Annotated in this window: 47 protein-coding genes, 1 pseudogene, 1 riboswitch and 1 other annotated feature (1 of these 50 running past the window's edge); of the genes and pseudogenes, 15 read left to right on the forward strand and 33 right to left on the reverse strand. The window is 55.1% G+C overall.

Translation table 11 applies throughout. From position 1 onward, the window contains the following. Positions 1–89 precede the first annotated feature (89 nt). From J2Z49_RS06830 to J2Z49_RS06885, 12 genes are all read right to left on the reverse strand, one after another. Entirely contained in the window at positions 90–902 is an 813-nt protein-coding gene (locus J2Z49_RS06830) for a hypothetical protein (RefSeq protein ID WP_307401221.1), read from the reverse strand. A 315-nt stretch (positions 903–1,217) separates the two neighbouring features. Next, entirely contained in the window at positions 1,218–4,172 is a 2,955-nt protein-coding gene (locus J2Z49_RS06835) for an ATP-binding protein (protein ID WP_307401223.1), read from the reverse strand. A 77-nt stretch (positions 4,173–4,249) separates the two neighbouring features. Continuing rightward, positions 4,250–7,264, reverse strand: a complete 3,015-nt coding sequence (locus J2Z49_RS06840) for a DUF1156 domain-containing protein (RefSeq protein ID WP_307401226.1) — start codon at positions 7,262–7,264, stop codon at positions 4,250–4,252. Then, positions 7,261–8,718 (reverse strand): ATP-dependent nuclease, encoded by a 1,458-nt coding sequence (locus J2Z49_RS06845; RefSeq protein WP_307401229.1) that lies wholly within the window; start codon positions 8,716–8,718, stop codon positions 7,261–7,263. The genes J2Z49_RS06840 and J2Z49_RS06845 overlap by 4 nt, the downstream gene beginning before the upstream one ends. A 91-nt stretch (positions 8,719–8,809) precedes the next feature. Beyond that, on the reverse strand, positions 8,810–12,142 hold the full coding sequence (locus J2Z49_RS06850) for a helicase-related protein (RefSeq protein WP_307401232.1): 3,333 nt from the start codon (positions 12,140–12,142) through the stop codon (positions 8,810–8,812). Positions 12,143–12,304: 162 nt separating this feature from the next. After that, a complete protein-coding gene (locus J2Z49_RS06855; RefSeq protein WP_307401236.1) occupies positions 12,305–13,162 on the reverse strand; it encodes a ComEC/Rec2 family competence protein in 858 nt (285 codons plus the stop codon). Positions 13,163–13,390: 228 nt separating this feature from the next. Further along, positions 13,391–13,960, reverse strand: a complete 570-nt coding sequence (locus tag J2Z49_RS06860) for a hypothetical protein (RefSeq protein ID WP_307401238.1) — start codon at positions 13,958–13,960, stop codon at positions 13,391–13,393. A 243-nt stretch (positions 13,961–14,203) separates the two neighbouring features. Beyond that, positions 14,204–14,668, reverse strand: a complete 465-nt coding sequence (locus tag J2Z49_RS06865) for a thermonuclease family protein (RefSeq protein WP_307401239.1) — start codon at positions 14,666–14,668, stop codon at positions 14,204–14,206. 397 nt (positions 14,669–15,065) lie between these two features. Then, on the reverse strand, positions 15,066–17,198 hold the full coding sequence (locus J2Z49_RS06870) for an AAA domain-containing protein (protein ID WP_307401241.1): 2,133 nt from the start codon (positions 17,196–17,198) through the stop codon (positions 15,066–15,068). A 240-nt stretch (positions 17,199–17,438) separates the two neighbouring features. After that, positions 17,439–18,470: a helix-turn-helix transcriptional regulator gene (locus tag J2Z49_RS06875; protein ID WP_307401243.1), complete on the reverse strand. Its 1,032-nt coding sequence runs from the start codon at positions 18,468–18,470 to the stop codon at positions 17,439–17,441. Between the two features lie 316 nt (positions 18,471–18,786). Further along, on the reverse strand, positions 18,787–19,728 hold the full coding sequence (locus J2Z49_RS06880) for a 3'-5' exoribonuclease YhaM family protein (RefSeq protein ID WP_307401245.1): 942 nt from the start codon (positions 19,726–19,728) through the stop codon (positions 18,787–18,789). A 12-nt stretch (positions 19,729–19,740) separates the two neighbouring features. After that, positions 19,741–20,727, reverse strand: coding sequence for an ARPP-1 family domain-containing protein (locus J2Z49_RS06885; RefSeq protein WP_307401248.1), 987 nt, complete (start codon positions 20,725–20,727; stop codon positions 19,741–19,743). Positions 20,728–20,860: 133 nt separating this feature from the next. Here J2Z49_RS06885 and J2Z49_RS06890 point away from each other — a divergent pair, with 133 nt between their 5' ends. Then, positions 20,861–21,106 (forward strand): hypothetical protein, encoded by a 246-nt coding sequence (locus J2Z49_RS06890; protein WP_084061972.1) that lies wholly within the window; start codon positions 20,861–20,863, stop codon positions 21,104–21,106. Here J2Z49_RS06890 and J2Z49_RS06895 read toward each other — a convergent pair. Further along, the gene (locus J2Z49_RS06895) at positions 21,081–22,247 is read right to left on the reverse strand and encodes a hypothetical protein (RefSeq protein WP_307401253.1); all 1,167 of its coding nucleotides are present in this window, start codon (positions 22,245–22,247) and stop codon (positions 21,081–21,083) included. The genes J2Z49_RS06890 and J2Z49_RS06895 overlap by 26 nt on opposite strands. Positions 22,248–22,419: 172 nt before the next feature. Between J2Z49_RS06895 and J2Z49_RS06900 the strand changes: the two genes are divergently transcribed. From J2Z49_RS06900 to J2Z49_RS06910, 3 genes are all read left to right on the forward strand, one after another. Further along, positions 22,420–22,758, forward strand: a complete 339-nt coding sequence (locus J2Z49_RS06900; RefSeq protein ID WP_307401255.1) for a phage holin family protein — start codon at positions 22,420–22,422, stop codon at positions 22,756–22,758. Between the two features lie 80 nt (positions 22,759–22,838). After that, positions 22,839–23,312: a bifunctional nuclease family protein gene (locus tag J2Z49_RS06905; RefSeq protein WP_307401257.1), complete on the forward strand. Its 474-nt coding sequence runs from the start codon at positions 22,839–22,841 to the stop codon at positions 23,310–23,312. A 155-nt stretch (positions 23,313–23,467) separates the two neighbouring features. Continuing rightward, entirely contained in the window at positions 23,468–23,680 is a 213-nt protein-coding gene (locus J2Z49_RS06910; protein ID WP_307401260.1) for a hypothetical protein, read from the forward strand. 41 nt (positions 23,681–23,721) lie between these two features. On the opposite strand, the gene pheA is transcribed toward J2Z49_RS06910, so the two are convergent. From pheA to J2Z49_RS06925, 3 genes are all read right to left on the reverse strand, one after another. Continuing rightward, positions 23,722–24,987 (reverse strand): prephenate dehydratase, encoded by a 1,266-nt coding sequence (gene pheA / locus J2Z49_RS06915; RefSeq protein ID WP_307401263.1) that lies wholly within the window; start codon positions 24,985–24,987, stop codon positions 23,722–23,724. Between the two features lie 18 nt (positions 24,988–25,005). Continuing rightward, complete coding sequence (aroF, locus tag J2Z49_RS06920) at positions 25,006–26,019, reverse strand: 3-deoxy-7-phosphoheptulonate synthase (RefSeq protein WP_307401266.1); 1,014 nt, start codon at positions 26,017–26,019, stop codon at positions 25,006–25,008. A gap of 178 nt (positions 26,020–26,197) precedes the next feature. Then, positions 26,198–26,474 (reverse strand) — a binding site (T-box leader). Between the two features lie 288 nt (positions 26,475–26,762). Then, a complete protein-coding gene (locus J2Z49_RS06925; RefSeq protein WP_307401269.1) occupies positions 26,763–27,929 on the reverse strand; it encodes a CaiB/BaiF CoA transferase family protein in 1,167 nt (388 codons plus the stop codon). 115 nt (positions 27,930–28,044) lie between these two features. On the opposite strand from J2Z49_RS06925, the gene J2Z49_RS06930 reads away from it, so the two are divergent. The 10 genes from J2Z49_RS06930 (at position 28,045) to J2Z49_RS06975 (ending at position 40,495) form a co-directional block, all read left to right on the forward strand. Beyond that, entirely contained in the window at positions 28,045–30,150 is a 2,106-nt protein-coding gene (locus J2Z49_RS06930) for an acetate--CoA ligase family protein (RefSeq protein WP_307401272.1), read from the forward strand. Positions 30,151–30,180: 30 nt separating this feature from the next. Continuing rightward, the gene (locus J2Z49_RS06935) at positions 30,181–30,960 is read left to right on the forward strand and encodes an alpha/beta hydrolase (RefSeq protein ID WP_307401489.1); all 780 of its coding nucleotides are present in this window, start codon (positions 30,181–30,183) and stop codon (positions 30,958–30,960) included. 17 nt (positions 30,961–30,977) lie between these two features. After that, on the forward strand, positions 30,978–33,125 hold the full coding sequence (locus tag J2Z49_RS06940) for a hydantoinase/oxoprolinase family protein (RefSeq protein WP_307401275.1): 2,148 nt from the start codon (positions 30,978–30,980) through the stop codon (positions 33,123–33,125). Then, the gene (locus tag J2Z49_RS06945; RefSeq protein WP_307401279.1) at positions 33,126–34,955 is read left to right on the forward strand and encodes a hydantoinase B/oxoprolinase family protein; all 1,830 of its coding nucleotides are present in this window, start codon (positions 33,126–33,128) and stop codon (positions 34,953–34,955) included. 197 nt (positions 34,956–35,152) lie between these two features. Then, on the forward strand, positions 35,153–35,455 hold the full coding sequence (locus J2Z49_RS06950; RefSeq protein ID WP_307401281.1) for a zinc-ribbon domain containing protein: 303 nt from the start codon (positions 35,153–35,155) through the stop codon (positions 35,453–35,455). A 174-nt stretch (positions 35,456–35,629) separates the two neighbouring features. Then, positions 35,630–36,454: a prolipoprotein diacylglyceryl transferase gene (gene lgt / locus J2Z49_RS06955; RefSeq protein WP_307401284.1), complete on the forward strand. Its 825-nt coding sequence runs from the start codon at positions 35,630–35,632 to the stop codon at positions 36,452–36,454. Between the two features lie 269 nt (positions 36,455–36,723). Beyond that, positions 36,724–38,982, forward strand: a complete 2,259-nt coding sequence (locus tag J2Z49_RS06960) for an FtsK/SpoIIIE family DNA translocase (protein ID WP_307401286.1) — start codon at positions 36,724–36,726, stop codon at positions 38,980–38,982. Between the two features lie 93 nt (positions 38,983–39,075). After that, positions 39,076–39,213: a hypothetical protein gene (locus J2Z49_RS06965; RefSeq protein ID WP_307401289.1), complete on the forward strand. Its 138-nt coding sequence runs from the start codon at positions 39,076–39,078 to the stop codon at positions 39,211–39,213. A gap of 345 nt (positions 39,214–39,558) precedes the next feature. Continuing rightward, positions 39,559–40,272 (forward strand): Gmad2 immunoglobulin-like domain-containing protein, encoded by a 714-nt coding sequence (locus J2Z49_RS06970; RefSeq protein WP_307401291.1) that lies wholly within the window; start codon positions 39,559–39,561, stop codon positions 40,270–40,272. Between the two features lie 61 nt (positions 40,273–40,333). Beyond that, a complete protein-coding gene (locus J2Z49_RS06975) occupies positions 40,334–40,495 on the forward strand; it encodes a hypothetical protein (protein WP_307401292.1) in 162 nt (53 codons plus the stop codon). Here the strand turns inward: J2Z49_RS06975 and J2Z49_RS06980 are convergent. Then, positions 40,485–40,745, reverse strand: a complete 261-nt coding sequence (locus tag J2Z49_RS06980; RefSeq protein WP_307401295.1) for a hypothetical protein — start codon at positions 40,743–40,745, stop codon at positions 40,485–40,487. The genes J2Z49_RS06975 and J2Z49_RS06980 overlap by 11 nt on opposite strands. 123 nt (positions 40,746–40,868) lie before the next feature. Here J2Z49_RS06980 and J2Z49_RS06985 point away from each other — a divergent pair, with 123 nt between their 5' ends. Then, positions 40,869–41,912 carry a hypothetical protein gene (locus J2Z49_RS06985; protein ID WP_307401297.1) on the forward strand — a complete coding sequence of 348 codons (1,044 nt, stop codon included), beginning with the start codon at positions 40,869–40,871 and terminating at the stop codon, positions 41,910–41,912. Positions 41,913–42,091: 179 nt separating this feature from the next. Here the strand turns inward: J2Z49_RS06985 and thiM are convergent, their stop codons facing one another. The 16 genes and pseudogenes from thiM to J2Z49_RS07065 all read right to left on the reverse strand — a co-directional run. After that, positions 42,092–42,895 (reverse strand): hydroxyethylthiazole kinase, encoded by an 804-nt coding sequence (gene thiM / locus J2Z49_RS06990; RefSeq protein WP_307401300.1) that lies wholly within the window; start codon positions 42,893–42,895, stop codon positions 42,092–42,094. A gap of 150 nt (positions 42,896–43,045) precedes the next feature. Beyond that, positions 43,046–45,136 (reverse strand): penicillin-binding transpeptidase domain-containing protein, encoded by a 2,091-nt coding sequence (locus tag J2Z49_RS06995; RefSeq protein WP_307401304.1) that lies wholly within the window; start codon positions 45,134–45,136, stop codon positions 43,046–43,048. A gap of 1 nt (position 45,137) precedes the next feature. Further along, positions 45,138–45,761: an alpha-ribazole phosphatase gene (cobC, locus tag J2Z49_RS07000; protein WP_307401306.1), complete on the reverse strand. Its 624-nt coding sequence runs from the start codon at positions 45,759–45,761 to the stop codon at positions 45,138–45,140. Between the two features lie 8 nt (positions 45,762–45,769). Continuing rightward, positions 45,770–46,891 (reverse strand): threonine-phosphate decarboxylase CobD, encoded by a 1,122-nt coding sequence (gene cobD, locus J2Z49_RS07005; protein ID WP_307401309.1) that lies wholly within the window; start codon positions 46,889–46,891, stop codon positions 45,770–45,772. A gap of 12 nt (positions 46,892–46,903) precedes the next feature. Continuing rightward, positions 46,904–47,659, reverse strand: coding sequence for an adenosylcobinamide-GDP ribazoletransferase (gene cobS / locus J2Z49_RS07010; RefSeq protein ID WP_307401311.1), 756 nt, complete (start codon positions 47,657–47,659; stop codon positions 46,904–46,906). Then, positions 47,653–49,053: a cobyrinate a,c-diamide synthase gene (locus J2Z49_RS07015; protein WP_307401314.1), complete on the reverse strand. Its 1,401-nt coding sequence runs from the start codon at positions 49,051–49,053 to the stop codon at positions 47,653–47,655. Before J2Z49_RS07015 ends, cobS begins: the two co-directional genes overlap by 7 nt. Positions 49,054–49,068: 15 nt before the next feature. Then, the gene (gene cbiB, locus J2Z49_RS07020) at positions 49,069–50,025 is read right to left on the reverse strand and encodes an adenosylcobinamide-phosphate synthase CbiB (RefSeq protein ID WP_307401317.1); all 957 of its coding nucleotides are present in this window, start codon (positions 50,023–50,025) and stop codon (positions 49,069–49,071) included. 120 nt (positions 50,026–50,145) lie between these two features. Then, positions 50,146–51,702, reverse strand: coding sequence for a cobyric acid synthase (locus J2Z49_RS07025; protein ID WP_307401321.1), 1,557 nt, complete (start codon positions 51,700–51,702; stop codon positions 50,146–50,148). Between the two features lie 7 nt (positions 51,703–51,709). Further along, a complete protein-coding gene (cobU, locus tag J2Z49_RS07030; RefSeq protein ID WP_307401324.1) occupies positions 51,710–52,276 on the reverse strand; it encodes a bifunctional adenosylcobinamide kinase/adenosylcobinamide-phosphate guanylyltransferase in 567 nt (188 codons plus the stop codon). 107 nt (positions 52,277–52,383) lie between these two features. Then, positions 52,384–52,556: riboswitch (cobalamin riboswitch) on the reverse strand. A gap of 43 nt (positions 52,557–52,599) precedes the next feature. Next, entirely contained in the window at positions 52,600–53,016 is a 417-nt protein-coding gene (locus tag J2Z49_RS07035) for a DUF3842 family protein (RefSeq protein WP_307401325.1), read from the reverse strand. 143 nt (positions 53,017–53,159) lie between these two features. Then, the gene (locus J2Z49_RS07040; RefSeq protein WP_307401328.1) at positions 53,160–53,450 is read right to left on the reverse strand and encodes a translation initiation factor 2; all 291 of its coding nucleotides are present in this window, start codon (positions 53,448–53,450) and stop codon (positions 53,160–53,162) included. A 68-nt stretch (positions 53,451–53,518) separates the two neighbouring features. Continuing rightward, complete coding sequence (locus J2Z49_RS07045; RefSeq protein WP_307401330.1) at positions 53,519–54,685, reverse strand: LL-diaminopimelate aminotransferase; 1,167 nt, start codon at positions 54,683–54,685, stop codon at positions 53,519–53,521. Between the two features lie 25 nt (positions 54,686–54,710). Continuing rightward, the gene (locus J2Z49_RS07050; protein ID WP_307401333.1) at positions 54,711–55,541 is read right to left on the reverse strand and encodes a PHP domain-containing protein; all 831 of its coding nucleotides are present in this window, start codon (positions 55,539–55,541) and stop codon (positions 54,711–54,713) included. Then, entirely contained in the window at positions 55,542–56,570 is a 1,029-nt protein-coding gene (locus tag J2Z49_RS07055) for a dipeptidase (protein ID WP_307401336.1), read from the reverse strand. It lies immediately after the preceding gene. Positions 56,571–56,639: 69 nt separating this feature from the next. Beyond that, positions 56,640–56,899 (reverse strand): annotated as a pseudogene (locus tag J2Z49_RS07060) (stage V sporulation protein S). A 133-nt stretch (positions 56,900–57,032) separates the two neighbouring features. Beyond that, positions 57,033–57,671: the 3' portion of a TIGR00282 family metallophosphoesterase gene (locus tag J2Z49_RS07065; RefSeq protein ID WP_307401339.1), read on the reverse strand. The gene runs 141 nt beyond the window's last position; only the last 639 of its 780 coding nucleotides appear in the window; its start codon lies off the right edge, out of view; its stop codon occupies positions 57,033–57,035.

Raw genomic sequence — 57,671 nt, forward strand, 5'->3', positions numbered from 1 at the left:
TTCGTCTCATCAGGGGGATCAATGCTGGTTATTTTTGTTCTCCAGTGGGTCAATTTTATTTGCACAAAGTGGGTCAATTCTATTGACAATCAACAAGTGTGAGGCGCAGGCTTGGCTTCCCCGCCATATTCTTTCTCCCATAACTCACGCTGACTTTTGAGTAATTCTTCGCTCACTCTCTGAGCCTCGTTTGCTATTTTCATGTAGTCATTTCCATAATTCTTATCAACTGAGAAAAGTAAGTCACGATAATAATAAGATATCAAAGCTGCAAACCAAAACCAGAGTGCGAGTAATCTGTGCATGTAATCTGCTACGATCAATAGGCTAGGAATGCCGATTGCTCCCAAAACAAATTTGTTGCCTTCGCCAAGAAAACGATTAGGGATATACTCTCGGTTTGGATGCGTAGCCCCACTGAAAAAAGCATATAAATATTTCATAGCTTTTTCAGATTCGCCCATCGGATGGGAATCCAAATATTTCCTTATTTCCTTGTTGCTAATTTGTTTTCCTTTGTCCCATTCAATCGCCTTATTTGGTAAAAGTATAAAATATTGTATTAATGAATTGCATTCGAAAGCACGGCGAAGTAATGGGAAAGCTATGGATACATAACCCTCCAAAATTAATCGCCGAGAAATGTAAAGGAAATCAAAAACATCTGCTAAAAGATCACGAATAGATCGGTCAGCAACATCTTTTGGAGGATAACTTCCCAAGATGACGGTTGCTCGGCATATCAACTCCTCATATTCTATAAGGACTCGGGTCTCAGCTTGGAATATTTTACTCAGCTCGGAGAAACGAGTTTCAGCATATTCTTTTAGTCGATGATATTCTTCGGCACCTATCTTAGAATAATCCATCTGCTTTTCTTCACCCCTCTTTCTGCCAAGCAAGATGTCGCTTAACGTATCATCAGTTACAAGAACTTCCCCTGAGCTCTCCGGTTGGCGGGCTTTTTGCTTCCCTCTCTATCTCACGAAATAACATCTACCTGCGGAAAAAGTGGGTTCGGTTATAGTTGTCGATCGGCTCATCCATTCCCACGACTACAACGGAGTGGTCAGCCGCGAGGCCCACTGCTGCAACACGGGGGTGTGCCTGAAGGCAAGGACGGCCGGGAGGACTGCAAGTCCTACGCACACGCCGAGCAGAAACCCCGTACTTGTCGCTCCTGGACGTCAAGCTCAAGCTATACCTTGCGCCATACCTTACGAAATTTCAACTTCGTCCTTTAGCCCCAGTTCCCGAAGAGCAATTTTGGTTTCTTCTATCTTTTGCACGGAGATACCTTCCTCTTGGGTAACCTGGATATTGATAGAAATTTTCAACCCTTTGCCAACGGCAAATTTTGAGAGAACCTTAGTATAGAAATTCATCCACTTTTGCGGGGGAACATCGCCGCTCCAGGAAAGTCTTGTCGGACCAGGTGACGGCGGTGGTGGAGGGGGTGGTGGCATCACTCCCCGCCTAGTGATGTTGACCCTGGCCTGGCCACTAACGGTGCCGACAGTAGCAATAATAACAAACGTACCTTCGTCCTGGCCCGCCTGGAAAACCCCATCCTGATCAATTGTTCCGCCGGTTGCTCTCCAAACAATATCCGTGACGGCAATCTCGCGGTCATGTTGATCCAGTCCCCTGGCCATAAACGTATGCTTCTTGCCTGGTTCAATCAATACGTCCTGGGGAGAAATTACCAAATTAGTCAGCTTTGGCGGCTCAATGTGCTTCCTCGCCTCTTCAGCGGTAATGATGAACATGTCTTCGGAGAACTCGACATCGCTGGCAGCAATACTAACGCCGAAGTAAAAGGGCTCATAGCTTCCGTCTGCAGACTTACCTACGTAAGCAATAAGCTCACTGGACACGCCCCGGGCAATTGTTTCCTTGATGCTCTCTACGTTTAGCAAGCGGGGAAACTGTGGGGAGGCAAAAAAGGCATCCCGCACTGCTTTGGTGCTCCATTCCTTAAAAGCCGGCGGCCAGTTCCGCACCAGGAAATTCGGGCTTACACCCTCTTCTACGTCCCCGTCCTGGCGCAGGCGGTTGAGAATAAGCGCCACCATTGTGTCGGCCGCACTGGAGTGAACCAGCCCCAGGTCCACCACGCGGATGGTGTTATCCTTGCCGAGAAGGGCAACGTTTTTATATGAGCGCCACACGCACTCCTTGAGGTCGCGCTGGGCTTTTTTCAGGTTTTCTGCCAACTGGCGCTTCTGCGATTCGTCCAGGCGCAGTTCGTCCTGTTCACTGCGAATGTCCTCCCAGGCCAGGGCCTTGCGGGCCTCTTCTTTGAGCGAAGCATCAGTATCAGCCACCGCCCAGATCAGCGCACTCTTAAAGGTTCGGGCGGAAGTTCCATACTCCCTGGTCATAGACTCGATCAATTCAAGCGTCTTTTTGTCTTGCATAGAATGCTCTGGTGATAATACAACCAATGTGAGCGCAGGGCGATCCGGGATCTGATTGCTTTTTTCCGGGAAAAAAATTGGTTTTATACCATTACCCTCGGTAAAAACTTTTTGAATCTCGCTACGCACCCGTTCATCTATCTTATCCGCTTGAATGCTGGCCCGGCGGTCTGCCAGGAGCTTGTTCAAGTTGGGAGTAAGGCTAAAGCGGTAGCGGTTTCGCTCAACTGAGAGGAAGAAACAGGAGGACTCAAGCGCCTCCAGGGCCATCTCAACGTTCCCAATATCGAGTTCGGGTTCAGCCACGGCCAGGCGGATCTCCGGCACAGTCGCTTCACCCCGGAGCTGTCCCCCATTGGACTCAAAGAAGATCACCGTGGCCACCTTCCGGTGCAAATGGGCCTTTCTGATTGTATCCACGGCCTCATTGTCCAGCCGGACGGCAAAAGAATCCTTTTTGCCGCAGATATCGGCGGTAACGGCTCCTTCCAGGCGTGGCTCGCCAAGTTGCTCAAATACTGCTGCCCGGAAAAGCGGGTCATCCAGCGGAGCGGTCCCCAGGCTGATGAGGGGATCGCGGTGCGCACCTTTGAAGCCTTCCTGATATGCCCTGGCCACCCAGAGGGCCAAAAGCCTTAAGATCCCACGCGTTTGTTGGAAGCGCGGAAGAGCCTGCCATTTGCGCTCAAAAACAGAGAGCACCATCGGGTGGAAGGGATAGGTAGCGGCGAAAACTTCCCGGGCATGATCGACGGGGAACCAGCCAGGAATCTGCTGACGGTGATCAACTACCCAATCAGCATATTCGTTACAAACCTGTATTGCATCCCGGGTAAGCATCACTCTCCCGTCCGCGGATACGGCTCTTGGATCCCATTCAAACAACCGGCGGCGAATGATCTCGGATGTTTCAGCCTCGGCGGATATAATAACTGCTTTACCGAGGCGATCCAAAAGCTTTTTTAGCCGGTCGTAATCCGATTGGTCTTCCGCAGTCATCTCCAGTTCGGAGGCCGGTATAGAAACCACCAGGACCATATTATCCTCGCCGCGAGCCGTCTCAGACAAGTTATGGAGAAAATCGTAAAGCTGCGCCGAAAGGCCGCTTTTCCGGTTACGGCTGACATAATTCATCAGTTCGTCAAAAAGAATCAGGCAGGGCTTGCCCTTTGGAAGGAGTCGGCGGATCACGTCTCCTGCCGGGGCAATCATCTTATTTTCGTGTTCCGCCACCAGAGCCAAGCCCTGTTCGCCAGCAAGCTGGAAGGCAATCTCACCCCACGGAGTCTTCCGGATTGGCGTACCGTCGTTACCGCCGCGACCGATAAGGGAATCGAATTCTGTACCGACAAAGATTGCTGTAGCTGTCTGGGGAACACTGCGCACCCCGGCTTTAGCCAGCAGTTTATCTACCCCAACCCATTTATTAGAGGATGGGCCGTTTTTGGCCAGGTGATATAGCAAAGTCAATGCATGGGTTTTGCCGCCACCGAACTGGGTGGCCATGTTGAATACGGCCGAAGTCTCGGTCTTTATGCCGGACAGACGCCGGATTACCTCGGCAGCCAAAGCCGTGAGATTTTGGGTCAGGTACGTGCGTTCAAAGAATCGTTCTGGGTTCTGGTAATCCGCCGGGGCACGCCCGTCCCGGACCTGATCGAGGTGAACAGCGAATTCTGCCGCATCCAGCGGCTTGCCCTCGCGTAGATCCTCCCGAGGTGTGACCACTTTGTACCAGGGTTTAAGCGCCATGACTATCACCTTTTCTAATTAAATGTGATTTTCACACTGAAACTCTGAGGCTAACTCTACATCACATGCTGTTTTTTTCAAAATCCCAACCCTTTTTTCCTGGCCAATACACCATCAACCCATCTTTTTTCGTCACTATGGGCAGGGTAAAGAGCTGAAAGGGCCTGGGCCAGACGCCAGAAACGCTGGTCACGTCCGATGCCGTCTTCCACCAGGAATCGCTTAAGAGCTTCGCCACGGCCAGCCGCAAAAAGGAGCATGCTTTGGTGAAGCCGGTCCAAGACGGTCCCTCCTGCCTTCGGGGTGGATTTATCACCCTGGCTACTTTCTTCTTCGGCTTCACTGATTGTGTCAAACAGGCTGAGTTGTTTATATTGCTTTTTGTTTTTTTTAATAGCTTGTTTCTCATTTTTGTTGCCGAAAAGAAAACGAGCCCGTTCGGAGACTGGCAACAAGCGCGCTTTGTCGCCCTTTATTTCAACCACTGAGGTCAGTTTCTCCAGGTGGGCACCCAAGCCCTGAGCTATCTTCCGGGCAGCATCGTATTCCAGGACGTACCCGCCGGAAAACTGCTTCGAACCGCTGGCATTCTCTTCATCGACACTTTCCTCGTCATCATCAGCGGAGGATTCTACGTTGCTGTTACCGTTGGTTCCTGTGGAGAGAGTCCATAGCCACATGGCGGTTAGGCGGCTGTCCTCCTCAAAGCCAGAGGCGTCCGCACCTTCGAAGATCATGTTTAAAGCCTCTCTGGCAACAGCAGCCCAAACCTGTTCCAGGTATTCCCTTAGAGTAACTATCTCGCCGCTGGCTTTCTCCACCCGGCTGTAGCGGGAGAAGATCTCCAGGGCCGGTCCCAAGCAGGCGAAGATGGCATCTGCCCCCACCACTCCTTCTTTTGCCAGGCGTGGCATCCAGTCACGGATGCGCTGGGGAAGTTCTTGCAGCACGTCCCGCCAGTCACCGACTTTCTCTGTCTGGATTGTCCCATCATGGTTCTCACGTGGCCGGCAGACAAGGTGGATGGAAGACGCCAGAGCGGCTGAGTTCTGGGCTCGCATTCTGACAGACCTCTCAGTATCAATTGGCCAAGAAGCAGTAATTGTCCAACCTGCATCCATCATTGCCTGGAGCATAGCTTCCCAACCGGAGGTGGACTTATGGGCGAAGACAGTAACGCCAATACCGGCAGGGTTAAGGATGCGCCGGCCCTCGGCCATTGCCTGGGTCATTTTCTGCTCAAACCACTTCCCATCCTTGTGTGGGTACCGGTCTTGATCCCAACCCGCCATTTCACAAATTTCTTCTTCTTTAGGTGTTAGTGGATTACGGAATAGGTCTGGATAACAATCCCCTATCATGCGTTTGAGCCAAACATAAAAGAAGTCGGACAGGTCAGCATAGGGCACAGCGTTATAGTATGGCGGGTCCGTAATAAACGCGTCCGCCGCATCGTCGGGGAGAAGGTTGGTAATGGCAGAAAAACGCTGGGAATGAGCGTTAGTCCCAACGTCAGCCGAGTCGGATTCTAGTACTTGTTCACGCTCACATACTTCAGCCACCCACTCTATTGCCCCTTCAAAACTTCCCGATGCTGCCCCATACGGGTTAATCTCACAAAAATCCCATAACATGGGCAGGGCCTGACGTCCGAATGTACCTACACAGAATTCTCCGTTGGCCTGCCACCAAGCTAATGAGTTGCATTGTGCTATTACTCTATCAATAGCGAGGGCCAAACAGGTACGTATTTGAATCATTGGCGTATCGTTATTTCTCATCGTTCTCTTCCTATGCAACGTATCCATAGCACAGACAAGTATAATAACAGCCAGGGCCTGCCGGGGGGTAAAAAGACTCCCCCACGTCTCATGTCCGTAGATCGGTGCGTTGAAAACCCCGCTCATAACGGGTAATGTTTCATCCGGCACCAAACTCAGCGGCCCCCTGTGTTCCCGCTTGCGCCGCTCTAGTTCCGCCGCCGCTTTCCTTACTGCTTCTAAGTCCCTTTCTGTGGGCAGGCGGTAAAACCGTCCCTGCTGGCCGGGCCTAGTGGTGACTACGCAAAAAAGCCGCGCGTCCGTCGCCCCGCCCCGGCGCTCTTTCAACTGCCGCCGCACCGAAGCCACCGGCGTGGTGTAGCCGCAAACGGGACAGGTGGCGGAGCCCCGGCGTACCGTGCCCTCTCCTACGTCCCGGGCCTTGACATTCTCAATAATCTCGATATCTACCCACTTTGTTTTCCGGTTTGGGATCAACCGCAGGGCTACCGAGCGATTCCCCTTTTTGGCCAGCCACAGGGAGCGGATCAGCGGTATCTCCGCTCCGCACCCAGGCCCTTCGCAAGTAATTGTCCGCGCCCAGAGGTAGGCAATCGGCGTCGCCCCATCCGGGTCTTTGGGATAAAACTCAGCTAACTCTTTCTCCGCCTCTTTCTTAATCCAATCGCCCCATTTGCGTACCTCTTCGGCCAGGCGCTGACCGTATTTTGGAATGTACTCCAGCACTACCTTATTAAGCAGTACAGCCACCGGGTTCAAATCGCTGGCGAAGGCATCCGCCCCCACCCGCAATGCCTCCAAAGGAATCGATCCGCCCCCGGCAAAGGGGTCCACCACCAGCGGTCGCGTGCCGGGCACTCCTCCCAACGCCTCATGCGCAGCCCGGGTTAAGGCTCGGCTGGTCTCCAGGTATTCAGTTTTCGTAGAGTTGTCCCAATTGGCAAAATCGGCGATAAAATCCAGGAGCGCTTTGCGCAGTTCCTTATTATCACCCAGCTTGGCAGGATTTTTCTGAAAACCTATAAACCGCTTGTAACTTTCCTCCCCCAGCAATCCCAAATGCTCATCTGCCCACTTCTTCATCAGGGTACGGGCCGTCTCGCGAAATGAATCCGGGCACAGCGGGTCAGCCGGGTCGGGCCACAGGGCCGCGCAGATAACTGCCCGGCAGGCTGCCAGCGGTCGCCGCGCCCACCAGATATGCAGAGTGGAGATATGCCCGTGCCGGATGCTTTTTTCTCGCCGGGCATGGGCAGAAATACGTTTAATAGGAAGATCTACTTCGATTAAGCGTTTAGGATATTCTCTCACCTCCGGGATACCTCCTTTAAACCTGCAATCAAAGTTACTATATCTACCTCACTTAAGCTTCTTGCATAAATGCGAGCAGCCTCGCTTACTAGGGCAGCCTCATCCATATTTAAATAATTACTTAATCGCTGAAACCACTCATGATGGTCGACACCCTCAAGATGGCTTACTTTAAAGTCATCAAGGTTAACACCATACATTGAAAGCATATATTTTTTCACTGCTATGTTAGAAAATAACTCTTTCTCAGGCGGCAAAGAACCAGGTAGTTTAAAAATGTTTTCACTTGGCTGGCCACCCTTATCAGCATCTCTCACTGCGGCTACCGGAAGTCCGGTGGATTTAAGTGTTCGGATTGTCCTTACAATTGTGTCCGCATCCCCAACTGGATAAATTCCAACGGAACGCAGAAAATCGGGATCGATTCGTCGGATTATCTCGCTTAATATAGTCTTAGCACAATTATCTTCAACAAGAATATGCAAAGCTTTTACATGACCTTCAGTCATAAGACTTTTTGCTTGAAGAGCAGTCAGTCCAGCAATAGGGTAAACACCGTCATCTACCTTTTTTAAATAAATCCTTGATTGGGACGGCAAAGCTTCCAAAATAAATTCGCTGTGAGTTGTAATCATAATCTGATGTTTCCTCTCACATGCAACATCTACCAGGTACTTACCCAATTCATGTTGTGCACTAGGGTGGAGCGAGGTCTCAGGCTCTTCGATTAGGACCAAACTTTTCTCGGGAAGAATTTCTAATGTATTGATTAGATATTGGGTTCGACCCTCTCCATAGCCCATATGCGCTTCGGAATAGGTAGCTCCGGATCGCTGAACAGTTACAACATTTCCTTCACGTTCCGAATAAATAACTATATTCGTCGAAATGCTCTCATAAGAATGACCTAAAATCCTGCAAGTCCACAATTTAATTCTATCTGTTACACTGGAACTATCCCTAACGACTAATTTGCTGGCATGACGAAAGAAAAAATCGCGTTGCTCAATTTTGGGTATGTATAAACCTACGCCAGCAAAAAAGACATTTCTTTGTGGCCTTCGAGAATAACCTTGCCAACGTCTTGTTATATCATTCCTTGAAAGAGTCACTGTCTTTAAATTACGATCATGCTGCCAATATTTATATTCTACCGAAGCATCTCTAGTAAATGGCATTGGATCAAGTGTACCAACTACGAAAAAATCTCTTAAATAGTATGGGCGCTCTTGTCTTGTTAAAGGCCTATAAGCAGCAGCAGCTAATTGCAACAACGTAGATTTTCCAGTTCCATTCAAACCGCAAAATGCTGTAATTGGACTATTGATCTCGATCAATGTATTAGTATGACAACGAAAACCTTTAACATGCAATCTAATTAATACATCGCCAAAATTTGAAAATCTATTGCGAAAATCAAACATTTTCTGGAGCCTATTACGTTGATCACTCATCATATTCCCCCAAAATCACCTTTGTCACTTAAATTTTTGAAGGCCAAATGGTAATATCTTTTAAACTAATAGCTAACTTTAATCATGGTCATTATTTAACTTTTTCCACAATCTTTTCTGCTCCTAGACAATAGTGTTCAATCCTCATTACAGACTCCCAACCCAGGCGGGCCGGATCCTGGATGGGGTAAATTGTGGGTAACGAGGTGCAGTTAAATACCACGTAGAGCCAGTAATCCTTTTTAAGCCGTTCTGCCGTCTTATACTCATTGGCAGTGAGGGCAATCTCGCCAATGGTGGCCCGGCCCTTGACCTCGATAAAGCGGACTTCAACGGCAGTTTGCGGGTCCTCCGGGTGGGGCTTACGCGAGATCAGATCAAATCCCCGGTTTTCCTTCTCAACACTTTCCACCTGCCAGCCACGGGCCTTTTCATAGGCTATCACGGCCTGTACTGCAATTTGCTCGATCTCGTCGTCCCGGACCATCTGGACAATACCAGGGGCAGTTCGTTCCGGGTGCGGCAGGACCCAGGCCCTACTGTGGTGTTGGATACCGGCAATGGTGCATTGGCGTTCCTGTTGCAATTCCTCCCGCCGCCGTTCCAGGCGGGCATTCAATTCATCCAGGCGGTCCTCCGTAATCTTGATATTGGCGGCCAGAAGCGGATTTTGCTCCCCGGTCTGCTGGCTTTCCAAAAGTTCTGCCATCCGCAAATTCTGGCGGTGAATCAGCTCGTTCAAACTGATCTCCAGGTGGCGGGAAATCGTTTCGATCTCTTTTTCCCGGCGGGCTATGATTTCCGCCAAAAATGACTGCAGGGCCTGTTCGATGAGCGCCTGCTCCACCTGGTCGCGGCCCGGCAACCCGGCATCATCAGGTACTGCAGTACCGGCCGGCGCCGGGATAAGGTCCAAAAAGATGGTGGGCTGACGAACGGTCATCGTACCGTTCATGAAAGTCTGCACCACAAAGAGACGGCGGTGCAAGGTATGGCCGCGACCGTCCCGGATGGCGGCCGAATACACGTCTAACCGGGATGGTTCCTTACAATGCAAATCGAAGAAAACTGCGCCGCGCCTCAGGTCGTCCTGAACCCGCTCCAAGACGTATTCCCGCACACACTCAAACAACGGATGGCCAGGCGTCACCCACTCCAGGGTTGGATCGCCTTTTAAAAGGTTCTTGTCAAAGACAATATTTTTATATTCACGACCTAGCTTGCCAAAGCGTGATTCTAGCCTCTCACCTAAAGGCCATAGGGTGCGAGGGATCCGCCCCACACGGTAGACGTGTTGCCCCTTTTTTACCTCTTTTGGGTGAATTCCAGCCAGGGGGCCGGCCTGGACAAAGAAATCCTCAATCACTTCGGGGACCAGCCGGCGTTCCTTTGCCTCGGCCGATTTGCCGATGATAGAGGATAGATTCAACTCCCGTTTGGCCAGACCTTCCAGGGTGGAATGCGTGATCCTGCGAAAGCGCTCAGTATCCACCTGCTCGACAATGCGGCTTTTGATTACATCTTCAGTGAGGTTGCGGGCGTACATATCCCGCAACATGCGTTCTAACTGGTTAGCGGGGAAGACATCACCTAGAACATTGAATACCTTGCCGGTGCGCTTGGGATCCAGATCATCTTCAATTTTCTTAATGCGCTCGAATAATTTTTGCAAGACGCGGCCTTCACGGGTGTTGGTGGCCACAAAGTTAAAGATCAGACAGTCCTTTTCCTGACCGTAGCGGTGGATGCGGCCCATGCGTTGTTCTAACCGGACGGGATTCCAGGGGATGTCGTAGTTGATCATGAACCAGCAGAACTGGAGGTTAATACCTTCACCGGCCGCCTCGGTAGCCACCATGACCTGGCATTCCTCCCGGAACTCCCGCTCGGCATAGATACGTGTGCCAGGGGTATCCCGATCCCCGATTTTCATGCCGCCGTGAATCTGCGTTACTTTAAGATTCCACTCTTTCAACTTTTTCACCAGGTAGTCAAGGGTATCCTTATGTTCGGTAAAGATGAGGAGCTTCATTTTGGGATCTTTAAAAATACCCTGGTTCGTAAGCACCTCTTTCAATTTAACCAGCTTCGACTCCACTTCTCGCTTTTCCAGGTGGAGAGCCTGCTTGATTAGCCTGTCTAGCTGAATAATTTCATCTTTAAGGGCGACCGGGTCAACCGAGGCGACTACACCCTCCAACTGGGCGATGATTTCCTGTTGCTCTTCTTCAGGAAGGTCGTCGAAATCCTCGGGTAGCTTTTTTTGCATTTGCTCCCTGCGGTATTTTTCCGGGTCCGCCAGGATCTTTTCACGCTTTTCTTTCATCCGCTCCAGGCTGCGCCGCACTGCGTAAATGCTGGAGGCAAAACGCCTCTGCAGCATGGCCATCGTAAATCCGAGGGCGCGTCCCCGGGCAGAGTCATCAGCGGCAGCCTTAATAGATTGTTCCTCAACGTAGCGGGTCAGAGCATCGTAGAAATCATATTCATCAAAATCAATTTGAAATTCCACGGTTTCTACCTGGCGCCTGGTAAAGAGGGTCTTCACCTCACCCGTATTGGGATCCGGAAAAGTCACCAGAGCCTCCTTCACCCGGCGCAGATAAAAAGGTGCCTCCTGCCGCCGCATAGCCTCTTCCAGGCTTTTCACATCACCATAGATATCTTTGTCCAATAATTCGAGAAAGAGACAGAAATTCTCGGGGTCGCCCTTGTGCGGCGTGGCCGTCATTAAAAGGTAATGGTCTGTCATATCGGAAAGCGCCTCGCCTAATTGATAGGCCAATGTCTTTTTGTCCGCACTGTAGGCACTCATTTTATGGGCCTCATCCACAATGATGAGGTCCCAATGGCTACGAAGCAAGCTTTCTTTGGCATCCTCAATACGGGATACCCATGATATTGAAGTAATTACCTGGTTTTTTTCCTGCCAGGGATTTAATCCGTAATTTGCCCGGAGCACATCACTTCGGACAACCTCGAAGTGCTCGCGGAATTTGTCTTTCAATTCCCGCTGCCACTGAAAAGACAGATTGGCCGGCGTAATGATGAGGGTACGCTTGATTAACCCCCGAATCTTTAATTCTTTAATTAACAGACCAGCCATGATTGTCTTGCCGGCGCCCGGGTCATCTGCTAATAAGAAGCGGATGCGGGGAAGTTTCAGGAAGTAGTCGTAAACGGCCTCTAACTGGTGGGGCAACGGGTCAACCCGGGCAATGGATAGAGTAAAGAAGGGGTCGTACTCATAGGCCAGCCCCAACCGCATGTCCTCTATTCCGAGGCGGAATTTGCCAGCGTCGCCATCAAACGGCTCTTTCTCCGGTGTGGCCTCCAGGGTAGACAGTTGTTCAGGCGAAAGAATGGGTTCGTGAACCTGGCCGGTATTTAATCCCTTACCGATAAGCTTGATGGATTCACCCATCGGGATCGCAACAATTACTTGAACCGGCTCCGGAAAAATAGGCCCGCGCACTATTACGTTTGGTTTGAGTTGATCCTTAATCACTTGGAACACCTCTCGTCCCATGCGATAGAGACTAAATGTAGTCTCAGTTCTTTTATACTTGACAGATGTCAAAAAAGATTAATCAATAGTTACCTCAATAAAAGGCCTTTCATTTGAATTCATTCCAAATTTAACAACAATTACCCCATCATTTCTAGTAGTCACACATTTTCTTTCTTCTTTCCCACCACTCCGTTTGTACACAGTCCATCCTTTTGTATGCTTTGCATATCTATCAGTTGCACTAGTGTCGCAAAATCGCCCGTCCGAAATAATAGTCAATCTAGGGTTAATGTATTCAAATAAAGCAGATGAAAAGCCCGAATCCCTCCCATGATGAGGCGCCACCAAAATATCTGTATCTTTTATGGCCGTAAGAAATTCTTCTTGCTCAAGGAGCTCATTCCATGAAGGTGGTTCGTTATCCCCAGGAATTATTATTTTAGATTTAGCATATGATACAATTGTGACAACACTATGATTGTTTAGATTAGAAGTTGCGCAAGACGAAGGAATAAATCTAACAAACCTAACACCGCCATTGTTATCATCTAAAAATGGGTTTTCACTTGGTGATACAGGATGAACATATTCACTATTTACTTCCAGGTATTTATCAATTATGGTTGTGTCTTCTTTACGGTTCCCCGCTCTAATCTCGTCTTCATTTAAATGTTTAGGCCTAACTAATACTTTAGGTTTTAATTCACCAAAATTCAGAATGTCGTCAAGGTGATCACGATGCGGATGAGTAATAATAACACCATCTAATTGTTTAACATTCCATTTATTTTTTAGATGGAGAAGCGGACTAAATTCCAAATTATCATCACTATAAGAACCGGTACCTAAATCCACCACAATATGTTTTCCATTAGGTGTTTTTATATAGGCAGCACTTCCATGTTGGACATCCCAAAAAACTAAAGTTAACATTTTTTACCCTCCTTGTATGGTAGCAATTGAGACCTAATCGCTATCAAATGCTCGCTAATAATTTAATAATCTCATCTAAACCTGGAAGACGCCCGGCGCTTCCTGGTCAGGTGCTGCGCTAACAATTTAATAATCATCTCTAAACCGGAAAGGTGATGGTTAACCAAAGGCCTTCAGGATTACTATTTGTTTTAGAAAATTTCTCTTAACTTTTTCACCTCATTTTCTTTAGCCTTCGTTAAGGTTCCTTTTTACAGTCAACACCAAAAAACCCATGATTGCCTGTTTAACACGATATCTCCCAAACCTTAAATACCGCAAATAAGAAAGGATAGACCCCCCTAACGAAATAAAAAAGATAAATAATACGATAGTGCAATTAATTGACTGATCTGCACCAGATATTCTAAAAAATGCACCTGGAACTATGCCTCTAATTATTATTGATAAGGAAAATAAAAGCAAAGATATTCCCATTCCTCGATAAAATCCTTCTCTGTATTGATAAACTTCCCGATCAAGGGAAACACCATTTTGCATCACAGTTTCATCACATATTGCATAGACCCATTCAGGTTTTAACTCACTTACTTCCACATCGAAAGTCTCAGAAATTTTTAACCGTACAGCTTCAAGTATAGTGTTAGGAATACCATCTGAATGATTACCTGAAAGCATTAATTCCTCAACATTGGGAAAAAGCTTAGATAATAGGTTACCTAATGCTTGGGCAAAATGGCCTAAATAATAAGCAATTAAAATAATTAAAATTAAAGCTGCGGCATTGTTAAGATTCATTAGAACAAGGGGGACTCTCGGGTAGCAAATTGTCCAGAAGAGGATAACAATTGCAGTAAAAATATAAAACCAGGTAGTAAATAACCAAAAATGTCATAAAGAGTTATTTTTACTTCTTTAAGCATTTCTCAATCCCGGTAATTGGGTGTCACCTCCTGCTTTATGCCCGGCACACCTTGCACGGCACATATCCCGCCTCCACAGATTCCTCCCTCGTCTTGAACTCCACTCTGTTCCCCGGCGCTATCTACTGCGCCTACTCGCAGTCCGGCCGGTGGAACTTCTTCGACCGGACGTTGCCGATGTACTTCGCCCCGGCGGTGGGCGCTGCGCCAGCAGTTCCCCCCACAGCCCCTTCTCCACCTTCCGCGCCTCCCGCTGGAGATTTGCGAACAGATCCGCGTACTTCACGTTCGGCGGCACAGTCATCACCTGGGCGTAGCCCTCCAGCAGTAGCTCCGCGTTGAACATCTTCGCCCACACTTCGGCCTCGTCGTCGTTTTCCGGCGGGGAAAGCCAGACGTAAGCCAGCAGCCGACCGTACTTATCCCGCTCGCCCACGTCCAGCCGCTTTTTCGTGTAGGCCGCGGCCTCCTTCCCATAGGGCTCCACCTCGCGGGTGCTCTCTGGGGTGTCCACGCCGATGAAGCGGACCTTCTCCTCCTTTCCATTCTCCAGGCGGACGTAAACCGTGTCACCGTCGACCACCCGGGTCACGCGGGCGGGTAAAGTTTTAACTGCGCCCTCGGCGGAGCCCTTCGGCTGGGCTGTAGTGTTTGGGGACACAGCTTTTGCAGGCGCAGGCTCGCCAGAAGGCGCGTTTTCTGCGGCCGGGGCCGGAGAAGCGGCCGTTTTTTCGCTCTGCGCCGCCGGTTTTTCCGCGGGAGGGGGCATCTGCGCCCGGTCGGTTCTGCAGCCAGCCAACATTACGACAAATAAAAGCAGCAGGGCAAAAATTAACGCTTTACGCATATCACATGATTTCCATTTTTACAGAAAAAATCCTTCATTGAAAAATGATTGCTGTAGGGGTGATCTTACGATGTGAGCATCAACGATACTTACCGCAATTTAAAATTTCCATCAATCAAACATTGAAGAAATTTTAACGCGAACAATTCAGCGGCCGGATCCCCATATCTTCCAGGAAATCAACCAGCTCAGAAATGGTTTTACGCGGCCGGCGGAAATACTGACTCCCCCGGATTCTGTAAAACTTCCAGCCCAGGCGCTCCAGGATCATCTGGCGGTTCCAGTCCTCTTCCCACTTTTCCGGAGGGTGGGCGATTTCGCCATCGCATTCTACGGCCAGTTTCTTATTATTCGCCCCGAAAACCACGAGGTCAATTCTCTTGTAGCCGACCCTGTACTGGGGCTTCACCAGATAACCGCGGCCCAGCAGCTCCCGCAGCACCCGCCGCTCAAACTCCGATTCACATAACTTCTCCAGATCTTCAGGTAACCTGTCTCCCGCCAGGGCCGGGTTAAGGCAGTACCTGATCAATCTTGCCCGAACGTCCTCCGCATGGAATTCTTCGGGATCTATCGAGTAAAAAAGCCACATCTGGTTTCTGGCCCGGCTCGCGGCGACGTTAAAACGACGCAAGTCGTTCATTTTGCTCAGAACCGCCGGGCGCTGCTCCCCTGCCGCTTCGACCAGCGAAAGGAACATAACGTCCCGCTGGTCACCCTGGAAGAAGTAGGCGTCGCCGCAGAGGATCCGGCGGAGATGCATCTCGCCTGGCCCCAGTCTTTCCAGGAGCAGCTGGTTGATCAGGCGCGCCTGCGCCGTGCCGAGAAGAGAGATGACTCCCATTGTCATGCCTTCGTAGACAGGGTCCTCGCAGCACTTGATTACTTGCTCTACAAGGGCCTCTGCTTCCGGCTCGTTTATGTCTCTGCCGGGAGTCCGGAATCCTTTTTCCACGCGCCTGGCAATCACGGGCTGCCAGTCTTCTCCCAGTCGGGGATCTCTTTCCCGCAGCGGTAAAATCTTTCCTTCGTACATGACTTCGTTGCTAAACTGAATTGTCTCGGGCAGACAGCGGAAGTGCTCCCTCAGCAGGATCACTCCGGGGAAGATCAGCCCGGCCAGGTCGTAAAGGCTGAACTGCGGGTCAAACAGCTCTTTATGGGGGATGCCCTGCAGGTACTGTTCGATCATCCGGTGGATATGGGCAAGATCCCGGCCCACCCCATATGGGCTGATTTGCTTATCGTCGCCAACGATGACGACTTTTTTAGCCCGGAAAAGGGCCAGAATGCCCAAAGAATCCATCTGGCTGCTTTCATCTATGATGACCACGTCGAAAGGTTCGTTTAAGGGGTGAAAGCTTTCCACCACCCGGTTTAGCGGCATGACCCACACCGGTACAGCGGCGCGAGCCTTTTCCATCTCCCTCTGCGCCAGCGCGCGGTAACGACCGGCATATTTCCCGGTGCCCTTTCCGATTCTCCGGACGTAGTCCTTCCAGGCAACAAGGCTTCTGCGCTGCTCTTCCGTTACGCGCCCGGCGAGAGTGAGCCAGGTAGAAAGAGCCACCAGCTCTGCCACGAGCTTCCCTTCCCTTTGGAAAAGCTCATCGAGCCTCCTCGAAAGCTCCCGGGGGTCCTCTGCATGCATCTTTTTGAGGTAAGTTTCGGCTTTGCGCCACTCCCAGGCCTCGACGACGTTTTCCGGCGGTTTTAAGGGGCTGCCCTTCCCGCCTTGAAGCACGACCGTTTCGGCCCACTTCGGGGCTACTTCGGCGAGGCGGGACTTCAACGACTGCAGCTCAGCTTCCATCTTGTGTACTTCGTTCAAATGCTGGATGCGCCGGACCGCTCCGTCCCACCGATCCCATTCCCCGGCTTCCAGGAATTCGCTTAATTCGTTCCACAGGCCAGAAGCGCCCGGCCGCGCTCTTCCATCCTTCAAGTACCGGTGGACTTCTTCAATTTTGGTTTTCAGATGGTCAAGCTTAAGCCTTTTCCTAATGAAGACCAGGCGATCTGCAATTTCCCGGACTGTGTCCGGGGTAACTGTACAGGGTACGGCTAGGCCGAGCTTTTGGATCTCTTCCGCCAGCGGTGCCCATAACTTTTCCTTCCAATCGAAAACGTTTTTAATGATACGGACGTACCCGTCTATTTCGGCGGGAAGTCGAGATCCCTTCGCGACGAGTTCCGGTCCGCCTACCGCAACTATTTCATTCTGCCAGCGGGTGTGCAGCTTTTTTACCAACTGGCAACGTTCCACTTCTTTTAAAACTTTTCCGGATCAGCCCGGTTAAAAATTCTCTCTTCTGCTGTCACCAGGGGGTAAAGTGGAAGGCGCCGAAGCAGTACATTCCATCTTCATAGCCTGCCAGAAGCATTTGCCTACCCCCCGAAATTTAAATCCTATCTTAAAATCTGTACATCGAATTGTAAGGGGGAAGGGGTGACATATGTGTGTCGGAGCAAAAAAGTTTTTTATCATCCTCGCCGCCGCCGGTAATTAAACGTCGGGTTGATCATTTACTTCTCTCTTTTGGTAAACGTTCGCGACCCTCTCTGCCATCGCGCGCATCTCCTCTCGCAGCCACCGGGGCTCCAGCACCTCCACCATATCTCCCCACTGGAAGAGCCAGCCCACCATCTCGACGATGCCGCAGACCTCGAAGGAAACCAGGGTGGAACCGTCGGGCAATTCTTCTTCGATTTTCTGGGAAGGGTGATAGAGTACATTTTTCACCCGGTGAGCCACCCGTTTGTTAAATTTGAGCAAAACCCGGCAAACTTTTCCGTCGTTGATCACGCCCCAGCTCGAGGCCATGTAGCCGGAGAGGGAGAAATCCCCGGGGTATTCAAAGCGTTCGGTAGTATAGGGAAAAATGTCTTTGATTTGGTCAATCCTAAAGACCCGGATGTCGTTTCTTTTCAGGCAGCGGCCAACCAGGTACCAGTTCTGGTGCTTGCAAATTAGGCCGTAGGGCTCCACCACCCGTTCGGTCTCTTCCCCGCTATGGGTGGTGTAGTACCAGATTTTGACCCGGTGGGAGTCCTTGATGGCCTGCACGAGCGCGTTAAAGAGGCCGCCCACCTTCTCCGGTTCGGCCAGGGTCTCTTCCACGATGTGGATGCGTTTCTGGAGCTTTTCTACCGCCAGTTCTTTGGGGTCGTAGTGGTACTTGAAGAGGGTGGAAACGAGGGCGTCTTTGATTTCGTTGAGGTGGCCGGAGAGGGCGGAGCCTTTTTGCTGGAGCAGACTCAAAAAAATGACCGTCGCGGTCTGGGGGCTTAAACCGGGCAGGTAGCCGGCCTTTATGCCCACGCGCACGGTTTTGCCGGTCTCCTGGCGGACCAGGGGAACGCGCAGGTAGTTTTCGATGGCGCTTAAGTCCCGGTAAATTTGGCGCTCGCTCACTTCAAACCTTTCGGCCAGTTCTTTGACGGTAACGCCACCGTAAGGGGTCTTTTTGTTGAGCCAGTCGATGATCATGTTCAGCCGCAGGCCCCGCGTGGCGTCTTTTTTTGCTCTACCCGGCACGACGGACACTCCCGGCGGATATTTTTTTCATCTGCTGCAAAAATCCCGTAAGCAAAAGAAGGTTGGCTGGTTCATTTCTTTACGTAATTTCGTTGGAATGCTACAATTTTCCTGCCGGGGGAATTACTTTTTTGCTAATGTTCCAAATTAAGATCGGCCCGGTAAGGCGGCAAAAAAGAGTTAATGAAGGTGTTTCTGGTTAGCAGGGAGGCGAACTTTTCTCCCAGGGCGAGGATTTCTTCAAACCGCGCCAGCTCTTCCAGCCAATTCCGGGGTATTGCCTCACCGTACTCAAAAGTACCTGTTTAACCCTGCCTCACCGGCAGTAAACGCACCGGTCCAGCCCCTTCACCCAGCCCGTCCAGGGAGAGTCTTTATCCTCCCTGCCGGCGGCGGCGCGGGAAAACATGTCCGCTTGAGCGTCCAGCAGGTCGAGCTGGTGCAGGAGAGCCGCTTCCAAAAACTTGGGCCGCTTGGGCGACTGCCACTCATAGCGCCCGTGGTGGCTGATGAGGATGTGCAAAAGCTTCAGGCGCAGGTCTTCCGGAAAGTCCGACACCCTGGCTATATAGCGGTCCAGGAGCAGTGCTCCGGAAACGATGTGCCCTAAAAGCCGCCCTTCGTCGGTCTGCTCTATGGCGCCGCGGCAGCGGTATTCATACACCTTGCCGATATCGTGCAGGAGCGCCCCGGTCACCAGCAGGTCCCGGTCAGCCTGCGGGTAATCTCTGGCGATACCGTCCGCGGCGGCAGCCACGCCGACGCTGTGGACCAACAGCCCGCCCAACATGGCGTGGTGGTACTGAGCTGCGGCTGGGACCAGGCAGAAGGCTTGATAAAAATCCGGATTAGAAAAAAGGAGGGAGAGTAGTGCTTTTAAGTACGTATTGGTTAATGAATCAATCAACTGTTGGAGCTTTACTTTGGCTTCCTCCAACCCTTCAGCGGAAGGGATGAACCTTGCCGGGTCAATTTGACCATTCTCTTTAACGATGGAATCGATGCACAGCTGCACCACCCCGTTGTACGCCACGGCCTGGGCCTCCACGGCAACGATATCCCCCACTTTCAGCCGGGCTCCGGCCTCCTCGGCCCCTTCCCAAAGCCGCCCCTCCACTTCGCCGGTTCGGTCGACAAGCGTCACCGCCAAAAAATGCCCCGGCGCCTCCCGGTAGGGAAGGAGCCTTTTTGACTTCAGTGCGAAGACCCCGCGCACGTTCAGCCCGGGGCGAATCTGTTCAACCAGCAGTTCAGCCATTTTGACCCCCCTCTACAGTCGAGCCCTCCGTCTCCTGCTCGGCCTGCTCAGCGGGCCGCTGCTCCTCTCCGTCTCCCGGTCCTCCCTGGCAAAGATAGCCAGGTGTATCACCCTGCCGTCCAGGGCCAGACAGGAGCCGACCAGCTCTTTAGCTTTTATGCGCAGGTCTTCGCCCAGCCCCACGGAAGGATAACGCGCCACCCGGGCGGCAGCGATTTTTTCCAGCAGTTGCTCCGCGGCGCTATTTTCAGGCTCCTTTTTGTCCCGGCCGTCCTGCTCCAGGGCGTCTAAGGCATAGCTTTCGAGCATCTTTGTGTGCAGTTTGCGCAGAGTCGCCGGGCTGTCGAAGGCGTCGAGGCAGACGAAGCACCCGTTGATAAAAACAGCCGCACCAACCTGCCCCTCCAGGGGCGAAAAGGCCGCACAGTATTTTTTCAATTTCTCCTCATGGCTTTCGTATACCCTGTTAACCGCCCCGGTGGGGGACTCCGCTCCCATTTCCCTCTGTTTGCGCTCAACCTCATCCCAGATGGCGCTCTGGTCTGCGCTAAAAGCCCTAAACGCGTGGAGGCTCTCGGCAACCTGCGCAGATTTCTGGGCACGCAGGCGCGCGTAGGAGAAGCGCCGGCTATCCGTGAACTTCTCGGCGACGTACCGCCAGCGGCCCTGCTCCACGCAGCTGACCGGTATCTCCAGTTCAGCACGGGGACCCACCAGGACGCTGGCGTTCACCACACGGTTCTGCTTCGCTCCCGTAAGGATTTCCCCATCCAGGATAAGAACTGCAAAGTCACTTTTGTTCAACACAAGGACTTCATTTACGCTTCCGGTTTCACTTACCTCCCCCACCTCGAACAGGTCCTGTGCCAGGGCTTCGTCCAGCAAAAGGTAGCCGGGTTCCTGAAACTGCGTCCCGATCAGCGGGAAGACGGTCAGGTTCTCGAATGCCTGGGGTTCACCAACCCGCAAAGTGTGCAGGAAATTTACCAAAACTGTCACGCCCACCATCTCCTTAAAATTTACTTAACCCAATTGTACCGGGTGGTCGTGACATATCTCTGTCAATCAAATTGACATCTGCACCATACATAGTCAAGGCCATAGTGGAAAAGCTAATATGCGGAGGTGATGAATGGAGATGGCGGATATCACCATTCATCTGGAACCGGTTATTAATGAATGGGGAATAGCACGGCTGCAATCCGCTTTAAACGACCTGGGCGAAGATGATGAGCTCAATATCGTTATGGAAACCGCAGATGCTCATCAGGCAGACCAGGTTACGGAAATCCTGGAGGCAGCAGGTTTTGACTACCACCCCCGGGGCAGCCATGACGGCAGGCTCTATCATATCATTGCCCGTCGCAAGGTAAAGTAGCTGGAGAATTCAATTCTTTCCACCTTTGTAGCTCTTGCGGGGTTTCCCGGGGCCGGCCCTGCCAGAGGACAAAGGACAGCAAAACCAAAAGGGTACCACAGACCAGGGGAAAATACTGGACCGGGCCGGCCAGGAAACCCCGGCCAGCAGCCATAGCCGCACCGTAGAAACCCAGCCCGGGGATCATCACCCCGTAGTTGCCGGCGCCCAGCTCCATCAGCATGCCGGCAAGGGCTAAAAGCCCGGCCAGCCATGCAAGCCACGGTAGCAAATCCAGCAGCGGGGCCACAATTTCCCCGGCTGCCCCCAGGAAAATGAAGTATCGCCCGTAATGAGCCGACCGCACAAACCAGGCATACTTTTCCATGTTCAGGGCATAGAAATCACCCAGGAGAAAAAATACCTCCCGCCAGGCCTTTAATTTCTGCCACCAGTTCAGCGTCGGAGTGATCACCGGCAGGGAATCCAGGGGGTGTTTTCGTCCGGGGTAAAGGTAGCCCAAAAGTTCAGGCACCAGAGCCAGGCCCAGAGCGGCAACTCCTACCGGCCATTGCCCGGCCACAAGGTGGATATCGCCGCCCAGTAACACTGGCAGGTACACCGCGGTCAAAAAGGTTACGGCAAAGAGCAAGCTGTGCAGCAGGCGCCAGGAGGACGCCCAGAGGGGCAACAGACAAAGCCAGATCATGGGAGTGATCATCACCCCCACATCACCTACCCCGGCACCCCGCACAAAAAGACCGGTAACAAGGGCCCACCACAAAGTAGTGACCCAGGCCCGGGGTGAATGGTAATAAGTGGCAAAGAAATGTGCCCCGGAAAAAAGGCGGTATGCCGCAAAAACGGCAACGACCAGCATTATAACCGCCAGTGCTTTCGCAAACAAGACTTTACCGCTTACCCCGAAGATTGCCGCAGCAGCAACCACGGCCCCCAGGCAAAAGCCCCCCAAAAAGCAAGCCTGCCGGACGCGTCCAACCCGCCAGGAGGTATAGAACCCCAGGAGCAGGAATAGCAACGGGTGATATAAAGTCTGCCCGGTTAACACCGCCGGGACGGCTATGGTTGCCCCCTCCAGAAGAGACACGGCAGGCAAACCGGCCCCACCGGGCCGACGGGAAACTTCTTTTCGGGTAGACACACACCCACCCCCATCAGTCATATGCTATTCGACAGGTGGCTTTCAATTCCTGCTCTGGCAGGGGAGGCGCCATCACTGCTAATACCGGGACGGAACTTTTAAGCCTGCCAGCAGGAACCGGGCCAGAGACGGCGAAAGATTTAAGTAAATGTTCAGTAAAAGGAGTTTTCTCATGCGCTGGCTTGCAACCATCTGCCTTAACGGGCTGGCCCTACTGTTGATTGATTTAATCGTACCGGGGTTTCGGATCGTGGGCATCGGCCCGGCGGTACTGGCAGCCTTTGTCCTGGGTATGGTAAATACTTTTGTGCGGCCGGTGCTTTTATTCCTTACCCTGCCGCTAACGGTCATTACCCTGGGCCTGTTTATCTTTGTCATCAATGCCGTAACCTTCACCATAACTGCCTGGCTGGTACCCGGCTTTCACGTTTATAGCTTTGGCGGTGCCTTCTGGGGGGCTCTTCTGACCAGTGTGGCCGGCTGGTTGATCAATCTTCTATTTGAAAGTTGAAAACTTAATGATAAAATAGCAATAAGCCCCGGAGCAGGTTACGGGCGCTCGGCCCGGGCAAGTATACGGAGGTGGGAGCGGTGATCCGTGTGCATGTGAAAGGAATTGCCTATGATATGTCGGGCAACCCCATTATCCTGCTGACCGATCAGGAGGAAGAAAGGGTGTTACCCATCTGGGTGGGATTGCTGGAAGCCCACTCCATTGCCGTAGCCTTAGGGCAGGTAGCCGTACCCCGTCCCCTGACCCACGACCTGTTTAAAAACGCCTGTGAAGCTATGGGTGCCCGCATTTCCCAGGTGGTGATCACCGACTTAAAAGACAGCACTTTTTACGCGGAGGTTCACCTGGCACTACCCGAACATGGTCTGGTGCTGGACGCCCGCCCCAGTGACGCCGTGGCCCTGGCTTTGCGGGCGGCGGCACCGGTATATGTAACCGACAAACTCACGGAGCATATGCTTTTTATCAAGGATCTTTTTGATGAGGAAACCCGGGCCGAACTGGAAAAGATCTTTGAGCTTGCTAAAGAATATAAAAAGTCCCTTCACTAACGCACAATTTAAAGAAAACTAACAAAACCCTTCTGTATCGCTAAGAAGGGTTTTTTTTACTTTCTTTTTACCCATACCGCAGGAGATTAGTAATTAAAGGACAGGGCAAAATAACACTAAATCAAGCATGAAACAGTCAAAAAAGGAGGTGCCCCATGGCCAAACCCTATATTCCCGGGGACAAAGGTTACCAAAGACCCGAAACCATTGCGGACCTCCACCGCCCGCCGGGAATCCCTCAACCAAGGGAAATTAAATCCCAAAAGGCACAACTGGAAAGCGCCCACCGCCACGGAACCAACAAGGCGGTAAAATGGCAGATGTCCTGTAAAACAGGGCGGAGGGAAAGAAACCCGGAAGTCAAGTAACCTATCCTCCATTTTTCAAGCGGCCCGGGGGGGACCCGGCCTCAAAAGTCACCGGCAGGCGGGGTGCAGGCGGCCAGGGCACCTCCCTGCTGTTCCCTCTGCAGGCATACGGCATGCTGGATGATCAAACGATATACTTTTTCCACCATCGCCGGATCCACCCCTTTTAGTTGGGCCAGGCGGCGCACCCGGGCCAGCACCCGGGATTCCCGGTGGGGATCGCGCACCGGGCAAAAGCCCGCCTTTAATTTCCCTATCCGGGCCACCAGGGCGCTACGCCGGGCCAGCAATTCCACCACTTGTTCATCCACCTCATCGATGACCTCCCGCAACCTCTCAATTTCCTCCCATTGGACCGGGGATCGGGATACCGCCTCCCCGGTGAACCCGGCCTCCACCGTTGAGGTGCTGGGGATGCCGCCAGCAGGCCGCTGTACTTTATCGACCGAGTCGGCAGTGTACTCAGGCCCGCTCAAGTCCGCGGGGTAGGAACCGAGCACCCTCAGCTCTGCCCGGGAAGCCACCGCTTCTAATGCTTCCTGTACCTGTTTATCATGCCGGTGGCCCACCAGATCAATGAAAAACAGGTACTCCCCCAAACGGCGCCTTGAGGGGCGGGACTCTATACGCGTCAGGTTGATCCCCCTTTCGGCAAACTCCCCCAGCACCTCGTGCAGTGCCCCCGGGCGGTGGGCCACGGAAACAATAAGGGTTGTTTTGCAGTCCGGCGCCCACCTGCCGTCCTCACGGCCGACCACGATAAACCGGGTGGCGTTGCCGGAGCAATCATTAATTTTTTCCACCAGCACTTCCAGCCCGTACTCCCGGGCAGCCGTTACGGGGCCAACGGCTGCCCAGGGAGCACCGGTGGAAGCCACCAGGTGCACGGCAGCGGCCGTGCTGGCGGTTTCCACCACCTGAGCTCCGGGCAGGTGTCTGGAGATGAACTCCCGGCACTGGGCCAGGGCATGGGGATGGGAAAGCACTCTTTCAATCGTCTTCAGCGACACTCCCGACGGAGCCATAAGGCAGTGGACCACCGGCAGGATGACCTCCCCTTTAATGCGCAAGTCCGGGAAAGTATGGGCCAGCAGGTCCTGAGTCTGGTTAACCGCCCCTTCACTGGAATTCTCCAGCGGCACCACCGCTTCGGTCACTTCTCCCCGCACCACCGCCGCAAGCACTTCGTATATGGACGGGAGGGCTACCATTTGGACATCCCCTGCTGGCTGCCGGGCCAGGTACTGCCGCACCGCCAGTTCCGAAAAGGTACCACATGGGCCAAGGTAACCGATTTTTTTGTCCATGGCTCATGCTCCTTTCTTTCAAGCCGCCCGCCCCACGGCAGCAGCCACCGCCCGCAATTCCTCCATCAGAGAAACAAACTGCGCCGGCGTGAGGGACTGGGGGCCGTCACAAAGGGCCTGCGTGGGCTCGGGGTGCACTTCAATCAGCAAACCATCGGCACCGGCAGCTACCGCCGCTCTGGCCATGGGGCCCACCAGCCGCCGGTCACCCGTGGCATGGCTCGGATCCACAATCACCGGCAGGTGGCTTAAAGACTTCACCAGCGGCACGGCACTCAAGTCCAGGGTGTTGCGGGTGGAATGCTCAAAGGTGCGGATACCCCGCTCGCAAAGGACTATCTGCCCGTTACCTTCGGACATGATGTACTCCGCCGCCATCAGCCACTCTTCCACTGTAGCCGACAGGCCGCGTTTGAGCAACACCGGTTTGCCCGAGCGGCCGACCATCTGTAGAAGGCGAAAATTCTGCATGTTCCTGGCCCCCACCTGGAGCATATCAACGTACTCAACGGCCAGCTCCAAACTGCGCTCATCCACCACTTCGGTAACCGTGGCCAGCCCGGTTTGGCGGGCCGCTTCCGCCAGCAGTTTTAAGCCCTTTTCCCCCAGCCCCTGGAAGCTGTAGGGGGAAGTGCGGGGTTTGAAAGCGCCGCCGCGTAAAATAGCCGCACCGGCCTGCTGTACCATGTGGGCTGCTGCAAGCAACTGCTCCCGGCTTTCCACGGCACAGGGCCCGGCAATGACCGCAAGCTGGCTGCCGCCAATGGCCACGTGACCCACCCGGACAACGGTGTTTTCCTCCCTGGCTTCCCGGCTGACCAGCTTGTAAGGCTTCATGATCGGCACGACCCTCTCCACCCCCGGCATGGTTTCAAGTCCCAGGGAATTAAGTACGCGCCGGTCGCCTACGGCGCCAATGACAATCCGCCTGACCCCATAAATGGGGTGGGCAGAAAAGCCGCACTCCTCCAGACGCATAATCACCGCCTCGACCTGCTCGGCGGAAGCCCGCCCGTCCATAACCACTACCATTTATTAATCCCTCCATTCATGATTCTAAAAATAAAAGTCCGCCGCTTTCATCCCTGGGGACGAAAGCAGCGGACTTCCGCGGTACCACCCCAATTGGCCGGAAAAACCCGGCCCCCTCGAGCAGGGTACGGGAAAAACACCCCCTGCAGCAACGGGAAAAATAAAAGCTCCTCGCACCTTTAGGGACGAGAAGCATACTGCTTTCCGCGTTACCACCCTACTTGACCGTAAAAACGGCCCACCTCAACACAGGGTACGGGAATGTGTCTTTCCGATACCCCCTTCCCGGTAACGTGGGAAGACAACGGCACAGCCTACTTGCCCGCGGTAACGGGTTTCAGCCTGCATCTCCGGGGAGAACTTCAACCGGTCATGTTCTGAAGGCGCTTCCAGTCGCCGACGCCTCCTCCCTGGAGAACTGTTTCCGGCCTACTTTTCCCCTTCATCGATTTTAGGGATATAATTAATTTATGCCTTATTATAAAAGAAAAACTCCGGCAGCGCAAGGGGGCTGGTCGTCCTTTTTGACTTTAAATAAAAGCCGGCTTGATAGCATCCAGCACCTTTTGCACCTTTCCCGGTGCATCGGGGCTTCCCCGGTTGACGGCGTCCCACGCCGCCTCCACACCGGCAGCCAGGTCCCGGTTCAAATGTGATTGTGTTTAGCCGATCATCTTTCGAAGTCTGTTGAGTGCTGGGCGGCCATTTTTCATCCCCTGTTGGTGGCGCTGAATGTGTCGTACCTACCCCGCGACCCCTGCGGACTTCAAGGCTTCAATGTCCTGCTCCCGGTAGCCCAGGCGGCGCAGGATCTCCGCCGTATGCTCCCCCGCCCCCGGGGCAGGAAAATCGGCTTCTACCTCCACGCCCCGCAACTTGAGGGACTGGGCAACCGTGGTTATGCTCCCTTCCCTGGTGGGAAGCTCCATAAATAAATTCCTGGCCTTAATCTGGGGATGTTCCGGCACCTCGCTAACATCCAGAACAGGCTCGATACAGGTGTCAACTGTACCAAATAGTTCCATGATTTCGGCGCGCGTTTTACTGCTAAAAAACTCCTGCACCGCCTGCCGTGCCTCGTCGTCCTCCCTGTGCTGCAGGGGCAGCAGGTCCGGCCGCCCGGCAACGTTACAAAAAGTCTCCCAGAACTTGGCCTCGAGATTGCCCACACTGACATAGCGCCCGTCCCTGGTAGCGTAGATGTTATAACAGGCCCGGCCCCCGTTCAGTTCTTCCGTGCCGCGGTGGGGCTCACCGGCCCCCGCCAGGTACTGGGTGAGGTAAAGGGTCATCCACGATACCACCGTGTCCGTTAAAGATACATCCACGTAAGCACCACGGCCAGTCGTAAGGCTTTTTACGTAGGCCGCCAGGATGCCCACCACCGCCATCAACCCGCCGCTCAGGTCGGCCACCTGCACGCCGGGCAGGACGGGCGGGCCATCCCGGTGGCCGGTTAAACCGAGGGCACCGGCAACGGCCATATAGTTGATGTCATGGCCCGGTCGCCGGCTGTAAGGACCATCCTGACCGTAACCGCTTAAGGCGCAGTAAACCAGCCGGGGGTTCTCGGAAGATAAAATTTCGTAACCCAAGCCCAGGCGCTCCATTACCCCCGGTCTAAAGCTCTCGATCAACACGTTAAATTCCCGTACCAAACGCAGGAATATTTCCCGCCCCTGTGGTGCTTTTAGGTTTAAGCGCATGGACTTCTTGTTGCGGTTGACGGCGTGAAACCATACGCTCTCCCGCCCCAACCGGGGCCCCATTTCCCGCATGTAGTCTCCCGCACCCGGATCCTCGATCTTTAGCACCTCGGCACCCAGGTCAGCCAGGATCATGGTGGCATAGGGACCGGGCAACAGCCGCGTTAAATCCAGAACCTTCATATTTTCCAAAGTCCGGTACAACAGTTTTCGCCTCCCGGTTGTTTTACAAAAATTATACCAGGACAGCGACTATTGTGGTAAGATTTAGATTAGTTGAAATAGCCGCAGCCCGGATAAAGGAGGAATTTTATAAATTATGGAAAGCCTCATTCCCTTCTTTCACCCCCGATCTGTAGCTCTCATCGGCGTTTCCACCAAAACGGGCCTGCAGGCCTTTAACATACTGGAGCAGGTCCTGGCCGGCGGCTACCGGGGGCGCATTTATCCCGTCAACCCCAGGGGAGGGACCATATTAGGCCTGCAGGTTTACCGGTCGGTCAGCGAAATCCCCGGGACACCCGACCTGGCCGTAATCTCCACCCCCCGCACGGCAGTACCGGATGTGGTCAGGGAATGCACGGCCAAAGGCATTAAAGCCATAATCATAATTACCCAGGGTTTTGCCGACGCCGATGAATGGGGAAAACAGACGCAACAGGAATTGCTGGAAACAGTACGGGATGATGGAACGCGCATTGTCGGACCAAATACCATCGGCGTCATAAACCTTTACGAAAACCTGAACACTTCTTTCATTGGTTTCCTGCGGCAAAAGGCCGATACGGCCATGATTTGCCAGTCGGGCATCTTTTTGCTGGGTGCGGCCGACTTTACCGCGGGCATTGGTTTGGGAGTGGACATCGGCAATGCCGCCGATGTAAGTTTTACCGAAAGCCTGGCCTACCTGGGACAACAGCCCCAGGTGAAGGTCATCAACCTGCACATGGAAGGGATTCAGGACGGGCGCCGGTTCATGGAAGTGGCCCGCCGGGTAAGCAGGGTAAAACCGGTGCTTTGCCTGAAAACCGGCTGCAGCGAAGCGGGTGCCCGGGCCGCCAGTTCCCACAGCGGCTCTTTAGCCGGGGAGGATCACGTCTTTAGCGCCGCTTTTAAACAATGCGGCATCATCAGGGTGCGGGACGTAGAGGAAATGCGCTACTTGAACAAAACCTTCCTCACTTACTCTTCCATGCCCGGGCGGCGCGTAGCCGTGGTGACCATCAGCGGAGGGGCGGGCATCATGGCCGTAGATGCCTGCAGTGCTTACGGCCTGGAAGTGGCCCGGTTCAGCGAAAAAACCCGGCAAAAACTGGCGGCCGTTTTCCCCGGCTGGATGGAAGTAAATAACCCGGCGGACATCTGGCCCGCAGGTATGGCCAGGGGATACCTGGATGTCCTGGAACTGGCCCTGGATACGATATTAGATGATCCGGGCGTGGACGCGGTTATGGTGATCAGTCCGGCTTATCTGGACCCCGAAGAAGACCCGCGCCTGGACATTTCCTCCACGATCAACCGGATGGCTTCCCGGTACCCGGGAAAACCCCTGGCCCTGTGGATTTTTGGCGGTTACCGCCCGGAACTGGCGGCCAGGTTGGAAAAAGAAAACCGGGTGGTGGTCTATCCGTCCCCGGAACGGGCCATGGCTTCTCTGGCAGCTTTATACCGCTACCTGCACGAAGTTAAAAGCCGCACCCCCTTATCCCCACCGGTCTTTTCCGGCATCCAGGGGGAGCGCATCGAGGCTATCCTTGAAACAGCCAGGCAGGAAGGGCTCAAAACCATAAACGAAACCGCCCTGGAAATTCTACGGGCGGCCGGCATTCCGGTGCTGGCCTCCCAGGTAGCGCAAAGTGCCGGGGATGCCGTAAAAATAGCCGGAGTCCTGGGCTACCCGGTGGTAATGAAAATTGTCAGCCCGCAGATCTCCCACAAATCGGACGTGGGTGGAGTGAGAGTTAATTTGACCGATGCCCGGGCGGTGGAAAAAGCCTATTCCGAAATGTTAGCCAGCGTTTCTGCCCGGGCACCCCACGCCACCATCAAGGGAGTGCTCATCCAGCCCTACAGACCCGGTGAAGTGGAGGTACTCCTGGGCTGCAAGCGCGATCCCTCCTTTGGACCGGTTCTGGTCTTTGGCCTGGGAGGAATTTATACGGAGCTGTTCCGGGACGTTTCCTTTGCCGTCGCACCAATAAACCGGGAGGAGGCTCTGAACATGATCAGGGAAACCAGATCCTGCCGGTTGCTCCAGGGGTACCGGGGACAACCCCCGGCAGACATCGACGCCCTGGTGGAATGCCTCCTGCGCCTCAGCCAGGTGGTCACCCGGTGGCCCGAAATTATGGAAATGGACATCAACCCCCTTTTAGTCGGCCCGCAGGGCGCGGTGGCCGTAGACGCCCGCATAACCATAGGATGATATAGAAAGGAGTTAAGGGAACAGGTGATCATGGCCGATAATAATTACTGGAAAAGGGTTGCTTTTCGGAACTCACGGGGGTTAACCCTGGCCGGACTGTTATACGGTTCGCCGGAGGAAACAGGTGATATTGTCATTCACTGCCATGGCTTCACGGGCAGCAAAGAAGGGGGTGGACGGGCCCTGGAGCTGGGTGCCGAACTGGGCCGGCGCGGCTGGTCCACCCTGGTCTTCGATTTTGCCGGTAATGGTGAAAGCGAGGGAGACTTCGCGGACATTACCCTTTCGGGACAGGTCGACGACCTTACCTGCGCCGTGGACTGGGTGCTCAAACAGGGGTATAAACGGATTGTTACCGTGGGGCGCAGTTTCGGCGGTTCCACGGTCATCTGCCAGGGAGCCCGGGATCCCCGTGTGGCCGGGGTGTGCACCTGGGCCGCCCCGGCCAGATTAATCGATCTTTTTGCCTCGTTCACCGGTGAACCCATTGACGGCCCGGAAGAAATGGTGGCCATTGCGGGAGAACGCGGCATCATCTACTTAAAGAAGGCTTTTTTCCAGGACCTGAAGATCTATGATGTTCCGGGAGATGCAGCGCGCCTGGCCCCCCGGCCCCTTTTAATCATCCACGGCACCAGAGATGGCGTCGTTCCGCCTGAAGACGCCCGGCTCATTTCTGACGCGGCCGGGGAACCCAGGGAACTGGCCTGGATTGAAGAAGGGGATCACCAGTTCGCGAAACATTATCATCAGGTCTGGAAAACCCTGTTTTACTGGCTGGATAAGCATTTTAAAAGGCCGGTCCCCTAAAGCGAGGAGTGTAAAAATTGTTGGGAAAGAAAGTGCTTCAAGGAAAGAAAAACCCTTCCCCGGCCCCGAACAGCAGGGAAGCAAGCCCCACCTACCGGGCCGCCGTGGATACGGGGGGTACATTCACGGATATCTGCCTGCTCCGGGAAGATACCGGCGAAATATTTATATCCAAGGTCCCCTCCACTCCATCTGATCCGGACCGGGCCGTGTTGGATGGCCTGGCCAGGGCGGCAACTGCGGCCGGGCTGGACCCGGCGGGATTAAAACTGCTCCTTCATGGCACCACTGTGGCCACCAACGCCCTCCTGGAAGGCAAGGGTGCACCGGTTGCCCTCCTGGTTACCCGGGGCTTTAAAGACCTTTTGCTCATCGGGAGGCAAAACCGGCCAGCCCTTTACGATTTCTGGGCGGTAAAACCCCGCCCCCTTGTTCCCCGCCGCCTTACCTTTGAGGTAACGGAACGGATCACGGCGGGCGGCCAGGTATACATTCCGCTGGATGAAGGGGAAGTGAAGGCCATTGTGGAAGAAATCCGCCGGGCCGGGGTATTTTCTATTGCCGTAAGCTTTCTGCACTCCTACGCCAACCCCCGGCACGAAGAACGGGTGCGGGAAATTATCGCCCGTGTTTACCCTGCCGCCCGGGTGACCCTTTCTTCAGACATCCTGCCTGAATTCCGGGAATACGAACGCACCAGTACCACCGCCATTAACGCCCTGGTTCAGCCCCGGATAGCCGATTATGTAGCCCGCCTGAAGGAAGGTTTAAAGGGCATCACCGGCCCGGGGATGCAAAGCAGAAGGCCACCCGGTTTGTTCATCATGCAGTCCAGCGGCGGCATGCTGACGGCCGACCAGGCCATGCGGGAAAGCGCCCGCACCGTTCTTTCCGGTCCCGCTGGCGGGGTTTTAGCCGGGCTGTTCCTGGCCCGCCAGACCGGCCGCCCCAATGTGATTACCGCCGATATGGGTGGCACCAGCATGGATATCTGCCTGATTAAAGGGAAACAACTGCGCTATACCACGGAGGGCACCATCGGCGGTTACCCGTTGAGCCTGCCCATGCTGGATATCCACACCATCGGGGCGGGCGGGGGCAGCATTGGCTGGGTGGACGGCGGTGGAGCCCTGCGGGTGGGGCCTGCCAGCGCCGGAGCCGCTCCCGGTCCGGCCTGCTACGGCCTGGGAGGAACGGAGCCTACGGTTACCGACGCCAACCTGGTGCTGGGACGCATCAATCCCAACCGGAGTTTAAATCCCGCGCTCACTTTACAGCCCCGGCTGGCCAGAAAATACCTGGAGGAAAAGATTGCCCGTCCTTTAAAACTTACCGTTGAAGAAGCCGCGGCAGGCATGATCCGGGTGGTAAATGCCGCCATGGCCCGGGCCGTACGGGTTGTTTCGGTCCAGCGGGGCCACGACCCCCGGGATTTCACCCTGGTCGCTTTCGGCGGGGCCGGGCCCCTGCACGCCGTGGAACTGGCTCGGGAGCTGAATATTCCCTACGTGCTCATTCCCCGTTACCCCGGGGTTACCTCCGCCCTGGGGATGCTCCATGCCGACGTGCGCCGTGATTACGTACGCACGGCGCTATTGCCTTTAAACGACACGGAGCCGGACCAACTGGCGGACCTTTACACACCTCTCGAAGAAAAAGGCCGCCGTGAGCTGGAACAGGAGGGATTCTCCCCCTCGGAGATCATTATTACCCGCCAGGCAGATTTACGCTACAGGGGCCAGTCCTATACCCTGACCCTGCCATTGCCCGCCGGTCAACTGGCTCCGGAAGACCTGGCCATTTTGCGGCGCAGCTTTCACCTGCTTCACCGGCAGGAATACGGATTTTGCCGTGAGGAAGCCCCTTTAGAGGTGGTCAACCTGCGGCTGGTGGCCATGGGAAGCCTGCCCCGCCCCGCCGTTTCCACACCCGTAAAAAAGAAAGGTTCAAGGTTGATGCCCGAACCGCTGGAAGAGCGGCCGGTGTACTTTGATGACCGCTTCTTACCCACACCGGTTTATCGCCGCAACCATCTGGAACCAGACATGAGCCTGAAGGGGCCGGCGGTAATTGAGCAATCCGACACCACCACCCTGGTCTGGCCCGGAACATCCGTACGGGTAGACCAGTGGGGCAATCTCATCATCCATGTGGGGGGAAGATAGGTGTCCCAATTAGATATAGACCCCGTACAACTGGAAGTAACCCGCCACGTCCTGCAATCGGTAGCCGAGGAAATGGGCGCCATCCTTACCAGAACGGCCCTTTCCCCCAATATCAAGGACCGCCGCGACTGTTCCACCGCCATCTACACCGCCGACGGCCGGCTGGTGGCCCAGGCGGAACACATTCCCCTGCATCTCGGCCTCATGCCTGCGGTGGTGCAGGCGGTGTTACGGGAATATCCCCTGGCGAAGCTTGAGGACGGCGATGCGGTCATCATCAACGACCCTTACATCAGCGGCTCCCACCTGCCCGACATCTGCGTGATCAGCCCCGTCTTTTACCGGAACAGGCCCCTGGCCCTGGTGGCCAATCTAGCCCACCATGTGGATGTGGGCGGTGCAGTCCCGGGCAGCATGTCCACCCTGGCCACGGAAATTTTCCAGGAGGGCATCCGTATACCGCCGGTTAAAATCCGCAGGCGGGGCAAGATCAACCAGGAGCTTTTAAAGCTGGTGTCCCACAACCTGCGGACCACCAGGGAGTTTCATGGTGATATCCAGGCTCAGCTTACAGCCAACGACCGGGGGATAAAAAGGCTTGTGGAGCTGGCGGAGCGCTACGGGGCAAATGCATTGAAGCAGCATATGGAACAAATCATCAGCTACACCCACCGGCGGCTCCTCGCTGCCTTAGAAATAATACCCCCGGGGACCTACGAGTTTGAAGATTTCCTGGAAGGGGACGGCCTGGAAGAAAAACCTATCAATATCCGGGTAGCCGTCACCCGGCACGGTAAAGGGCTTACGGTAGACTTCAGCGGTACCCACCCCCAGGTAAAAGGGCCGGTTAATGCAACCAGGGGGGTAACCCTGGCCTGTGTCTACTATGTGGTAAAGGCAGTGGTGGACCCCGATTTGCCTTCCAGTGACGGCCTCAACCGGGCTGTGGAGGTAGTTACACCCGAAGGCAGTCTGGTAAATCCCGTCTTCCCCGCCCCGGTAGCCCACGCCAACATTAATACAGCCCAGCGCATTGCCGACGTGCTCCTGGGTGCCCTGGCTCGGGCGGTGCCGGAGCGGGTAACGGCAGCGGGAACGGGAAGCATGAGCAATTTCACCGCAGGCGGCGTCGACCCCACCACCGGCACCTACTATTCCTACGTGGAAACATACGGCGGCGGCCAGGGAGCAAAACACAACCAGGACGGGATGGACGGGGTGCACGTGCACATGACCAACACCCGCAACACGCCGGTGGAAGTAATCGAGCAGTCTTACCCGCTAAGGGTGGAGCGCTACGCCCTGGTTCCCGATTCGGGTGGGGCCGGAAAACACCGGGGCGGCCTGGGCATGGTGCGGGAAATCACCGTTTTAAGGGGAGAAGCCACAGTTGCGGTAAGCACTGAACGGGCAAAATCGCCGCCCTGGGGCCTGGCAGGCGGTTTGCCGGGACAGAGGGCAATGGCCGGAGTGGTCCGGCAGGCAAACCCCGCCTTTGCAACCCCGGGTTTGGACGGGGGTTCTACCGGACGGCTACCGGCAGCAGTGGCGGTAAGAACAGAAAGATACGGGATACAGGAATCCAAAGGGGGAAAATTTACCTGCCGGGTACCGGCGGGAACCACCATTATCCTGCAAACCGCCGGCGGGGGTGGTTACGGTCACCCCCTGGAACGGAATCCGGAGCTGGTGCGGCAGGATGTGCTGGAAGGGCTGGTCAGCCGCCGGGCCGCAGAAGAAGTGTACGGGGTCGTATTCTCCGCAGATCTTGAGGTAGACTATGAGGCCACCGTCAGGCAGCGGAAAAAATTGCGCCACAAGGAGCAATGAAAACATAAAAGTCAGCATGCTTCGCCGGGCTATTTTGGACTGCCCCCCTATGGACAGCAAAGAACCGTTTATGATATAATTTTAGAGAATCAAACTGGTTGGTGGTTACCGGCAAATACTCTTCTCCTGGATGAGGGAGCGGGTAGTTTGTGTTTGGGCCCCTGAACCAGTAAGTCCCTGAAAGGAGAGGAGTATTTGTGTCTTACGAGGACAGAGTGCTTACCTGCCGTGATTGCGGCGCCGATTTCATCTTCACCGCCGGGGAACAGGCCTTTTACGCCGAGAAAGGCCTGCTGAATGACCCCACCCGCTGCCGGGATTGCCGCCGCCGGCGCAAACAGCGCAACAGCGGTAACGCCGCGGGAATGGAGCGGCAGATGTACGATACCTTCTGCTCCACCTGCGGTGCACCCACTCAGGTGCCCTTTAAGCCTACCGGCCGTAAGCCGATTTACTGCCGGGAATGCATGGCGGCAAACCGGCGGGCAAGCTTCCGCTAGTTTTCCCACCGCAGTAATTACCCTACCTTAATACAGGTAGGGTTTATTTTTTGGGGTGCCCGGTTGCCGGCTGCTAACCAGCGGGCCAACCGGAGCGGAACAAACCAGTCCATGGATGGAGGCGCGGCACTGGTGTTTCAGAGAAAATAACGGTATAATGATGGGAGAAGGAAGGTGATTTCAGTGATCGATCCCGTAGCCATCCATATAGGCCCGTTTCAGATCCGCTGGTACGGTATCATTATGGCCACGGCCTTTTTAACCGGCATTTTTTTAGCCTTGCGCCGGGCGAAGCAAAACAGGATGGACCCCAATCACATCTTGAATATGGTTACCTTGATTATCCCGGCGGCCATCATAGGTGCCCGCCTGTATTACGTCATTTTTGAATGGTCCAGTTACCAGCAGAACCCCCTGGAAGCCCTGGCCATCTGGCACGGCGGGCTCGCCATCCACGGCGGCCTGTTCGGGGGCACCCTGGCGGGGGTGTGGTATGCCCGCCGGCATAAACTGTCCGTCCCATTGCTGGCCGACATTTTGGCCCCCAGCGTCATCCTGGGCCAGGCCATCGGCCGCTGGGGCAACTTCATCAACCAGGAAGCCCACGGGGGCCCTGTATCCCCGGAGTTTATGGCTTACTTCCCGGACTTTATTCGCCGGCAAATGTTTATCGACGGCCAGTATTACCATCCCACATTCCTGTATGAATCGCTGTGGAATCTGGCTGTGTTTGCCTTCCTGATGTGGTATTGGCCCAGGAAGCGTTTCAGGGGAGAGGTAGCCCTCTTATACTTGGGCCTGTACTCGGCAGGGCGCTTCTTTATCGAAGGTTTGCGTACCGATAGCCTGATGCTTGGGCCGGTCCGGGTGGCCCAACTGGTCAGCCTGCTCCTGATCGGGCTGGCCGTGACGGGAATATGGTACGGGCGGGCGAAAACCAGGACCAATATCCCCCGAAGCTCCAAACAAGACACCCGTTCCAAGTTACGTTCTAAGTAAGGAAATAAAGGCGGGCGCCAAATTTTAAAGGATTTTTAACAGGACGGCACAACAGTTTGCCAACCGGCCCAATCTTTAATTTAACAACGAATTTTTTAGACGCAGCCCAGCCTGCCAGGCATTGCTGCGTTTTATTGTTTCGAGACCCCTGGCCCTGGTTACCACAGGCAAACTTGCCTCTTTGACCACTTTATGGTAAGCTCAAGATATGATGAGAATGGGCACCTTTTGTCACACCCGGTCGTTTTAACTCGCAAGGAGGGGAACTTGTGGCCAAACCCTGGTTGGAGGAGCTTAAATTTGAGCTTTATGGGCTGGCCATCATAACCCTGGCACTTCTCGGCATGGCCAGCTTATTTACCCCGGCGGCAGGAACGGTAGGGCACTTTCTTGCCCGGGGTTTGACGGTTACCGCCGGAAGCGGCCGTTACCTGCTGCCCGTAATCCTGTTTTTTTTCGGGATAAAAGTTATGCGCGAGCGAAAGGTTAACGTGATAACCCCCCGTGCCTGGGGCCTGGTAATATTGCTGATCAGCACCCTCACCTTTCTGCACTTGTTTATACCGCCGGACCAGTTCTTTCGCGCCGCCTGGCAGGGGCAGGGCGGCGGGCTGGTGGGAGCCGCCTTCAGCTATTTACTGCATCTGTGTTTTGGCGTCGCCGGAAGCTATATCCTGTTGACCTTTCTCACCATAACCGGCCTTGTCCTGCTCACCGGCCAATCCCTGGCCAGGTTTCTGGGTATTACAGCTCAAGCCGTACGCAGCACGGCACAGCTCCTGGGGAAGCGCTTGTCCGACTTTTTCTTTGAAGAGGTGGAGGTGGAAGAAGCGGACACCCGGAAACAAACCAGTCCCCCTGCCCTTCCTGAAAAAAAGGACAACCTTCCCCTGCCGCAACCAGATGCCCTGGCCGGAGAGACGGAAACACAAGAAGAGAACATCAAAAACCGCCGGCAGCAAAAGGAACGGCGCAAGCAAAACACCCGGGAGCAGGAGACGGAGGTGGTCCCCTGCGCCCTGGCCGACGGCCGCCCCTACCGGCTGCCCCCCACCGGTCTCCTGGCTAAACCCAGGCCCCGGGATAATTCAATTTTAGAGCGGGAGATTGCCGAAAAAAAACAAATTCTTGAAGAAACCCTGGCCAGTTTTAACATTCAAGCCCGGGTGACCCAGGTATCCGTGGGGCCGGCTATAACGCGGTACGAAATCCAGCCCCCGGCCGGCATTAAGGTCAGCCGCATTGTGGGCCTGGCCGACGACATTGCCCTGGCCATGGCAGCACCCGGTGTACGTATTGAAGCGCCCATCCCCGGTAAGGCAGCCGTGGGCATAGAGGTGCCCAACCGGGAAATAGCCACCGTGCAACTGCGGGAATTGCTGGAAAGCAGGGAGTTTATGGAAAGTCCCTCCCGCCTTACCGTAGTTTTAGGCCGTGATATCGCCGGGGCACCGGTGATCGCGGACCTGGGTAAAATGCCCCACCTGCTGGTAGCCGGTGCTACCGGCTCGGGGAAAAGTGTGTGCATTAACACGTTAATTGCCAGTATTTTATTCAAGGCTACTCCCGATGAAGTTAAATTTTTAATGATCGATCCCAAGATGGTGGAATTAACTACTTACAACGGCATTCCCCACCTGGTGTCTCCGGTGGTTACCGACGCCAAAAAGGCCGCCGGGGTTTTGCGCTGGGCGGTAAAGGAAATGGAGCGGCGTTATGAGCTTTTTGCCCGCACGGGGGTAAGGGATATTAAACGTTACAATGAACTATTCCGGACAGCCGGAAAAAAACCGGCAACAGATGCCGCTCCACCCCCTGATGAAACTGCAGCGGCCACAACGACACAGCCGGAAGGTCCCCTGCCCTTTGTGGTGATCATTATTGATGAACTGGCCGATCTGATGATGGTCGCCCCCGCCGACGTGGAGGACTCCATCTGCCGGTTGGCCCAAATGGCCCGGGCTGCGGGGCTCCACCTGGTTGTAGCCACCCAGCGTCCCTCGGTGGACGTGATCACCGGCTTAATCAAGGCCAATATCCCATCCCGCATTTCCTTTGCCGTCTCCTCCCAGATGGATTCCCGGACCATCCTGGATATGGGAGGGGCAGAAAAACTGCTGGGCAAAGGAGACATGCTCTTTTTCCCCGTGGGGGCTCCAAAACCCATGCGCGTGCAGGGAGCCTACTTATCGGATCAGGAGGTGGAAAACCTCACGTCCTTCCTGAGAGAACAGGCTCAACCGGTATATGACCAGCGGGTAATGGAAGAACCGCCGGTGGAAGAGGAAGAGTCCAGGGTGGAGGAAGAAGATGAACTGCTTCCCCAGGCAGTAAAAATACTTATTGAAAACGGCAATGCATCCATTTCCATGCTCCAAAGAAGGCTGCATATTGGTTATGCCCGGGCCGCCCGGTTGATCGACATTATGGAGCGGCGGGGCATCGTGGGCAAATTTGAGGGCAGCAAGCCCCGGGCCATTTTAATGACCATGGAGCAATATCAACAAATGTTCGGTCGCACTGGTTGACTTCTAATGCTGCCGGTGATACATTTTTAGTAACGGCAAAACCTGAACACGGCAGTGGAAAGGCGGGCGAAAAAACATAGGGAGGCGGAAATTATGGTCGATTGGACGGCATTTTATGCAGGTATGGCCATAGTTCTTGGCGTGGGCGTTTTGGCGGCTATATTTGCCGGACCAATCAGTGGGGTAATGGAAAAGGTCGAAGAAAAAGCCAGCGGGCATCACAGTCATTAAACAATAAAAGCATCAGGAAGCGGCCGGTGTACCCCGTGCATGGTGGTGAGGGGAACTCCGGCCGCTTTTCTACCCTATTCTTGTTGCTCTCCCGGTATGCGCAGCCGGGCAGGATTGCGGGTGACAAAGCACGAGTTTCAGTGGTATACTTAGATAAAGGCAGCAATGACAGGAAGTGGGGTATGACAGGTGCAAGTAATCAGGAAATCCATGGGAAAAGTCCCGGTCCTGGTTTTAAGCTTTTTCATTTTGTTGCTGTTTGCATCCGGCTGTACCTGGTCCAGGCAACCGGCACCGGCAAATGATTTGCCGGCTCCCACCCCGCCCCAGTCCCTATTCCTGGCTGTGTATTATGTAAAATCTACGGGCCAGGAAAGCTATTTGGTGCGGGAAATCCACCAGATACCCCCGACGAAAGATCCGGCGCTGGCAGCCATACGGGAATTAATTTCCGGTGAGCCATCCACCCCGGGAGCCATGCGTATTTTACCCTCCAACACCAAAGTCCTGGGTGTAACGGTAAAGGACGGTCTGGCTACAGTTAACTTCTCCAGGGAGGTACTGGAACACCCCAGTGCAGGTGCTGAAGGGGAAGCCCTGGGCATCCAAAGTGTGGTCAACACTTTAACCGAGTTCCCGGAAATCCGCCAGGTATCGTTCCAGGTGGAAGGCAAGGTAGATGAGCGTACCCGGGACTGGTGGGGCCATGTGGGTTTATATGATCAACCCTTCCGGAGGGATTTGTCCAGGGTTTACGAGCCGGCCATTTGGGTCACCCACCCCACACCGGAGCAGGTAGTAGGTGTGCCGCTGCTGGTCAAGGGTAGCGCCAGAGTTTTCGAAGGAACTGTCAACGCCAGACTGGTGGACAGCCAGGGCAACGTTTTGGTCAGCGCACATACCACCGCCACCAGGGGTGCTCCCGGGCGGGGAGACTTTGAAATGCGGCTGAATTTTAACCCCCCGCAGGACGGGAAAGGCATCCTGGAAGTGTACTCGATCAGCGCCAGGGACGGCAGCGTCGAAAACAAGGTAACCATACCCGTGCGCTGGCCGTAAAATATACCTCGGGCACCCTGATGAGAGAAAAGCAAACTAAACCAGAAAGCGAGGTGGCAAGATGACCAGAGAAAAAAACAAACCCGGTACCGTTGAAACAGCCCAGGGGGAATCCATAGAACACCTCATGAAACGGGTAAAAAGGGAATTGCTCTGGGTTTTAACCAGCAGTGTCGTTGCTTTCGGGCTGGGCCTTATAGCCGGAAATTTCATCAAGTTCTAATATTAATCAGCCAGAGGAGCACGGCAAAAGCAATAAGCGCCAGACGCAGGACACTTACCGCCCTGTCGGCTACTATTTTTTTCATCTTTAACCATTCCGCCAAAGCGCAGGGTAGCACCAGGACTCCAAAAATAAACCGGGCTACCGGGGCAAAAGCGGGATAACCGAGGGTAAAAACCCACAGAATCAGCGCCCAGGCGAAAATGGCCAGGGCAAGTTTTGCAGGGCCGGGCAAATTACGGAAGGACACTGGCTCCACCTCTTTTCCATCTATAGTAAGTTAGATTCCCCCTTTCCCCGGAATTTCCTTCTCCTTTTTACCCGCCCCGGCATATCCTGAAAAGAAAAAGGAGGGCGGGAATTGCAAGTGTCATTGAGAGTGGTTCGTGTCCAAAACAGGGCGCAATTTTCTTCCTTCCTCGGGTTGGCAGAATTAATTTACGGCCGGGGCAGCCAGGCAGCCCTGGCCAACCGGAGGGAAACGGTTCTCCTGTTTGACCCCCGGGCCAACCCGGCGTTATGGCATGTTCGCCTGGCCCTTTTTTTGGCCCTGCAGAACGACAAACCCGTGGGAAGGGTAGCCTGTGCAGTGGATGAATACTGCCGGGAAGAAAACACGGGTTTTTTTGGTGCTTTTGAAGCGGTCCGGGATGAACATATAACCCGGGCTCTACTGGAAGCGGCAGGGAAATGGCTCCGGGAGGAGAAGTGCCAGAGAATGATCGGTCCCGCAATGGTGAACACCAACCAGCGGGTGGGCGTTTTGATTGATGGCTTTTCCGCTCCCCCGGCCTTCGTCCTTCCTTACAATCCTCCCTATTACCGGGAACTTTTCGAAAACTGCGGATGCCAAAAACTGGCAGATCTGCTGGCCTTTCAATGGCTGGCTAAAGAAGCGTTACCGGAGGAAATAAAACGGGCAGCCCGCCGGGCCAGGCGCTACGCGGGAACGGTTGTACGTCCTTTAAATCCTGGTTTGCCCTTAAACCGGGAAGTGGAAGCGGTACATTATATCCTGAACTGCTCCATGAAACAGAACTGGGGCTATATTCCCCTGACCCGCACCGAAGTCTTAGCCATTTTAACTCACTACCAAAGGGTGGCGGATCCCCGCTTACTTCTGCTGGCCCAGGTAGACCATCGCCCGGCGGGAATTTGCTTCTGCATACCCCAACCGGAAAAGTCGGAAGGAAAACCGACCTTTAGACTGGCCCTTTTGGCCGTGGTCCCCGAATTCCGGCAGCGGGGAATAGATGCCCTGCTCCTGGAAGCCTGTCATGCCGCCCTGCCACTCTTCAGCCGGATTGAAATGTCCCAAATCCACGAGGACAACACAGTGGTACTGAAAATGGTGAAAAGGATAACCCCGCATCCACCGGTCAGACGTTACCGGGTATACCAGCGGAACACCCCCTGAGAAAAAAAGTTCCCACTGGCTAGAAGTGGGAAACGGGAAGAAGGAGGTATATGGTTTTTCATGCGTGCGCTCTATATTATGACATAAGCTGACTTTTTTTTCTGTCATCCCGGCGACCATTTTTTTGTCTTATTGGCGACAAACAGCTTGAAGAGGAACAATAGCGCTGGATTACCCAGTTACAGTTCCCGTATTTTTACACCCCGGGCCAAATCTTCCCCTTCCAACTTATACAGGGCATCCAGCAGGGCAACCTGAAAGCTCGCCGGTCCGCGGCTGGTGGCAGCGGCATGCTCTGCGGCCAGGCCGTAATAGGCGAGGGCTGCCGCACCGGCCGTCACGCCGTCAGCTTCCACCGCCCGGAAAGCAGCAATGACACTGGTGGCAGAACAACCCGTACCTGTCACTGTAGTGAGCAGGGCATGCCCGTTAGCCACTGCAATCAATCGCTCTCCATCACTGATGTAATCGGTGGCTCCCGTTACCACAACCACGGTGCCCAAATCACGTGCTACCTGCCTGGCCATTTGACCGGCAGGCACGGAAATTTCTCCGGCATCCACACCTCTGGTCTGCCCGCCGAAACCACTGACGGCAGCGATTTCCGAAGCGTTGCCGCGTAAAATGTCGATATGCAATTCCCTGATAATCCTCTGCGCAGTCGCCGTGCGAAAAGGCGTAGCTCCCGCCCCGACAGGGTCGAAGATAACAGGAATACCTGCTGCACTGGCCGCCCGGCCCGCCAGCAGCATTGCTTCCACTTCGTCTGCCGTAAGCGTCCCCATATTCAACACCACGGCCCGGGCTAAGCGCGCCATGTCAGCCACTTCTTCCCGGGCATAGGCCATTACCGGTGAAGCCCCAACGGCCAGGGTAACGTTGGCGGTCAGATTGGTCACAACCAAATTAGTGATATGGTGTATTAGCGGGCGCACCTCCCGCACCTTTTGCCGCAAAGCAATTACCAGTTCTCCCCAGTTCACAGCGTTATCCCTCCGGAATACCTGTTAATGTTTATCAATTCAATTATTAAAAAACTTACCCGGTAAGTTTTTTACCGGGCAGGTCTATAAGGAAGACTTATGGTATTTTTTCGCCACCAAATTGAAAATTCCTGCAGGGGACGTAACTACTTAGGGAGGTTCGAATTCCACGAAAACCGTGGTTCCCGGCGCCACGCGGCTGCCCGCCCCCGGACGTTGCCGGACGGCCACACCGCTGCCCGAGGCTTTGAATTTTAAGCCCAACTCCTCCAGGATCGAGCCCGCCTTTTTTACCGTAAGCCCGGATAGGTCGGGAATAACCCGCTGTTCCGGAGGCTGGCTGGTAACAATTTGTAAACTAACCGTAGTACCTGGGGAAACACGCTTGCCCGCTGACGGCTCCTGACCGGTCACCAGGCCGGTTTTTCCGGGAGACCAGGACCGCAATCCCCGCTCCTGTAGTAGCCAGCGGGCGTCGGCTACCGGAAAGCCGACCACATTGGGCACGACAACCAGATCATCCTGCTCCGGGGGAGCATGCCGGCTCTCCCGGCCGGGGTCTTCGGGAACCCCCAGGTAGCGCAAGGTATCCCGGACTACGGCGCCAAAAGCCGGAGCGGCCACTTCACCCCCGTGATATTCCTGCCCCCGGGGTTCACCAACCACCACCAGGGCGGCAATGCGAGGGTTGCCGGCGGGGGCGAAACCGGCAAAGGAAGCTACATACTTCCCTTCCACATAGCCGCCCGGACCGGGTACCTGGGCGGTACCTGTTTTCCCCGCTACCCTGTAGCCTTCCACCAGGGCCCGCTTACCGGTTCCTTCAAGAACCACTTTTTCTAATAACCCGGCCAGTTGCCGGGCGGTATCCCTGGAGATAACCTGCCGGATCACCCGTGGAGATATTTCACGGACAGTTTTTCCCGACGCATCCTCCACGGCCCTGACTACATGGGGCTGCATGAGATAACCGCCGTTGGCTATGGCCGAAACGGCAGTTAAAAGCTGGATGGGCGTAACCGCAATGGATTGTCCAATGGCCATGGTAGCCAGGTCCAGCTCCGAGGCCCTTTGTTCAGGCAACACCACTCCCGATTCCTCGCCGGGCAAATCAATGCCCGTGGGGGTTCCAAAACCAAAGCCCCGGACATATTTATAAAACCTCTCCTTGCCCAGTTTTAACCCTACCTGGACGAAAACCGGGTTACAGGAGTTTCCTACGGCCTGGCCAAAAGATTGCGGCCCGTGCCCCTTGCGATCCCAGCAGTAAATCCGCCGCCCATTAACCACAGCATAACCCGGATCATTAAACCAGTCCGTGGGCCGCACCACACCCTCCTCCAGGGCTGCCGCCGCGGTAATCATCTTGAAGGTTGAGCCGGGTTCATAGGTATAGAGGGTGACCGGATTCTTTTCCCAAACCTCCCGGGGAAACTTCTGCCACCGGGAGGGGTCAAAGGTGGGCCGGCTGCCCATGGCCAGAATCTCTCCCGTTTTGGGGTCCATAACCAGAATGGCCGCCCATTTCGGCTGGTAAGCAGAAACAATCCTGTCCAGTTCCCGCTCCACGTAGTACTGGATGGTCTGATCCAGGGTGAGTATCAGGTTGTTTCCCGCTTCCGAAGGCTGTACCACTACCCCGCTCTGGGGAATCTGCCGGCCCTGGGCATCAATTTCCAGCACCATTTTTCCCGGAGTCCCCCGCAATTCCGCATCATAACTTTTCTCCAGGCCATTAAGGCCCTGGTTATCATCCCCCACAAAGCCCAGCAGGGCCGCGGCGAGGTTACCCTGCTTGTAAAAACGGGTACTGGACTCGATAAAACCAAGGCCGCTGATTCCCTGCAACTTCCTGGCCCGGTCGAAATCCACCCCGTGTCCCAGCCAGACAAATGGCCCCCGGCCGGCCAGTTTTTTATACACTTCGTCCCGCCGGACACCCAAAATGGCCGCAACCTTATCCGCCGTACTCCCCGGGTCCTTTATCTGATCAGGATGGGCATAAATGGAATAAGCGGGAACGCTGGTAACCAGGGGGTTGCGATGGCGGTCGTAGATGTTCCCCCGGTTGGGTTGCAGGATAATATCCCTGGTACGAATCTCGGTTGCTTCCCGGCGCAATTGCCCTCCCCATACTATCTGAACCAGGAACAGGCGCGCGATCAGGTAGCTAAAGGCCAGCAACGCCATCAGGAGGAGAATGCCCAGGCGCCGGGAAAAGGTATTTTTAGGAAGAGCCAATCTAAAGTGCCCCCTTCTCCAGGTGACTGCAATCATTAAAGAGGGTTAAGATCCCCTTATCCCAGGAAGAAAACTCAAGGGTAGAAAGGCAGGCATTATTCACTCCCAGGCGCCAGTATTGATTCAAATCCATTCCTAAAACCGTACCCACCAGCGTGCGAATACAGCCTCCATGGCAGACAACCACTACCTGGCCGGTGGGGTGTCTTTCCACTATCTCCCGCACTGCCCGGGTCACCCTCTCCACCACCTCCGCCAGGGTTTCCCCCCCGGGAATGCGCGTGTGCAAAGGATCATGCCACCACTCTTGCAACTCCCGGGCGTAGCGGGCTTTAATTTCCGCCACCGTCAGTCCTTCCCAGGCACCGAAGTTAATTTCCCGCAGGGCCTTTAGGGCCACGACGGGTAGCCCGTGAGGTTCCGCCAGAATGCGGGCCGTGTTCAATGCCCGCTGGAGGTCGCTGGAGTAAAAGGCACTGATATTTTCCCCGCGCAAACGCCTGGCTAGCGCCCGGGCCTGTTCCAGCCCATGCGGGGAAAGGGCGATGTCGCTGTGACCCTGAAATCTAAACTGCGCGTTCCAGATTGTTTCGCCGTGCCTGACCAGATAAATGCGACAGCTCATGATCTCCCCTAAAGCACCTCACGCAATGCTTCCAGGAGGCGCAAGTTTTCCTTGCGCCTCTTTACAGCAATTCGAATGTATCCCTCCGACAGGCCGGGAAAGTTGGCACAGTTACGCACCAGGATTCCCCGGCGTCCCAGTCGGCGGACCAGTTCCCCCGCCGTACATTTAGCGCCAGTTATATCCACCAGCAAGAAATTGGCCGCCCCGGGGAAAGGACGCAGGCCGGGCAAAGAGGAAAGCTCCCGGAACAGGAATTCCCGCTCCCGGGCGACCATATCCCGGGCAGCTTTAATATATTCCTTGTCTTGCAGTCCGGCCACTCCGGCTACCTGGGCCAGGGCATTGACGCTCCAGGGGTCCCTTGCCCGGTCCAGGGCCTCAACCACGTTGGGCTGTGCCGCCAGCACTCCCAGGCGCAAACCGGGAATGGCCAGAATTTTGGTTAAAGAATAAACCAGGATCAGGCTGGAGTTCCGGCCAGCCAGGGAAAGTAAAGTATGACTTTGGGGATCGACCACAAAGTCCATAAAAGCCTCATCAACGATTACCATGGCCTTATATGCGGCGGCCGCTTCCAGCAAAACCTCCAGTTCCAGGCGGGGGACAAGCCCTCCGGTAGGATTATTGGGATTACATAAAAAAAGAGCATCCACCCCCGGCAGCCGCCTTAAAACTTCCTCCATGGGGAAAGGAAAACCAAGGGACGGATCCAGAAAAACATAATTAACTTCCCCCCCGGCAGCCTTTACGGCCAGGGCATATTCGCTAAAGGTAGGGGCAGGAATGAGCACCCGGCGGAAGGAAAAAACCCGGGCCAGCAGGTAAATTAACTCGCTGGCGCCGTTTCCCACCAGAAGGCAAGGGGTATCAACTCCAAGGTGCTCCGCCAGGGCACTTTTTACCCCCCGGCAATCTGGATCCGGGTAATGGCAGATCTGCCACAGGTTAGCCTTAATGGCTTCCAGGACTGACGGGCAGGGACCGAGGGGATTGATATTGGCACTGAAATCCAGAAAATCCTGCGGCGCAAGCCCGTATTCCATGGCCGCCCGTACCAGGTTGCCGCCATGGGGAGGAATGGACTGGTAATCCCTTTCTATATCCTTTTTATCATCGAGGCCCATCATTTGAACCTCCTTTTACCAAAAAGTTACTGGCAGGTAATTGAGCAGAGGATATGCCACCAGCAGCAAAAACACTTCCAGAATTTCATTGATAGCCCCGTAGGTATCCCCGGTGAGACCGCCCAGCCGGCCGGTGAGGTATCGACCAAGCTGGTGAACAAGTACAAGGGAAAGAAACAGCAGAACCAGGCCGACCGGCCCCCCGAGAACGGCCGCTCCCAGGGCACAAAGGGAGGCCAGGGCCAGTTCCCGCCCCCGGGTATGGCGGACCTGCAAAAGTCCAAGGCCCTGCGGCCGGGCATAGGGAAAGCGGGCAATGGCGTAAACCATCCCCCAGCGGCTGATGGCCGGGACGGTTAAGAGCAAGCGGGGCAAAACCTCCCGGGGGAGGCTAAAAAGCAGCGCAAACTTGAGCAATAATAAACATACCAGTCCGAGCACGCCGAAGGCTCCCACCCGGCTATCCCGCATAATTTCCAACATTTTCTCCCTGGACCGCCCGCTGAAAATACCGTCCATGGTATCCATAAACCCGTCCAGGTGCAACCCCCCGCTAAATACGACCATACCCAGTACCAAAAGGGCGGCGGTGACTGCCGGCGGGAACAAGGGTGAAAGACTGAAATAAAGGGCTGTCCAGGCCGCGCCCAGGAAAAGGCCAACCAGAGGGAAAAAAAGAGGTGCCCGCCCGTAAGCCTGCTCATCGAATTCACCCCGGTACACGTAAAACCGGGTCAAAAATTGCAGGGCCATGGCCAGGGTTTTTAGCATCCCATCACCGTTCTTTGCCTTTTATATTGCTCGCAACGGTCAATAAATCGCCGGGCAGCTTCCGGGCAGGCGGCAAAGTGCAGGTGGAGGTAGGAGGCCAGCAGGTTGCCATGGACGTAGCCATCCAGTAACCCCTCCTTATCCCCTTCCCGGTAGAGCACATAAGCCCGGGGGAAGTCCCGGGGCATGCCCTCTATCGAGGAATAGTGAAATTCGTGACCCACCAGCCTTGTTCCGGCCGGGGCCAGGATATTATCGGCCAGTACCCGGGCCTCACAATATCCCAGGGCTACCCGCCGGGAATGCATGCGGCAAATTCCCGGCAACAAACCGGCCATGGGATATTCCCTGCCCTCAAAATCGCAAATGGCCCGGCAAAGATACATCAACCCGCCGCATTCGGCATACACGGGCATACCCTGGTGAAAGGCCCGGCGCAAACTTTCCAGGAACCCTTTATTGGCCGCCAGCCTTTTTAAAAACATTTCCGGAAAGCCACCACCTATGTAAAGGCCATCGAGCTCCGGTGGCAAGGCCGGATCGGAAAGGGCGCTGACAAAAACAATTTCCGCTCCCAAAGCGGCCAGGAGCTCCAGCCCATCCTGGTAGTAAAAGTTAAAGGCGGCGTCCTTTACTATCCCCAGGCGCACCCGGGGGGGCAGAGGTGTGGCGGGAAAAATTACCCGCGGAGTTTCGGGCAGAGGCGGCGCCTGCCGGGCTGCCCCCAGCAAGCAGGAAAGATCCACCCCTTCCTCCAGGATCGCCACCAGCCGCTCTAAATGGTCGGCCAGGGCGTTCTTTTCCACCGCCGGCAGCAGACCAAGGTGCCGGTGGGGAAGGGATATTTCTTCCCGGCGGCCAACCCAGCCCAGCACGGGAACCTCGGCCTGTTTTTCAATGGCCTCCTTGAGCGTTGCGTAGTGCCGGACGCTGCCCACACGGTTGAGCAGCACCCCGACCAAACGCACCCGGGGATCAAAAAGCCGGTAACCCAGGACCAGGGCGGCAGCACTGCGGGACATGGACCGGGCATCCACCACCAGCAAAACCGGGGCATCGAGGGTTTTAGCCACCTCCGCCGAGCTACCCCGCTCCGTAGTCCCTTTGCCGTCGTAAAGACCCATAACCCCCTCGATTATACAGAGGTCCGCTCCGGAAGCGACGCGGGTAAACACCTCCCGCACTCCGTCCGCCCCTAAAAAAAAGGTATCCAGATTGCGGGAAATCCGTCCGGTGGCCGCGGTGTGGTAGCCGGGATCAATATAATCCGGACCCACCTTGAAAGGCTGGACCGCAAAACCCGCGCGGGTAAAGGCGGCCATCAGGGCCGTGGCCAGAGTGGTTTTACCGGCCCCGCTGTGGGTAGCGGCAATTAAAAGGCGCGGTATGTTCAAAGAGTCCTGCCCCCCTCATAAAAGTGAGTAAAAAAAGAGTAATTTCACAGCTAAACCGCTGAGCACCGCCAGGGCGGCGGTGAGGTAGAGCATGTCCACCGCCTGCCGGATGTGATCTATCTGCGGCGGGTGGCCGGATTCGTTTAAGTAGGCCCGAAAGGAAGCCTGCTCGCCATAATAATTCAGCCCCCCCAGGCGTATCCCCAGGGCGCCGGCCATGGCCGCCTCTGGAATGCCGCTGTTGGGACTGGGATGACGCGGGGCATCTTTTCTTATGGCCTGCCAGGCCTCACCAGCCCTGCGTCCGGAAAGCCAGGCTGCCGCCACCAGCAACAGCCCCGCCCAGCGTGCAGGCAAAAAATTGGCCACATCGTCCAGCCGGGCCGAGGCCCAGCCCAGATCCCGGTACAGGTCGTTACGGTAGCCCACCATGGAGTCAAGGGTATTCACCGCCCGGTAGGCCATGGCCAGGGGCGCTCCGCCAATCAGGGCGTAAAAGAGGGGGGATACAAAACCATCGACAATGTTTTCGGCCACCGTTTCCACCGTAGCCCGGGCAACTTCCCGGGCATCCATGCGGTGCGTATCCCTGCCGACTATAAAGCCTACCTGCCGGCGAGCCAGATCAAGAGCGCCCCGGGACAGGGGACGCAGCACATCCCGGGCCGCCCCGGCCAACCCCCGGACGGCAAAGGTGGTGGAAATCAGCCAGACCTCCAGTCCCAGGGCCAGCCAGGGATGCACAAGGGCAGCCAGGCTGACCAGAAGGTACGCGGCCAGGTAACTGCTCCCCACCACAACGGCCGCCAGGACCACCCCTGCGACTCGCAGAGAAAAGGGATTCTTAGCTACCCGGCGGAGAATTTTTTCAAGCCCGGCAATGATTTTACCGATAATCACTACCGGGTGGGGAAGCCAGCGCGGGTCTCCCACCAGCAGGTCCACAAGGTAAGCAGCCACTACCTGGAGCATGTCCCGTTACCTGGCACAAATCCAAACACCCAGGCCTGTCGCCCCTTTCCGTGCATTCTTGCAGAATTGCATACCGCCGCTCCCGCCCTTCCGTAATTGCGGCAATGGATAATGGCTAACTCACACGGCCCTGGACTTGGGTCCAGGCAAACCGAGGAGCTGGTAAATCCTGTCCATATCCAGGCTTCCCCGCACTACAGCGGCCAGCCGGTCATAATCCCGTTGCCGCTGCTCCAGGTGGCTGGTACCTTCCTGCTCCAGGGGAGCCAGCCCCTTTTTTATCCTTAAAGCGTTAAGCAACTGCCGGCGGAAGCCATCGTGATCAAACAGGCCGTGGATATAGGTTCCAAAGACCAGCCCCCGTTCATCCTGCGCCCCATCCGGGCAATCCACCGCTTCCCCGGAACGCCGGTGGATATGAAAGGCCGGTACGGCCCCGGGCCCCAGTTGGGTGCGTCCCATGTGAATCTCGTAACCCACTACCCTTTGTCCCCGGGCCGGTGATAAAAGGGGGCCTCTGCCGGTGACTGTGGCCTCCACCTGGGTGGTCACCTTTTCCGGCTCAAAGGCGGTGCTGATATCCAGCAATCCCAGTCCTTCTATTCTGGGAATGCTGGACTCGGTGTGATAGGGATCGGCCAGTTCTTTGCCCAGCATCTGGAAGCCGCCGCAGATGCCGATTACCGGCACTCCTTCCCGGGCCAACCGGCATATTTCGCCAGCCAGGCCCGATCGCTTTAAAGAAACCAGATCCTCAATGGTGTTTTTGCTTCCGGGAAGGATGATCAGATCTGGCCGCCCTAAAGGGGTTCCTTTCCCAATATAACGCAAATTTACATCGGGCTCGTCCTCCAGGGGATCAAAATCAGTAAAATTGGAAATATGGGGCAGGTGAATGACGGCAACTTCCACTTCCCGCCTGGAAGGTGTCCGGCTTCTACGCAGGCATTCCTCAGAAACAGTATCTTCTTCCTGCACCCGGAAGCCTTCAAAGTAGGGAACTACCCCCACCACCGGTATGCCTGTTTTTGCTTCCAGGAAGTCCACCGCCGGCTGAAAGAGTTTTAAATCCCCGCGAAACTTATTGATAATGATCCCCGCCACCCGCCGCCGATCCTCTTCCGGAAGCAATTCCAGCGTGCCAACCACCGCGGCCAGGGCGCCACCCTTGTCTATATCGGCGGCAAGAAGCACCGGGGCCTCCGCCAGCCGGGCCACCCGCATGTTCACAATTTCCGTAGCCTGGAGGTTGACCTCTGCCGGGCTTCCGGCACCCTCTATGGCCACGATCTCATAACAGCGGCGAAGCCGGTCCAGGGCCTGGCATATAATTTCCCATGCCTTTTGGGCATAGCCGTTATGATATTCCCGGGCGGAAAGGTTTCCTACTGGCCGGCCCAGGACAATCACCTGGGAGGAGGCCTGTCCCGTGGGCTTGAGCAAAATGGGGTTCATGTCCACATGCGGCTCTATCCCGGCGGCCTCGGCCTGCACCACCTGAGCCCGGCCCATCTCACCCCCATCCCGGGTTACAAAAGAGTTCAGGGCCATGTTCTGGGACTTAAACGGGGCCACACGATAGCCATCCTGGTAAAAGATGCGACAAAGGGCGGCCACCAGGACACTTTTGCCCACGTGTGAAGCGGTTCCCTGCACCATAATGGTCCTGGCCAGCATATATAAGCTACCTCCTTTTGAATACCAGGGATTTGATTTCCACGGGCAGACCGGCCACCACCAGGTAAACCTCCTCCGCCTCTTGAGCCAGGAGCTGGTTTACCCGCCCCGCCACATCGCGAAACGAACGGCCAAGGGCATTGTCCGGTACCAGGCCCATTCCTACTTCATTGGCTACCATAATTACGCGGGCCGGCGAGGCGGCAGCAGTCCTGCCCAATTGCCGGGCCTGTTCCAGGATGAAACTTTCTTTATCTTCCGCTGTACTGCCGGAGGCGGGCAGACTTTCGTCCAGCAAGAGATTGGTCACCCACATGGTCAAACAGTCGATTAAAAGGATGTCTGCCCGTCTTTCGTATTCCTTGATTACCCTTTCCAGTTGGTGGGTTTCTTCTACCGTAAGCCAGGCGGCAGGACGGCGCCGGCGGTGACTAACGATCCGGCGGGCCATTTCATCGTCACCGGCAGCAGCCGTAGCTACATAAACAACCCTTGAACCGGAAGAAGCGGCCAGTCCTTCGGCAAAATTGCTCTTGCCACTCCTGGCACCGCCAAGAACAAGCACCAGAGCCATAACAACACCCCTTAAAACAAAAACCCCAGCCTTCGAAAGACCGGGGAAAATTGTGCCAGGCCACTCCCTAGCCCCGAACAGACGCCATGCCCCTTTTCTCACGAAGGGGGCAAAGGCACCCGCAGGCAGGTATCCTGGCTCCCGGATCATCGCCTGCCCTACGCCTTCCCTGGCGGTGGCATTGCAGGGCTGCTTCCCGGTTACAGTGGCGGAGACCGCTCAGGAATTTCACCTGATTCCCTATTCTCCCCGTTGGGGCACCTGCAGGCCGGAAAATTATTTTATTTGCTAATTCGCCATTTTTTAAAAAAATCCTCTTGAAGTTAAAATTTTTCTATGTACTCTTTTACTCGCTGGACCAATTCTTCAATCAGGTGGGGCAGGGGTTCGGCACGCAGTCCCACCAGTTCCACAGATCCCCGTACCAGGGGCAACAAAATTTTTTTTGCCGGGCTCGCGGCGAGGGCCGTGGCCATGGCCGGTGTTAACTCCCCCATCATGGCGTGGGGGAAAAGAATGCTTACCGGACCCACGATCAGGTCTACCCGAGGCGCATTGTAGATTACCGCATTTTCACCGGTGGCTCCCTCGTTGGCGCCGGCCCGGAGCATCACCGAAGTAGCCAGGGCATTGGTTCCCAGGGCCAGAATATCCACATCCTCGGGCAATTCCCGGCGCAACCTTTCCATGATATGCTTGCCTATACCGCCGCCCTGCCCGTCCACTACAGCAATACGCATAATCTTCGCTCCTAAACCTTTAGTTTCAAACACAACTTAAACGGGGCTTATCCCCGCTTACACCGGTGCTTCACGTAAGATGTAAACCCCGGCCTGCTGTGGACCGGATCCCGCCGGCGCAACGAAGGCGGTGTGAAACCCGTTTAACCGCCGCGAGAATCCGGCTGCCTAGCTTCAACAGAATCACGGGACAGGTAATCCTTAAGTCTTGATTCCAGTTCAAGGATTTGTAAATTTTTTCGTAAAAGGGACCGGGCGTAACGATAATTAGCCCGGTGCAGCCGCTTATTCTCCTTTTCCAGCCGGTCCAGGAAGGCAGATTTTTCTCTATCCATCCGTTCGATTAAATTCATCAACACCCGGCGGCTCAAACGGAGCTGTTCCACCTTCTCCTCCAGTTCCTGGATCCGCCGTTGCATTTCAAGCACATCCATCGATCCACCACCCCAGGCAGCAGGTCTGTTTTTAGTATATGCCGCCCCTGGTGGCAATAGACGAATGGCTACCGGAAGGAAAATGCCCTGCCAATGCGTTCCACTGCCTCGACCAGCAGTTCCTCTTCCTGGACCAGGGCCATGCGCACATAGCCCTCCCCCATGGCTCCAAAGGCCAGTCCGGGAACGACCAGCACCCCAGCCCGCTCCAGCAAGTCCAGGGCAAACTGCCGCGAGGAAGTATATCCCGCCGGCAGGGGAGCCCAAACAAACATGGAGGCGTTGGGTTTGGGCATATGCCAGCCATAACGGGCCAATCCTTCCACCAGCACATCCCGCCGGCGCTGGTAAATGCGGGCCGTCTCTTCCACGCAATCCTGGGGACCTTCTAAGGCCGCAATGCCCGCCTCCTGAACCGCCCGGAATACACCGTAGTCAATGTTGGACTTGATGCGGGCAAGGGCGGCCAGCACATCCCGGTTGCCCACGGCAAAGCCTATCCGGCAGCCTGCCATATTATAGGTCTTGGACAGGGAATAGAACTCAATACCCACTTCTTTGGCACCGGGAACTTCCAGAAAACTCATGGGTTTAAATCCATCGTAAGCCAGCTCGGCATAGGCCACGTCATGGCAAACCAGAATATCGTAATGGCGGGCAAAATCGACCACGTGTTCAAAAAATTCGCGGTTGGCCGAAACAGCCACCGGATTGTTGGGGTAGTTGAGCCACATTAACCTGGCCCTGCGGGCCACTTCCCCGGGGATGGCCGACAAATCGGGCAGAAAATTGTTTTCGGCCAGAAGGGGCATGGGGTAGATTTCCCCGCCGGCCAAGAGAATGCTGCAGGCATAAATGGGATAGCCTGGGTCGGGAACCAGGGCCACATCTCCCGGGTTAATATAAGCCAGGGCGATGTGAGCCAGGCCGTCCTGGGAACCCATTAAGACCAGCACTTCATGATCCGGGTCCAGTTCCACCCCAAAGCGCCGCCGGTACCAGCGGGCCAGCGCCTGGTGCAGGGCTGGCAGGCCTTCCAGGGGATAACGGTAATTAAGTGGGTTATCAATTGCCCGGTGCAGGGCGGCAATGATGTGGGGAGCCGGCGGGCGATCCGGGCTGCCCACACCCAAATTTATCACCTTTAGCCCCCGGCCTTCCACCTGTTTCTTATACTGCTCCATCTCGTTAAAAATGGCCGACTCCAAACCTTTTATACGCTGTGCTACTTCCATGTCCCCACCCCGTTTGACAACAAGTTTAAGCTTCCGGGCCTTGCCGGGCCAGTTCCTTTAATATAGATATCACTTCATCCGGCGCCGTGGACGCCCCCAGGCGGTTATATTCCCGGTGGTCCGAACCGTGGTAGTCGGAACCTCCGGTGGCCACCAGGCGGTAGCGCCGGCAGAGCCTCTCGTAATGCCACACCATCTCTTCAGGATGGGACGGGTAATATACTTCAAGACCCTGTAACCCTTCGGCAACCAGCCGGGGGATGAGGTGATCGCAACGGGCCAGGCCGGGATGGGCCAGCACCGCCACCCCGCCCGCCCGGCGAAGCAGGTGCACCGCCTCCCGGGGAGTATATTTGTACCTGGGCACATAAGCTACCCGATCCTTGCCGATGTATTTCTCAAAAGCTTCCGCTACCGTGGTCACGGCCCCCGCCTGAACCAGAGCCCGGGCCACATGGGGGCGCCCCACCGCTCCTCCCCCGGCCAGCTCCAGCACCTGTTCCACTTCCACCGGTATTCCCAGGGAGCGGAGCCGTTCCACCATCTTTGCCACCCGTTCCACCCGTGCCCGGCGAAAAAGGGCAAGCCGGGCCTGCAGTTCAGAATAATCCATATGGAAAAGATAGCCCAGGATATGTATTTCGTGGCCCTCTTCCTCTGTACTCAGCTCCACTCCAGGCAAAACCGGAAAAGAAAGCTTTGTACCCGCGTCCAGGGCGGGAAGAAGGCCATCAACGGTATCGTGATCGGTGATGGCCAGGGCAGAAAGACCTGCCCTGCAGGCCTTTTCCACAACCTTTCCAGGATCGTCGGTGCCATCGGAAGCGGTGGTATGTACGTGCAGGTCACAGGGCAATTATTTCACCTCATTCGACACGATTGGCGGTTGTTCCTGCCCGGGTAAAACCTGATGCAGTACCCGCAAGAAGTTACCCCCCAGGATGGCAGAAATCTCTTCGGCCCGGTATCCCCGCTGCCACAGGGCACGGGTTAAGGAGGGCAGGTGGGAGACGTCTTCCAGTCCCGGGGTGACATTTTTAATACCGTCAAAGTCGGAACCTATTCCCACACAGCCCACCCCTCCCAGGGCGACCATGTGATCCAGATGATCCAGCAATTTGTCCAGTGAAGGCTCCGAGGGATGGACGAATTCGGGACAAAAGCACAGCCCTATTACTCCACCGCGGGCGGCCAGGGCACGGATCTGGTCGTCGCTTAAGTTGCGGCGGTGATTGCAAACATGTCTGGTGTTGGCGTGGGAGGCAATCACGGGCCGGGTGGATACTTCTAGCACATCCCAGAAACCGGCCTCGGATAAATGGGAGACATCCACCAGCATCCCCAGCCGGTTCATTTCCCGCACCACCTCCCGCCCGAAACGGGTTAAACCACCCCGGGTCTCCTCTTCGGCCACCCCGTCGGCCAGTTCGTTGCGCCCGTTCCAGGTCAGGGTCAGGCTTCTCACCCCCAGGCGGTAAAACATGCGCAGCACCTCGAGACAACCGCCCAGGGCCTCCCCACCCTCTATGGCCAGCAGGGCACCGATCTTGCCTGAAGCCCGGGCCGCCGCAATGTCGTCAAAACAGGTAACCAGCATTAATTCTTCCCGGTTGGCCTCCAGTTCACTATAAAACCTGTCGAGAAGCGCCATGGCCCTGGCCACGGCCCGCTCCCGGTGGGCCGGGGCAATAAAGGCAGCAAAAAACAGCACATCGACGCCTCCCCGGCGCAAGCGGCTTAAATCCACATGCCCGCCCTTTCCCTCCTCCGATAAATGACGGTTTTGAATCTCCATAGCCGTGAGCACATCACAATGGGCATCTACCACCAGGCTGTGGTAATGCAGGGATAACCAGTCCACCCGTCCATTCACTCCCAAGAGCAAACTAAAAAACCTGTTTATTCGTCGAACGGAATAAACAGGCCGCCTGCACAAAATTTACTATTTCAGCTTTTATCTGGGCTCTACTATTAATTTGATGGCCGTTCTTTCTTCTCCGTCAATAATAATATCGGTGAAGGCAGGTATGCAGATCAGGTCCATTCCATGGGGCGCTACGAATCCTCGGGCAATGGCTACCGCTTTTACGGCCTGGTTAAGGGCACCGGCACCGATGGCCTGTATTTCCGCACAGCCACGCTCACGGAGAACCCGACCAGGGCTCCAGCGACAGAATTTGGGTTGGACTTTGCTGAAACTTTTAATACTTCCATGCACCAAAGACCTCCTTCTTCTGTGAAATATTTTTCCGGTACCTGCTGTATTTCGTAAAATATATATTCGCTAAGGTCAAAAAAATTCCTTTTTTATGACGCACCCTTTCGGAATCTTTTTTCTAACTTCTGATTATTCGAAATTTTGTATCCTCCTGACTTCCCGCGCCTCACCGGTTTCATCGTCAATATCGATGACCACCGCATTGAACTGGTAGGGCCCGGAGGCTACCTCAAAACGGCGGGGCAACTGGGTGAGAAACTTGCCCAGCACCAGCTCCTTTTTAACGCCAATCACCGAATCCCGGGGACCGGTCATGCCTACATCGGTAATGTAAGCCGTGCCACCGGGTAGAATGCGTTCATCGGCCGTCTGGACGTGGGTATGGGTACCGCAAACTGCCGATACCCGTCCGGCCAGATACCAGCCCATAGCCATTTTTTCCGAGGTGGCTTCGGCATGAAAATCCACCAGGATAACCCTAGTTACCCCCCCCAACTGGGCGAGCAACTGGTCTGCCTTGCGGAAAGGACAATCAAGTTCGGGCATAAAAACGCGTCCGGCCAGGTTTAAAACGGCCACCCTTCTATTGCGTCCGGTCTCATATACGTAAAAACCCGCCCCCGGTACCCCGGGAGGATAATTGGCCGGGCGCAAGATCCTTCTTTCCTGTTCGATAAGGTCAAAGATTTCCTTGTGATCCCAAACGTGGTTGCCCATGGTGATGACATCAACGCCGCTGGCCAGAAGTTCCCTGGCCACTTCCCGGGT

The organism is Desulfofundulus luciae (assembly GCF_030813795.1).
Classification (GTDB): domain Bacteria; phylum Bacillota; class Desulfotomaculia; order Desulfotomaculales; family Desulfovirgulaceae; genus Desulfofundulus; species Desulfofundulus luciae.

Bases quoted from the DNA above. Each gene is read 5' to 3' on its own strand.
- J2Z49_RS06835 (WP_307401223.1), bottom strand. From the start codon at position 4,172: ATGGCGCTTAAACCCTGGTACAAAGTGGTCACACCTCGGGAGGATCTA.
- J2Z49_RS06845 (WP_307401229.1), bottom strand. From the start codon at position 8,718: ATGAGTGATCAACGTAATAGGCTCCAGAAAATGTTTGATTTTCGCAAT.
- J2Z49_RS06850 (WP_307401232.1), bottom strand. From the start codon at position 12,142: ATGGGTGAATCCATCAAGCTTATCGGTAAGGGATTAAATACCGGCCAG.
- J2Z49_RS06855 (WP_307401236.1), bottom strand. From the start codon at position 13,162: ATGTTAACTTTAGTTTTTTGGGATGTCCAACATGGAAGTGCTGCCTAT.
- J2Z49_RS06860 (WP_307401238.1), bottom strand. From the start codon at position 13,960: ATGAATCTTAACAATGCCGCAGCTTTAATTTTAATTATTTTAATTGCT.
- J2Z49_RS06880 (WP_307401245.1), bottom strand. From the start codon at position 19,728: ATGGCTGAACTGCTGGTTGAACAGATTCGCCCCGGGCTGAACGTGCGC.
- J2Z49_RS06890 (WP_084061972.1), top strand. From the start codon at position 20,861: ATGGAGATGGCGGATATCACCATTCATCTGGAACCGGTTATTAATGAA.
- J2Z49_RS06900 (WP_307401255.1), top strand. From the start codon at position 22,420: ATGCGCTGGCTTGCAACCATCTGCCTTAACGGGCTGGCCCTACTGTTG.
- J2Z49_RS06910 (WP_307401260.1), top strand. From the start codon at position 23,468: ATGGCCAAACCCTATATTCCCGGGGACAAAGGTTACCAAAGACCCGAA.
- pheA (WP_307401263.1), bottom strand. From the start codon at position 24,987: ATGGACAAAAAAATCGGTTACCTTGGCCCATGTGGTACCTTTTCGGAA.
- aroF (WP_307401266.1), bottom strand. From the start codon at position 26,019: ATGGTAGTGGTTATGGACGGGCGGGCTTCCGCCGAGCAGGTCGAGGCG.
- J2Z49_RS06930 (WP_307401272.1), top strand. From the start codon at position 28,045: ATGGAAAGCCTCATTCCCTTCTTTCACCCCCGATCTGTAGCTCTCATC.
- J2Z49_RS06935 (WP_307401489.1), top strand. From the start codon at position 30,181: ATGGCCGATAATAATTACTGGAAAAGGGTTGCTTTTCGGAACTCACGG.
- J2Z49_RS06965 (WP_307401289.1), top strand. From the start codon at position 39,076: ATGGTCGATTGGACGGCATTTTATGCAGGTATGGCCATAGTTCTTGGC.
- J2Z49_RS06975 (WP_307401292.1), top strand. From the start codon at position 40,334: ATGACCAGAGAAAAAAACAAACCCGGTACCGTTGAAACAGCCCAGGGG.
- cobC (WP_307401306.1), bottom strand. From the start codon at position 45,761: ATGAGCTGTCGCATTTATCTGGTCAGGCACGGCGAAACAATCTGGAAC.
- cobD (WP_307401309.1), bottom strand. From the start codon at position 46,891: ATGATGGGCCTCGATGATAAAAAGGATATAGAAAGGGATTACCAGTCC.
- cobS (WP_307401311.1), bottom strand. From the start codon at position 47,659: ATGCTAAAAACCCTGGCCATGGCCCTGCAATTTTTGACCCGGTTTTAC.
- cbiB (WP_307401317.1), bottom strand. From the start codon at position 50,025: ATGCTCCAGGTAGTGGCTGCTTACCTTGTGGACCTGCTGGTGGGAGAC.
- J2Z49_RS07025 (WP_307401321.1), bottom strand. From the start codon at position 51,702: ATGCTGGCCAGGACCATTATGGTGCAGGGAACCGCTTCACACGTGGGC.
- cobU (WP_307401324.1), bottom strand. From the start codon at position 52,276: ATGGCTCTGGTGCTTGTTCTTGGCGGTGCCAGGAGTGGCAAGAGCAAT.
- J2Z49_RS07035 (WP_307401325.1), bottom strand. From the start codon at position 53,016: ATGCGTATTGCTGTAGTGGACGGGCAGGGCGGCGGTATAGGCAAGCAT.
- J2Z49_RS07040 (WP_307401328.1), bottom strand. From the start codon at position 53,450: ATGGATGTGCTTGAAATGCAACGGCGGATCCAGGAACTGGAGGAGAAG.
- J2Z49_RS07045 (WP_307401330.1), bottom strand. From the start codon at position 54,685: ATGGAAGTAGCACAGCGTATAAAAGGTTTGGAGTCGGCCATTTTTAAC.